The sequence below is a fragment of the Rhizobium sp. BR 362 genome (genome assembly GCF_036528765.1).
Classification (GTDB): Bacteria; Pseudomonadota; Alphaproteobacteria; order Rhizobiales; family Rhizobiaceae; genus Rhizobium.
In genome coordinates, this window is the sequence record NZ_JARWGH010000005.1 from 228,127 (window position 1) to 285,797 (window position 57,671).

Sequence of the window (57,671 nt, forward strand, 5' to 3'; positions counted from 1 at the left end):
TTTTGCACAACAAGATTTCGAGCAATGGAATCTTTGCTGCAATGCACTGGATTGGCGCTGCGTTGCAGAAAAATCACGTCACAATTCGTTCGCACAAATGTCACAAAACAGAAGGCCATTGTACTTCAATGACCTAGCTGCTGTGGTACCTTATGACCGTAGGTCTCTACCGGCGGCTTCTACGCGTATCGGCAATGGAATCGTCGCGAGCGAAGTCGGAAGGGGCAGACGGTTGGCTATATCAAGCCGTTTGTGCTCGAGATAATAGGCATAGGCGAACTGTGCGACGATGCCGACCATGACATAAGCGCCGCCGACCGCCGGATCCTTATCGGTGACGTAGAGGATGACCTGCCCCGCCATGGCGAGAATCGTGCCCGCAACGAAGATGCTGAGGGAATGGCGCCCGAGGATCGTCAACGGATGATCGGCGGACCGACGCAGCATCCGCGACAGGAACGGTACGCTGATGATGAGGTAGGCAAGCGCCAGCACATGCAGCAATCGCGGCAGCGACAGAAACGTCTTGTCGAAACCGGTGACGACCGTTGGCAGACCGAGCGCGGCCAAATGGTCGCCCAGCATCCAGAGCTTGTCGGTGACCCAGATGAACGACAGCACGACATAGGCAAGCGATAGCGCAAACAACACGGGATTATAGGATATCCGGCCGCCGCGCTTCACATGCATGACAGCAGCGAAACCGATGACGAACAGGAACTGCCAGGAAAGCGGATTGAGGAACCAGAAACCGTCCAGCAGCGTTGTGTGCGGCGCGATCTGATAGATGCCGGCGATCAGCCAGATGCTGCCGGAAACCAGCAGCAGAAGCAGCGGGCTTCGCGCCTCCAGCATGAGGATCAGCGGCAACATCAGGAACAATGCGCCATACATCGGCAGGATGTTGTTGTAGCCGATCTGGTGCCCGAGCAGCAGCAAGGCTTGAATGCCGCGAGCGGGGTCCATCAGGACGGCAAGGATGTTCACCTCGCAAAGCAGGCCTGCCTGACGGAATATCCATGCGCCGGAAATGAACAGCACCAGCGTGATGAAGGTGGTGATCATATGCGCCGTATAGAGCGTGAAGGCGCGCCTGACAGCCTTCCAGGCGATCGACAACCGATTGCCCGGCTTGAACCGCGTGCCGTAGGCGAGGCCGACCGAGATGCCGGAGATCAGCACGAAAGCTTCCGCCCCGTCGGAAAATCCGAAATTCTTGGTGGTCAGCCGCTCGAGGAACTGACCGGGTACATGATTGATGAAGATCGTGATCAGGGCCAAAGCCCTCAATACATCCAGTCTCGTATCCCGCTGCGCCGCCGCCTTCGGCAAGCTGATTCGCGTTGCCGAGGCCACGTCGATATTTGCCCTGGAATTCATGGACCTCTCCTGTTCCGACAACCAAATGCGATCGGGGCCAAAGAGTTCCCCCTTTGGCCCCGATCGTCGAAGCGAAACAGTGCAGGAAAACCCTACTGTCCGATCGGATAGCCCTCTTCGGGATGGGCGATCGCCCTGTCATTCACAGTCACCAAGTATCCCTTAGCATCGGGCGCTTTTGAGACGGAAATACGGTATTTTCCGCTCGGCAGATCGAGGTCTGCCGCAAAGCCATCCCACTTCGACGGCAGCGCCGGCTTGACGTAGAGATGGCCGTTTTTGACGCGGATGCCGAGAATGCCCTCGATTGCCACGCGATAAAGCCATCCGGCCGAGCCCGTATACCAGGTCCAGCCGCCGCGGCCGGTCAATTGCCCCTCGCCATAGACGTCGGCGGCAACGACATAAGGTTCCACACGGTAGGTATCGGCCTGATCACGACTTCGTGCATGGTTCACCGGATTCAAAAGGTCGAAGCAATGCCAGGCATCGTCGCCGCGATTCATTTCCGCCAGTGCCATGACCACCCAGGTTGCGGCATGGGTGTACTGGCCACCATTTTCGCGCACCCCCGGCGGATAGGACTTGATGTAGCCGGGATCGCGCGCCGATTTGGCGAAAGGCGGCGTGAACAGCCGGATGATGCGGTTCTCGTCGTCGACCAGCTTTTCGAGAACGGCATTCATCGCCTTCTCGCCGCGCTCGCGGTCACCTTCGCCGGAGAGAATGTTCCAGGACTGCGCGATCGAATCGATCTGGCATTCGAAATTCTCGTCCGAGCCGAGCGGGCTGCCATCGTCGAAATAGCCTCGGCGATAGTGACCGCCGTCCCAACCGGCCGTTTCCAGCGCCTTGCGCAACTCCGGCAAATGCTTGGTCCAGCGCTCGACGCGCTCCTTGTCGCCGCGGGCTTCTGCATAGGGAAGGAAAGCGGTGAGCGTGCCGGCCAGGAACCAGCCGAGCCAGACGCTTTCGCCACGGCCCTGAATACCGACGCGGTTCATGCCGTCGTTCCAGTCGCCGCCGAGGATCAGCGGCAGGCCGTTGCCGCCCTTGCGCTTGATCGCAAGATCGAGCGCCAAGGCCGCATGGTCGTAGACGCTGACCTTATCCTGCGACACGGTCGGCTGGTAGAAGGCGTCGTGCGTGCCGGCCATGAGGGCTGCACCTTCGACGAAGGCAAGCTCTTCATCAAGGAGCGACTTGTCGCCGGTCACCATGCAATACTGGTTGATGGCATAGGCGAGCCAGACGACGTCGTCAGAGATACTCGTGCGCACGCCGGCGCCGCTGCCCGGCAGCCACCAATGCTGCACGTCCCCCTCGCGGAACTGCCGTTGCGCCGCATTCAGAATCTGGTTGCGGGCCAATTCCGGTGCATGCATCAGGAATGCCAGCGTATCCTGCAACTGATCGCGGAAACCGAAGGCACCCGACGACTGATAGAAGGCCGTACGCGCCATGATGCGGCAGCCGAGGCTCTGGTAAGGCAGCCAGGCATTGATCAGGTTGTTCATCGCCTTGTCCGGCGTCGAAATCTGCAGACGGCCGGTGAAGCCGTCCCAGAAGCCGCGGCTGGCCGAAAGCACGGCCTCGAAATCCGCCTTGCGGATATCGGCGACCAATGCACGCGCCTCTTCGATCGAAGCGGTATCGCCCATATAAAGGCAGATATCCTTCTGCTCGCCGGCTCCGACCGTCAGATCGAAGGCGAGTGCCGCGCAGGGATCGCCGTCGAGATCGGTGGAGTTGGAGAGGACCGCGCCGGAAACGACGGCCTGCGGCATCTGCACCGTGCCGTGGCGACCGATGAATTCGCGGCGGCTCGCCGAATAGCTCGAATGCGCCTCGCTGGCCGCCATGAAGGCGACACGCTTGGAATAGTCGATGCTGTACGGATTATTGGCAAACAGCGCGCCCGTCTCCTCGTCCAGCGACGACAGGATGAACGGCCGCGTCTTGTTCGGATTGGTGCCGAGGACCCATTCCGCATAATTATAGAGCCGCAGCCGGCGGGCGCCGTCGCCTGTATTGCGGATGCGCAGGCGGAAAAGCTTGACGGGACGTTCGCGGTCGACCGTTTGCGTCAGCTCCAGCGCAATACCGTTCTGCTCGCTCGAGAACACCGAATAGCCGAGACCGTGCCGAGCCTCATATCGCACGTTCGGATTGCGCGACAGGCTGGCATAGGGGGTCATCACCGTGTTGCTGTCGAGATCGGTCAGGTAAAGCGCCTCACCCGGACGGTTGATGACCATATCGTTGGTCCATGGGGTCAACTGATAGTCGCGTGAATTGTGGCTCCAGGTGAAACCGCCGCCTTCGGCGGGCACATGGAAGCCGAAGCGCTCGTTGGAGATTATGTTGATCCACGGATGCGGGGTCGACTGGCCGCCGGCGAGCCGGACGACATATTCGCGGCCATTGTCGGCAAAGCCGCCATAACCGTTCCAGAAGTCGAGATCGTCCTGCGCTTCCAGTTCTTGGGCCGCAAAAACCGATTTCTGCGGCACCATCGGCACGGCAAGGCGATTGACCGGCACCGGCCCATCGGACTGCGCCGAACCGAACAGCGTCGCCGCGCGGGCGATTTGATCGACAAGCTTGCCGTTGCGTGCATGGAAGATCACACGTGAGGCAGCAAGAATCTGCTGATAGGTTTCCTGCTCGATCAGATCCTTGCGGACCGAGAAGACATTCTGGCGCAGCCCTTCACCTTGATTGTGCCTGACATGCTCGACCAGCTTGTCCAGCTCGCGCTGCATATCTTGGGCCTGATCCACGGCGCGCTCGTTGACGATCACCAGATCGGCATTGATGCCGCGTGAACGCATATATTCCGCTGCGCTCAGCGCTTCCCTGGCGATTTCGAGATCGATGTCGTCATTGATGCGCAGGGTGAAGATCGGGAAGTCACCCGAGATCGTGACCGGCCAGAGCGCCGACTGCGAATGCAGGCCGGCCTGAACGGTGGCACCATCGGCGCGCAAATGCATATCCGGATAGACGAGATAGCGGGCAAGCTTCTGGAAGGCGGCCGCCTGCTGCGAGGTAACGCCGACATGGCGCATCTGCATCTGCGTGCGGGTCCAGGCCTGCGTGAGCTCGACGGCGAAGGTGTCGGGATTGCGGTAGCGGTCGACCGCCTTGTCGACATCCTCGCGGTTCGGCGCGGCGATCGTCCAGAAGATCACGCTGACCTTCTTGCCCGCCGGCACGCGCACGACGCGGCGCAACGAAAGGCAGGCATCCATGGTAAAGCCATCCGTACCGGAGAGGACCGCACCCGGATCGAAAGCGGCGGCTTCCGCCAGCGTTCGGCCACGACCAAGGAACTTGCGGCGGTCCGTCTCAAATTCTGTCGGGCGCTCCGATCCTGCATTGTCGACGACCAGATGGGCGATCGACATGTCGGGCTCGTTAAAGTCGCGCTTGTTGCGCTCGGCGCGGATCACGTCGCCGCCGCTGCCGATCTCGGTGCGCACGAACATGCGCGAGAAGACCGGGTGACCGCTATCGACATCGTCGCTGGCGATCGCCGGTTCGAGATAGGAGGTCACTTCGATGAAGCGATCCTCCGCGCCCATGTTGAGCAGCGTCACGCGGCGGCCTTCGGCATCGTGCTCGGTTGCGACGATGCACTCGACATCGCTGGTGAGATCACCCACGGTCTTGCTGTATTCCGCCTTTTCATCGCTGAAGGTGACCTTGACCTTTTCGCCTTCGACGCTGCGCGGTTCGGAGGTGGCGGACCACCATTGGCCGGATGCGGTATCGCGCAGGAAGATGAAAGTGCCCCAACGGTCTTCCGTCGGATCGGGCCGCCAGCGCGAGACGGACAAGCCGTTCCAGCGCGAATAGCCGGCGCCGGTCGCGGTCAGCATGACAGCGTAATGACCGTTGGAAAGGAAGGCGAGTTCGCGGTCGTGCGTGGCCGGATCGGCGATCTTGCGGATCTCTGGACGCAGCATGTCTTCCTGGATATTGGCCGGCTGGTCGCTCTCATGCTTGGCGGCCATGACAGGGATATCGCGCGGCGCCTTTTCCTGCAGCAGCAGTTCGGCCGCTTCGATCACCGGGTCGGCGTGGAACAGCTCACGCAGGCGGCCGTTGAAGGCGACGTTGGCAATAGCCGCAATCGACATGCCGTGATGGTGGGCATAGTAGTTGTAGACCACCGCGCACTTCTTGCCTTCCGGAACGCGGGACGGCGTGAAGTCGACGGCGTCATGGAAGCCATAGGTGCCAAGCGCGCCGACCTTGCGCAGCTTCTGCAGGTTTTCGAGCGCCTCTTCCGGCCGATATTGGCTGGCAAGAATCGAGGCATAGGGCGCGATGACGGCATTCTGGCCGAGGCCGCGCTTCAGGCCGAGCGAAGGCACGCCGAAGTTGGTGTACTGATAGTGCATGTAATGGTCGCGGGCGTTGAAGGCCGCTTCCGAAATGCCCCAGGGAATGCCGGCGCCGAGGCGCTTGGCATAATTCATCTGCTCCTGGACGATCAGATTGTTGGTCTGGTTTAAGATGCCGCCCTGACGCTCCTGCATGACGAGCGGCGGCATCAGATATTCGAACATCGAGCCGGACCAGGAAACCAGCGCGCCCCGTGAGCCGATCGGCACGACCTGGCGGCCGAGGCGATACCAATGCTCGGTCGGCAGGTCGCCCTTGGCGATGGCGAAGAGGCTGGTGAGACGGGCTTCGGATGCCAGCAAGTCGTAGCAGGCAGCATCGAGCTCGTTGGTTTCCACACGGAAGCCGATCGAGAGCAGACGTCGTTCCGGACGATAGAGAAAGGCGAATTCCATGCCGAAGGCGATGTCGCGCATGCGGTCGCGCAGCTTTGCCAGGCGTTGTCGCAACGCATCCACATTGGCGAGATCGAAGACGCTATCGGCGATATGGCCTTCGCAGACCTTCACCAGCGATTGCGACCAGGTGAGCACCTCGCCGCTCTGGGGCGACTTGACTTCATGGTCGAGGTTGGCGGCGAGCTTCTGGATATCATGCGCCAGGACCGACAGGTTGATGATGCGGATCGAGGCGAACTCGTGCTCGCGCTTGACCGCCGCCAGCGCATTTCGAAAGCCGATGATGCGCTCTTCCAGGCGATGACGCAGCGGACGAACGGTCTTGCGATCATCGGGCAACTCGGCAAGCATTTCACCGAGAATGCCGGCGACATCACCGATGCCGTCGAGATTGCCCTGCATATGCGCGGAAGGCGCTTCCGCCCAGATGCGGCAGGCCGAAGACACGGCGATCAGGTGGCCGGCAAAGTTGCCGCTGTCGACCGCCGAGACATAGCGCGCGCCCATCGGCTTCAGCGTATCGGTGTGATACCAGTTGCAGAGGTGCCCGCGGAATTTCTCGAGCTTCTCGACGGTCGCCATGGTCTTTTCCATGCGATCGATGGTTTCCTCGAAGGAGATCCAGCCGAAATTGCGGGCCGAAATCACCGAGAGCAGATAAACGCCGATATTGGTGGGCGAGGTGCGCGACGCGACCACCGCATGCGGCGTCTGCTGCACATTGTCCGGCGGCAGATGGTTTTGCTGCTCGACCACAAAGGTGTCGAAATAGCGCCAGGTGCGCCGCGCGATCTTGCGCAACTCGGCCGAAACGCTTTCCGGCACTTCGAGCTTGTCTTCGGTTTCCGCCGTCTGGCTGACATACCAGGCGATCGCCGGCGACAACATCCACAGCAGCGCAAAGGGAATGCCGACGAAGAAGGCGTTGTCGCCGGAAAGGGATGCGAAAGCCAAAGCCAGCAGCGCCAGCACCGGTGCATGCCACATGACGCGGTAATGGCCGAGAATCGTCGTCTGCGCCGCGGCCTGGGCGCTAGCCGCCGTGCGCCATTGCAGCATCAGCTTGCGGCTGACGAAGGCGCGATAGAGCGAGCGGCCGATCGCATCGGCCATGATGCAGGCGCTATCGGCGATGAAGACGATTCGCAGCGCTACCTGCGCATTGGCGGCGCGGATGTCCGACCAGACCGTATAGAGATGAGCCCGGGCGACGATATCGCTGGTGCGCGGAATGATGCCGTTGATCAGCGATAGCGTCGGTGCCACGAACAGGCAGAAGATCAGCAGGATCTGCCAGATCAGGGCGGCAAACGGGCCCATGAAATACCAGCCGAGGACGGAGGCGAAGAACCAGGCGATCGGGGTCAGCGAACGGCGCAGATTGTCCATCATCTTCCAGCGCCCGAGGCCGGTGACACCACGCTTCGGATTGAAGATATAGGGCAGCAACTGCCAGTCGCCGCGCGCCCAGCGATGCTGGCGCGAGACTTCGACTTCGTAGCGGATCGGGAAATCCTCAACGAGTTCGCAGTCGGTGACCAGCGCGCAGCGCGCCATCGAGCCTTCGAGCAGATCGTGGCTGAGAACCGCGTTCTCCTCGATCTTGCCCTTCAGCGAAGCTTCGAATGCGTCGACATGATAAAGGCCCTTGCCGGTAAACGTGCCTTCCTCGACGAGATCCTGGTAGACGTCGGAAACTGCAAAGACATAAGGGTCAAGACCGCGATTGACGGAGAAGACACGCTGGAACACCGATGCGTCCTTGCCGGTCGTCAGCGACGGGGTGACGCGCGGCTGCAGCACGCCGTAGCCGCGCACGACACGCTTGGTCTCGGGATCGAAGAGGGGGCGGTTGGTCGGATGATGCAGCTTGCCGACGAGCTTCGTGACCGTATCGCGCACCAGGCGCGTGTCGGAATCGAGCGTCATGACGTATTTCACGTTCTTCGGCACGATATTAGCGCCGGGCAGGAACGTCGTGTCGCGGTCGCCGCGCAGCAGCAGGTTCAGCTCATGCAGCTTGCCGCGCTTGCGCTCCCAGCCCATCCAGGCGCCTTCGGCCGGATTGTAGAGGCGGCGGCGGTGCAGCAAGTAGAAGCGCTGCTTGCCATCCTCCGCGTAGCGAGCAGAGAGATTGGCGACTTCGCGGCGGGCGTAATCCAGAATTTCCAGATCGCGTTCGCTCTCTTCTTCCTTGCTGTCCGGCCAGTCGCTCAGCAGTGCGTAATAGACTTCGCCGAGGGGATTGGCGAGATAATGGACCTCGATATTGCGCACCAGTTCGTCGACGCTGTCGCGATTGGCGATCAATGTCGGCACGACGACCAGCGTGCGGGCCTCTTCCGGAATGCCCTCCTTGAACTCATAACCGACGAGACGCGCCGGCGTGAGGTACATGGTGACCACGAAGTTGAACAGGCCGGTGGCGCCTTCGGATGCCGGCAGCGAAAACATCAGCAGCAGGATGATGGTTTCAGCCCAGCCCATGCCGGCCTGGATCATGAAATAACCGACGATCCAAAGAGCGATCACGGTGAGCAGGAGAACGGGGGCGGCGATCGCCAGCCAGTTGAACTTGCGCCACTGGCGGACGAAGCGCTGCGACAGCTTCGGGCTGAAGCCGATCGCCTTTTCCAGCTTCTCGATCTGCTGGCCGACGATGAAATCGCCGATATTCGGCTCATGCGGCTGCGGCTCGCCCGAGGCTTTGGCCGCCTCGGTCATGGCCATGGCGACCTGCGCAATCTCCATTTCCGTCTTGTCGGAACGGCGCGCAAGCTTCTCGATGGCGCGGCGATAGCTGTTGCGCGAGCCGGGATCGAGCTTTGCGTAGTCGGTCTCGTCCCAGAGCAGCTTGTCGACGGCGCTGACTTCTTCGACCCAGCCAGACCAGTCGGTGTCGTCGATCAGCCGCAGGCTTTTGATGATGTTGCCCATCGTCACATTGCCGGACGACAGGCGGTTGTGCTCGGCCATCATGACAGTTTCGGCATCGGTGCCAGCTTCCGCCAGGCGCCTTTCCAGCCAGGTGACAGCGAGACCCGAGGTGTGCGAGCCATCGCGCAGGCGATAGAGGAACTGCGTGGCAAAGGTATTATCGGACGTATAGGGCTCGAGCGTCCTCAGGAACTCGGTGACCTTGGAATCGTCATTGATACGGATCAGCTCATCGACGGCAGCATTGGCCTTCTTGCGCGTCAGGCGGCTCTGTTCGACGCGGCTGGAGATGCGACGCAGATTGTCGACGAGCACATAGCGCACCAGCGACGGAACCGCCCAGAGTTCGCCGATTTTCAGCATCTCGTGCGATTGGAAGCCTTCGACGAGCGCCAGCAGACCCTGGTTGGATACGGTGCTGTGCGTATGGGCGACATAGAGCCAGGCGAGCGCCAGCGTACGCGGCATCACCATGCCGTCGATGGTGATCGTCTGCAGTTGATCGTAAAACTTCTTCGGGAAATCGCGGCGGACTTCCTGGATCGCCTCTTCGATGATGTAATGGTTGTCCAGCAGCCATTCGGCCGCAGGCGTGATCGATTCGCCGGCATCGACGTCGGCGTTGGCCGAGCGATAGACGCGCAGGATCTCTTTTTCGTTCTCCTTGTGCCGAGCGAAGAAATCGAAGGGCGCAAAGCCCGGCAGCTTCGTAGCGGCGCCGTTGCGGGCGAAGGTCGCACCGCATTCCCGGATCTGATCGTTGGAGAAATAGGTGGCCCGGATCGAATCGTTATGATCGATCTGCTTGGCTTCAGAATCGCGCGGCGGAACAGTGGAGAGGTTTTGAGACGTCATGGATTCGGGTTCTGGGTCCAAACAGAGTGACAGGCATTGTCGCCTTTACCGTCTTTTGTCCGGCCTCACACAACTATTCATGCATTTGGACCCTTTGCTTCGCTTCCCGGCGTGCGAAGGGGATGAATTCGAAGTGGCGGCTTAGAACAAACGTATTCAGGCGAAGATTTTCACGGGCTCTTCTTCAGGATCATGGCAATTTTGAGCCACCATTCGAAATAGGCTTCCGTGAAACTTGCGACGCGGCCGGATGCTTCCGGCAGCAGTCCGCACGTGTCAAAGACAATCGATCAAGGTCATGAGGCATTCTCCTTAGGCTGATTTCTTGCGATCGCATTCAGCAGGGCTTGGTAGGTTGAGCCCTCCATATCCCGCAGAAGATGAACTTAAACTGAACCCCCTCAAAAGATTCGCAAATTCCTCTCAAGAGCCGTGTTTCTCCGGGTAGGAAATGACCGACAGAAAGCGGATCGGCAGACTTATGAGCACTTCCGGACCGTGCGGCGCGTCGGCATCGAAGAACAGGCTATCGCCAGGTCGCATCGCATAGAGCTTGTCGGCGTGACGATATTCGACCTCCCCTTCCAACATATAGATCAATTCGAGCCCTTCATGCTGAAATGCCGGAAAAACATCGGAATCGGCAGTTAGCGTGATGAGATAGGGTTCGACCTGCAATCCGCTAGATCCGTTGGCGATATGACCGAGCAGATTGTACTGATGACCGGCGCGCGTGCCGCGCCTCTCCATCTCCAAACCCTCGCCTGCTTTGACGAAGACGGCATTGCGCCTTTCTTCGAAACGCCGAAAGAACGACGTGACGGGAACGCCGAGCGCCCGCGCCAAGGCCTGCAATGTGGTGAGAGATGGCGACGTATTGCCGTTTTCGATCTTGGAGAGCATACCGAGCGATATGCCGGTGGCCGAGGCGAGGTCGGCGCCGGTGATGCCGAGCTTCTTGCGAAAGGCACGGACCTCGTGACCGATCGCCAATTCGAGATTGTTTTCCTTCACGTCGCGTATCGCATGCGAATCCTCTGTTAGGACCGCGCTCGCATCGTGAGCACCATTCCGTCTGCTGCTGCGCCCAGCCTCCGCTTTGCTCATGCTCCGCCCCGTTCTATTTTATGTTTTGGCGGAGCTTACTGTTTTCACGAAGCGCATTCTATTGGGCACAAGAAATTTTCTTTGCCCGGCGAAGTTTTGACAGCACCGGGAAGAAGAATTTCCCTTAGGGAATGCTTCGATTTGGAAAGAAATGGGATGCAACGGTATCGGTCGAGCTACTTGAAAGCACGTCCGATCAACCACCGTTAGGAGCCTGAGAGGGATGACGCCGTAAACTTGCCCTGCAGCGTCCGCCGTAACAGCAAGCGTAGGTGTGATATGACCGATCAATGCCGGTCATATCTTGGCGACGCGTTCAGATCACGATGCCGCAGACAATGGCTGCGACGAAGATGAATGCGGCCGAAAACAGCGCGACATAGATTGCAGTCTGAATCTTATTCCGCGTTGTCTCGACGCGCTTCGAACCGTCGAACTGATTCACATGCGTATTCGATATACCCAAATTCGCCATGTGTTGCCTCCGTTCGTTATTTTCGATGTTTACGGGCGAGTTCATGCCCGACATTCATACAATCCCTATCAATTAGGTAGAGATGAATTTTCGTCCAGAGGCCAACGGAAGAAAAATAAACCCTTGAACGACTGTCGGGCTCGAAAGAGCAGCAAGGCCGACATCAGCAGAGGATGCGGCGAGCCCAGATCAAAGTGCGCTCCACTGCGCCCGCTTCAGGAGCCGGAATTTCGGTCGGCCCGGTCTCGCGGCGGTTCTTTTCTTCCGGCAGAGTGACGCTCAACACGTCTTGCTCTTTCGCCGGCTTTGGCGGATGAAGATAACCCATGGTCATGCCACCCATGAAAAACATGCCTGCCTCCACTCGCGTATGACCCAAAACAGGGATCACGAAAGTTAACCGCCATTAACGGGATCATGACAGAATTGCGGCACGAGTCAATAGTCTATACGATTGGTCGTCTTTTAAGGGTGACTTAACTACGAGAGTGAAGAGAGCTTAATAATAACAGTAAGTTAGACGCGGACAAATCCTTTGCTCGCTATCATCAGATTGCGCGTGTAGTCCTGCCTGACATCGCCGGCCGCCAATTCTTTTGCGCTCAGCCGCTCGACGACCGCGCCGTTCTGCATCACCACCAGGCGTTCGCACATATGGGTGACGACGCCGAGATCGTGACTGACCATGACGAATGTCAGATGACGATCCCTGCGCACCTGCTCCAGCAGATTGAGCACTTCCGCCTGCACGGAAGCGTCCAGCGCGGAGGTCGGCTCGTCGAGCAACAGGATCGACGGCTCGACGATCAAGGCGCGGGCGATCGCCACGCGCTGGCGCTGACCGCCCGACAATTGGTGCGGATAGCGGAACCGGAAACCCGACCCGAGGCCGACCTCATCGAGCGCCCGGGTGATGCGTATCTCGCTGTCGCCGATACCATGGATCGCCAGGGGCTCCAGCAGCAGCCGGTCGATGGTCTGGCGCGGATGCAGCGAGCCGTAGGGGTCCTGAAATACCATCTGGACCTGGCGATAGAAGGCCTTGCTGCGTCTCGAACCCTTCAGCGCTTCGCCGTCGATACGGATCACCCCGTCGCTGACGGGCGCAAGACCGGCGACGGCCCGCAACAAGGTCGACTTGCCGGAACCGGACTCCCCGACAAGACCGAAGGACTCGCCCCGGTCCACGCCGATGCTGACCGCATCGAGGGCATAATAACCGTCATAGATGACGCTAAGACCGTCGACCGCAAGTGCTGCTGTCATGCCGCCCACTCCGGCTTGCGGTCGAGAACCGGTAGGGGATGGCGGTCCTCGCCGATGACGGGCATGCAATTCAACAGGCCGCGCGTATAGGGATGCTGCGCATTGTTGAGCTCGGAAGCCTTCAACTCCTCGACGATCTTACCGGCATACATGACGATCACCCGGTCGCAGAAGGAGGACACCAGCCGCAGATCGTGCGACACGAAAATCAGCCCCATGCCGCGTTCCGATACCAGCCTGTCCATGATCCTCAGCACGTCGAGCTGGACCGTAACATCGAGCGCCGAGGTCGGCTCGTCGGCGATCAGCAGTTCCGGGCCGGCAATCAGCATCATCGCGATCATCGCGCGCTGGCCCATGCCGCCGGAGACTTCATGCGGATGCAGATCATAGACGCGCTTGGGATCGCGGATCTGCACCGCTTCCAGCATGGCCAGGGCCCGGTCGCGCGCTTCGGCCTTGCCGACTTTCTCATGCGTGCGCAAGGTTTCGGTGATCTGCTTGCCGATGGTCATCACCGGGTCGAGGGAATATTTCGGGTCCTGCAGCACCATGGCAATGCGTTTGCCGCGCAGCGATCTGCGCTCCCTGGCCGAAACCGACAGTAGGTCTATGCCGCTGAAATTCAGTCTATCGGCCGTGACGATGCCATGCGAAGGCGTCAGCCCCATGATGGCGCGCCCGGTCTGCGATTTACCGGAACCGCTTTCGCCAACGATGCCCAGCCGCTCGCGGCCGAGCGTGAAGGACACGCCGCGCACCGCTTCGATCATGCCGGTGCGGGTTGGGTAGCGAACCCTGAGGTTCTCGACCGTCAACGGTGCCGTCATTGGCCGCTCTCCTTCGGATCGAGCGCATCGCGCAGCCCGTCGCCGAGCAGGTTGAAGCCCAGGCTGACGATCAGGATGGCAATGCCCGGCATGGCCGCCACCCACCATTGATCGAGATAATATTTGAACCCGGTGGCGATCATCGCGCCCCATTCAGGCAGCGGCGGCTGCGCGCCAAGACCAAGGAAACCAAGGCCCGCCGCCGTCAGGATGACGCCGGCCATATCGAGCGTAACGCGCACGATCACCGAGGAGATGCAAAGCGGCATGATATGGCGGAAGACGATACGCATCGGCGAGGCGCCCATGAGCTGCACGGCGGCGATGTAGTCCGAGTGCCGCACGGTCATCGTCTCAGCCCGCGCCAGCCGCGCATAGGGCGGCCAGGAGGTAATGGCGATGGCGATGATGGCGTTTTCGATGCCTGGGCCGAGCGCGCCTGCAAAAGCGAGCGCCAGCACCAGCTTGGGAAAGGCGAGGAAAATATCGGTGATGCGCATCAGCACCGTATCGGTCCAGCCGCCTGCATAGCCAGCTATCATCCCAATAAACAGCCCGAGCGGCGCCGAGATGATCGCGACGAGCACAACGATATAGAGGGTCCATCGCGACCCGTAGATCAGACGGGATAGGATATCGCGCCCGAGATTGTCTGTGCCGAGAAGATAATCGCCGGTGCCGGGCGGTTTCAAATAAGCATTGGTCAGATCGCCAATCGAAGGCGGATAGGGCGCGATAACATCGGCAAAAGCCGCCACGAGAATGAGGACGATGATGATCAGCAATCCGAGGACGGCCAGCCGATTGGCGGAAAATTGCCGCCACGTGACATAGGCGCGCCCGAGGCTCGCTTGTCGGCGCGACTGCGGCCGATCCGACAGCAGCCAGTCACGCCAGGAAAGTTGCGTGGTCTCAGCCGTCATTTCCGTCGCGTCCTTGGGTCCAGAGTGCGGTAAAGCAGATCGGAGAGCAGGTTGATCCCGATGAAAACCGTACCGACGACGACAGTGCCGCCGAGCACGGCGTTCATATCGGCGTTCTGCAGTGAACTGGTGATATAAAAACCGATGCCCGGCCAGGAGAAGACGATCTCCGTCAGCACCGAACCTTCCAGCAATCCGGCATAGGAGAGCGCGATCACCGTGATCAGCGGCACGACGGCGCTACGCAGCGCATGCCCCCAGATCACCCGCGTCTCCGAAAGCCCCTTGGCGCGGGCCGCGACGATATATTCCTGACCCAGCTCGTTCAGCATGAAACTGCGTGTCATGCGGCTGATATAGGCCAGCGAGAAATAGCCGAGCAGCGAGGCCGGCAGAATGATGTGACGGAATGCATCCCAGAACACATCCCATTGCCCCTGCATGGCGCTGTCGAGCAGATAGAAGCCGGTGATCGGCGTGAATGTATATTCGAAGGCGATGTCGATGCGGCCGGGATAGGCGACCCAGCCGAGCTTGGCATAGAAGATGACGAGCGACACCATGGCCAGCCAGAACACCGGCACCGAATAGCCGACGAGGCCGATGACCCGGACGATCTGGTCGATGAGGCTGTTGCGGCGCACAGCGGCCAGCACGCCAAACGGCACTCCGAAAACCGCGCCGATGATCGTGCCGACGGTCGCAAGCTCCATCGTCGCCGGAAAGACGCGCCGGATATCGTCCATGACCGGGTTGGTCGTCAGCACGGAGGTACCGAAATCGCCGGTCAGAGCACTCAGCAGATAATAATAGAACTGCTGATAGAGCGGCTGATCGAGATGCATTTGGCGGCGCAGCCGCTCCAGCACTTGCGCAGGCGCATGGTCACCGGCGATCGCCAGCGCCGGATCGATCGGGATAACACGTCCGATGAAGAAGGTGACGGCGAGAAGGCCGAGATAGGTCGTGACCGCCACGACTAGGAAGCGCAGGACGCCCATCAAAATGGGCGCGGCACGGCCCTTTTTGGGCCGCACCTCCATTTTCCGTTCGACAGTGCTCAAAGAACTAGTCCTATCGGACCATTACTTCGACACTGGCCAGACGAAGTTGGTGTCGAAGCTCGGACCGAGCTTGAAGTCCTTCACATCCTTGCGATAACCGGCAACTTCCGTCTGCTGGAAGAGGAAGACGAAAGGGCTGGCATCCAGGTACTTCTTCTGGATCTCCTGATACATAGCGCCGCGCTTGGCGGCGTCGACCTCGAACAGGGCAGCCTTTGTTTCCTTGTCGAGCTCAGGCGTCGTCCAGTCGTTGCGCCAGGCGAGCGTCTTGTTGGTGCCAGCGTCGGAGTTGTCAGGATTGTTCGTGAACGTATCGGCGTTGGAATGGGGATCCCAGTAGTCGTTGCCCCAGTTGCCGAAATAGATGTCATGGTTACGGGCGCGATATTTGGTGAGCTTCTGTTTGCCGTCGCCGGGAATGATCTCGACCTTGATTCCAGCTTGGCCGAGCGTCTGCTGGATCGACGTGGCCACACCCGTATCCGGCTCGATGCTGCGCACGTCCATCGTCACGGAGAAACCGTTCGGCAGGCCGGCCTTGGCCAGCAGTTCCTTTGCCTTGGCGACATCGAGCTTGAACGGATTTTCATCCAAGGAGCCAAGCATGCCCTTTGGCTCGAAGGTCTGATGGATTTCGCCGATGCCCTTGATCAGCGTCTTGCTGATGGCGTCGTAATCGACCAGATACTTGAACGCCTGCTGCACTTCCGGCTTGGCGAGGTTCGGATTCTTCTGGTTGAGGCTGACGTAATAGATCGTGCCCTTCGGTGCGTTGGTGGAGGTAAGTTCAGCGTTCTTCTCTACGGCCGCGAGGTCGGTCGGCGAGAGGTTGCGGGCAACGTCGATGTCGCCATTCTCCAGTGCCAGGCGCTGCGCCGAGCTTTCCTTCATGAAGCGGTAGATGACACGCGCAAGCTTCGGCTTTTCGCCGTAGTAATTGTCGTTGCGCTCCAAAACGACAGCCTCGTTGGCGCGCCATTCGCGCAGCTTGAACGGACCGGAGCCGGCATAGCCGGTCTTCAGCCAGCCATTGCCAAAGTCGTTGTCGTATTTGTAGTCGGCCGACGGCGTCACCGGCTTGACGTGCTGCAGAACCAGCTTCTTGTCGACCACTTCCGCAACGGTCGCCGTCAGGCAGTTCAGCACGAAGCTCGGCGCATAGGGCTTGTCGACCGTGAAAGTGAAGGTGTTCGGATCGGTCGCTTTCGCCTTTTCTGTGACATTGTCGCCGGTCAGGCCGAACTGCGTGAGGATGAAGGCCGGGCTCTTGTCGAGCTTGACGACCCGTTCGAAGGACCAGGCGACGTCATCGGCGGTGATCGGATTGCCCGAGGCGAATTTGAGGCCGGGCTTCAGCTTGAACGTGTAGGTCAGGTGATCATCGGAGACCGACCAGCTCTCGGCAAGATCGCCCTGGATCTTGGACGTATCGTTGATGTCGAGGCGGACGAGCAGGCTGTAGCTGTTGCCGGTAACTTCGGCAGCGGACAGTTCGTAGGCTTCGGCCGGGTCCATGCTGAGAATATCGTCAAAGGCGAATCCTTCAACCAGCGTGTCCTTCGGCGTTACGGCGAAGGCGCTCGGCACGGCCATCGTCAAAAGCGCGAGAGCCGCACCGGCCGAAAGGGCGCGGAAGTTGCGGTTCATCTTGGTCATGATCATGTTTTTGTTCCCTTTTTTTAGCTTTTATCACTGTGAATCATGCACGCGGCCGGCTGCTCTCTCCCCAAGCAGACGCCAGGATACGAAGCCAGTTCTCCCTGCACAGCTTCGCAAGATCGGCTTCAGCATAGCCAACGTTCCTGAGCGCAGCAATCAGCTTTTGGTTGCCTGCAGCATCGCCGATTTCTTGCGGAATCGTCGCTCCGTCGAAGTCCGATCCGAGGCCGACGCAGTCGATGCCGACGCGGCTGACTAGGTGATCCACATGGCGGACCATCACCTCGATCGGCGTATTGGCGTCCGAGCGCCCGTCCTCGCGCAGCATCGCCGTAGCATAGTTCAGGCCGACGATGCCACGGCTCTCGCGGATGGCATCGAGTTGCCTGTCGGTGAGATTGCGGGCGACCGGGGTCAATGCATGCGCATTGGAATGGCTGGCGACCAGCGGCTGGTCCGATGTCTTCGCCACATCCCAGAAGCCCTTTTCGGTAATATGGGCGAGGTCGATGACGATGCCGAGGCGGTTGCATTCACGCACCAGCTCAAAACCTGCATCCGTCAGGCCCGGCCCGGTATCCGGCGAGCTCGGATAGGCAAAGGGTACGCCATGGGCAAAGACATTGTTGCGGCTCCAGACGGGGCCGAGCGAACGCAGCCCGGCCGCATAGAAGGTTTCGAGCGCGACGAGATCGGCGTCGATCGCCTCGCAGCCTTCCATGTGCATCACCGCAGCGAAGACGCCCTTTTCCATGCAGTCGCGGATTTCGGTGGTCGAGCGGCAAAGCTTCCAGACACCGGCGCGATCGAGTTTGAGCGCGATCGCCGCCATTTCGAGAGCGATATCGAGCGATGGCGCCCGCTCCAAAGGCGCTGAGAGCGGCGTTTCATAATGGCCGTTGCGATCGGGATCGGCGAAGACGAGATTGCCGGAGGGGATATAGATGGCGCAGAGGCCGCCGGCCAGCCCACCGGCCTTGGCGCGGGGCGCATCGATATGGCCGGTCGATATCCCATCCCTGAATTCGGCTACCGGATCGGTTCCTTCGCGAGCGTGATTCCAAAGTCTCAGCAGAACGTCGTTATGGCCATCGAATACGGATTGCATTTTCTATCCTGGATAATGCGCTCGGATGAGCAGCGGGAAAGCGGCCAGAATAGAAAAGCTGACGGGATTCGCCATACCTAAATGAAAAAAATCTGCATTAGCAAAGAATGACGCAGCAAACGAAAAAGGCGGGAGTAAAACCCCCGCCTCGCGATGACAGATGAAACCTCGTTGGTTTCAGTGTTTGGCCCGCTTCTTCTGGCGGTAGACGTCGATTGCGACTGCGGCGACGATGATGACGCCCTTGGCTATTTCCTGGTAATAGGCGTCCACGTTCAAGAAGGTGAAGCCCGAGATCATCACGCCGAGAATGACGGTACCGATGATCGTGCCGGTGATGCGACCGACACCGCCGGTGAGCGAGGTGCCACCGATAACGGCGGCGGCGATCGCATCCAACTCATACGTCACACCCATGCCGGCCTGCGCCGTCTGGACGCGAGCTGCGGTGATGATGCCGGCAAGACCGGCCAGAAGTCCGGCGATCGCGTAGACCTTGACCAGATGCGCCTCGACATTGATACCCGAGACGCGTGCCGCCTGCACATTGGCGCCGATCGCATAGGTGAACTTGCCGTAGCGCGTATATCGCAGCACGATGTGGAAGATCAGCGCGACGAGCAGGAAGACGACGACGGGCCAGATGCCGGTTCCAATGAAGTTGAACTGATCGGTAAGGCCGGAGACGGGCTGCCCCTTCGTGTACAATTTCGAGAGGCCGCGCGCCGACACCATCATGCCGAGCGTTGCGATGAATGGCGGAATCTTGGTTTTCGTGATGAGCTGGCCGTTGACGTAGCCGGCGGCGAGGCCGATCAGCAGGCCGATGCCGATCGGAACGAAAAACGGCAGATCGGTCAGCGACGGATAAAGCGCCCGCGCCCAGGTTGAGGACTGCGCGAAGCTCGCCGCCACCATGGCAGTCAACCCGACAACGGAGCCTGATGAAAGATCGATGCCGCCGGTGATGATGACCTGCGTCACCCCGACCGAGATGATGCCGATGACCGACACCTGCAGGATCATGATCTTCAGGCGCTGCACGTTGAGCAGGAAGCTCTGGCCGACGAAAATCCAGCCGAGGACTTCGCAGACGAGCGCAATACCGATCAGCACGAGGAAGATGCCGAGTTCCGGCGGCACGCGGCGGCGCCTGGGACGCGTCACTGACGGTGCGGTCGCCTCTGCAACTTTGCTAACCATGGTTCAATCCTCCTTTGCGACGGCCGGCCCGATCATTGCGCCGCCAGCTCCATCACCTTGACTTGGGTTGCTTCCGCACGATCGAGAAAACCGGTCACCCGTCCCTCATGCATGACCATGATGCGGTCGCTCATGCCGAGCACTTCGGGCATTTCCGATGAGATCATAATAATGGCGACGCCATTGCGCGCCATCTCCGTGACCAGACGGTGTATTTCCGCCTTGGCGCCGACATCGATGCCGCGGGTCGGTTCGTCCAGGATCAGAATACGCGGATTGGTGAGCAGCCAGCGGCCGATCAGCACCTTTTGCTGATTGCCGCCGGATAGATTTTCGACACGCTCATCGAGATTCGGCGTCTTCACGCGCAGCTTGCGCGCCATATCTTCGCAAGTCTCCTCGATCGCGCCCTCCTGCACGAAACCGGCCCGCACGAACTTGTCGTGCAACACGGCGACCTGCATATTCTCGAGCACGCTGAGGATCAGCAGACAGCCGGTATCCTTGCGGTCTTCCGTCAGGAAGGCCATGCCGTGCCGGATCGCCACGGCCGGCGAGGAGATATCGACCTTTTTGCCGAAAAGCTCGATCGTGCCGGACGAGGCCGGCGTCACGCCGAACAGCGTCTCGGCGACATTCGAACGGCCGGAGCCGACGAGGCCTGCAACCCCCAGGATTTCGCCGGCCTTCACATCGAAAGAGACATCGGAGAAGACGCCGTTCAGAGTGAGCCCTTTGACGGAAAAAACCGTATCGCCGATCGGGACTTCCTCTTTCGGGAACATCTGGGTGATCTCACGGCCGACCATCATCCGGATGATGTCGTCGCGGGTGACATCGGTGGACAGATGCGTGCCGATATATTTTCCGTCGCGGAACACCGAGAATTCGTCGGCGATCTCAAACAGCTCGTTCATCTTGTGGGTAATGTAGACGATGCCGATGCCCTGCTCGCGCAGATCGCGAATGATCTCGAAGAGATGCGCCACCTCACGCTCTGTCAGCGCCGAGGTCGGCTCGTCCATGATCAGCACGTCGGAATTGTAGGATACCGCCTTGGCGATTTCGACCATCTGGCGGTTGGCGACCGAAAGGTCCCGCACTTGAATTTCCGGATCGATGGTAATGTTCAGCCGGCGAAAGAGTTCTTCGGTCTTCCTGTTCATCTCGCCATGATCGACGAAGCCCAAGCGGTTCTTCGGTTCGCGGCGGATCCAGATATTCTCGGCGACGGTCATGAAGGGCATCAGGTTGAGTTCCTGATGGATCATCGCGATGCCGTTTTCCAGCGCATCCAGCGGCGATTTCAGGCGGATCTCGACGCCCTTCAGGCGCACCTCGCCCTGATCCGGTATATAGATGCCGGCCAGAATTTTCATCAGCGTCGACTTGCCGGCGCCGTTTTCGCCCATCAGCGCATGCACCGTGCCGCGCTTCAGGCGGAAGGAGACATCATCGAGGGCGAGCACGCCCGGAAATTCTTTGCGGATACCTTCGGCACTCAGCAGATAGGCGGCATTGGGGACCGCGCCGCTGGCGCGCACCGCAGCCATGGTGGATGGGCTCACAACCATCTTTTCCCTCCCGGGAGCTGTCGAATTTGGGGATGCGGGCTGTAGCGCCCGCATCCGTCGCTAACATCGCTGTTAGTTCTTCTTGACGAAGTCCTTGACGTTCTGGGGCGTGACGAGCTGGAAGGGAATATAGACCTTCTTTTCGACCTTATCGCCCTTGGCAAGCTTCAGAGCGGCATCCACTGCACCCTTGCCCTGACCGGCTGCGTCCTGGAACACGGTGACGTCTAGGTCGCCGGCCTGCATGGCTGCCAAAGCATCCTGCGTCGCGTCGACACCGCCGATGACAACCTTATCCATCGACTTTCCGGCTGCCTTCAGCGCCTGAATGGCACCGATCGCCATTTCGTCATTGTTGGAAATGACGGCATCGAATTCCAAACCGCTGGAGAGCCAGTTCGTCATCAGGTCGGCGCCCTGGGTGCGCTGCCAGTTGGCGGTCTGCTCCTGAACGATCTGGATGCCCTTGCAGTCGTCGGTGGCGAGAACGTCATGCACGTCCTTGGTGCGCATGCGGGCTGCCTGGTTCGACAGTTCGCCCATCATGACGACGGCCTTGCCCTTGCCCTTCAGCAGACGGCAAACTTCCTTGGTTTCCAGCGTACCGGATTCCTGCTCGTTGGAAGCGACGAAGGCCTGCTTGTCCGGCAGGCTGTCGACGTTTGCCGGCTCGCGATTGACATAGACCAGCGGAATTTTCGCATCCGCAGCCAGCTTCGATATGGCGGCCGTTGCATCCGTATCGACTGGGTTGACGATGATGGCATCGACGTGGCTGGCAATGAAGTTCTGGATCTGGCTCTGCTGCTTGGCGACGTCGTTCTGAGCGTCTTCGACCTGCAGCGTCACACCCTTCATCGTCTTGGCATAGTCCTGCATGCCGTTGCGCAGAACGGTCAGAAAGTTGTCGTCGAACAGCGCCATCGACACGCCGATCGTTTCGGCATGGGCGGCAGTCGACAGCATAAGTGCCATGGCGGAGCCCAGAATGAGTTTCTTCATGATTTTCCTCCCAAAACTACGGTGTCCGGCCACACCCCTCCTGAACGCCGGAGCCCCCCGGTCTCCACCGTAGGGCCAACAATCCGAGCTGCCGTCTCCCATAACGGCAGCCCAAAAACGGAACAAACAAACCGTAAAATTCCATCTGCGGAATATTTATTCCATTTTTCCATAAAAACGTCAACACTATTTTGTGGCCGCGCTGACGGAACTGGTGATCGGCGCATTATAAGGAATTTTCCGAGGAAAAAGGCTGTAAAAGATAGCGATCGAGCCTACATGTGCTCGGTTCAAGCCGATGGAACGGACATTCCATCGACATTGGAATGACACACAATGCATGGGCCGAACCCCCTTGCCGGCCGACCATGGAGAAACAGCATGCCTTCGATGTACCGCTTCTCAGTCCCCGTCTTTCAACGCGGCCTCGCAAATCTTTCGACCTATCTCGATAAAATCGAGGCTCATGCGGCGGAAAATGGCACCGATCCGAACGAACTTGTCGGCGCACGTCTCATCGACGACATGCTGCCGCTCTCCGGGCAGTTTCAGCGCGCCACCGACAGCGCCAAACTGGCGATCGCCCGTCTGACGGGCATAGACGCGCCACGTTTCGAAGACAACGAAACCACCATTGCCGAACTGCGCGAACGCCTGAAGAAGACGGAGGATTTCCTGGCGACCGTGACGCCGGAGACGATGGAAGGCAGCGAAAACCGGGAGGTGACGATTTCGCCCGGCGGCAACAAGATCGTGTTCAGCGGCGAGAACTATCTCGCAAGCTTCGCCCTGCCGAACTTCTTCTTCCACGTCACGACCGCGCACGACATTCTGCGCAGCCGGGGGCTGCCGGTCGGCAAGATGACCTATCTCGGCTCGTTTTCCTGACAGCCTGGTATTTAATTTGATCAGGGCCGGCGCGATACCGGCCCTTTTTCCGTCAGCTCGGTATAGGCAAGCGTCTGATCGAGATGCCGTGCCCTGAGCGACAGCAGCTTTTCGGCATAGGCGAGCCGGGTTGCCGCATAATCCCGGTCGTCCGCAAGATTGGTGAGCTCCATTGGACCATTCGCCAGATCGAACAGCAGGGGCGGCAGCCCTGCGAAATGGACGTATTTGAAACGCTCATCCCGGATGACAGCGAGATTGCATGCATTCGACTTCAGGCCGAAATGCCGTTCCGCCTCGCCTGTGGCGATATCGCGGAAATCAAACTCCCAGAAGGCCGCATCGCGCCACCGCTCCGGCTTTATGCCTTGCAGGAAGAGCAGAAGCGTTTCGCCGTCGAGGTGATTGTTTGGCGTAAGACCCAGACGATCGCAAAGGGTCGGGAAAATATCGGCGGCGCTGGTGAAGCGGTCAACCTGCCGGCCTGCGCCATCAGGCTGGCCCGGATCGCGGATGACCAGCGGGATGTGATAGCTGCTATCGAAAAAGCCGCCCTTGCCGAGCATCCAGTGATCGCCCATCATTTCCGCATGGTCCGAGGTGAAGACGATCAACGTATCGTCCCAGGCATTTACATCCCGCAACGCCTGCCAGATTCGCCCGAGCTGCGCGTCCACTTCGGCGATCATGCCGTAATAGATCGCACGAATCGCCGACAGATCGTCAGCCGTCCAGTCGCTCGCAGACCCCTCGCCGCCGTGGATGAAGCCCCCCTTGCCGATCAGCGGCATGGCGAAGGCGAGAAAAGGATGCGCCGCCTGCTCCACCTCGCGGTCGGCAGCGCGCGCAAAAGCCGGTCCATCGCTCGCGGCAAACATGCAATTATAGGGCTCCGGCACCGAAAAAGGCGGATGCGGCCTGAGAAACGAGACATGCGCGAACCAGGGCTCATCCTGCTCGCCGAGCCAGCGAATGAATTCGCCGGTCAGAAAAGCCGTCTGCGTCTCATCCTTGGAATAGACCGGCGCAGCATTGGAGATTTCGCCGGGCTTCGCGCCGACTGGAATGTGGATATCACGGCTCGTCGCACCCGCATGGCCGCGCGAACGCAGCCATGAGAGCCATTGCTTCTCATGCTCCGGCAGAAGCTGGCGCGTGCTGAAGCCGGAAAGCACGCCCTCATAGGTCGTCAGATGCGGATCGTTCGGGTCCATGTCGCGCGGATCGGGCGCCGTATCGGTGTAACCGAACAGGGTAGGATCGTAGCCGGCACGCCGGGCGGCAAGCGCCAGATTGTCGAAACGTGCATCCAGCGGCGAACCATTGCGGCAGACGCGATGGTTCATTTGATAAAGGCCGGTGTAAAGCGTCGCCCGCGCCGGCGAGCAGGGCGCGGCCCCGGCAAAATGCCGGCGGAACAATACGCCGTCCCGCGCCAGGGCATCGACATTGGGCGTCTTCACGCAGGAATGACCGACGGCGGAGAGACAATCGCCCCGCCATTGATCGGCCGATATCAGCAACACGTTCGGGCGCTTGCCCGAAGCGCGCCGTTCAATGCTGGTTGGACTTGGCATGCCAATTCCAGGCGGATTCGATAATGCGCGTCAGATCATATTTCGGCGACCAGCCGAGAACGTCGCGAGCCTTGTCGTTATTGGCAACCAGCGTGGTCGAATCGCCCTCGCGGCGGCCGACATATTCGACGGGGAAAGGCCGGTTCGACACGGTCTCGATCGTCGACAGCAATTCCTTGACCGTCGTGCCCGTACCGGTGCCGAGATTGAGCGCCACTGACTCGCCACCCCGCAGCAGATATTCCACCGCCCGGACATGCGCATCCGCAAGGTCGAGGACATGGATATAGTCGCGCACGCAGGTTCCGTCGCGCGTGTCGTAGTCGCTGCCGAACACCTTGAAGCCCTGACGACGGCCAAGCGCCGCATCGATCGCCAAGGGGATCGCGTGGGTTTCCGGCGTATGCCACTCACCGATGCGCCCTTCGAAATCGGCGCCGGCTGCATTGAAATAGCGTAGCACCACGGAGCGCAGACCCTTGTACTGGTCATAGTCGGCAAGCGCCTGCTCGACGATATATTTGGTGCGGCCATAGGGATTGATCGGCACCTGCCGGTGGCTCTCATCCAGCGGCACGCTCTGCGGCAGGCCATAGGTCGCGCAGGTGGAGGAAAAGACAAAGGCACCGATACCGGCCGCCTGCGCCGCCGACAACAGCGTCAGCGTGCCGATGACGTTGTTCTCATAGAAAGAGACGGGATCCTTGACAGACTCACCGACCTCGATCAGCGCCGCAAAATGCAGGATGGCAGCCGGCTTGTATTTCGCCAGGACCTCATCGAGCCGCGCCCGGTCCCGAATATCGCCCTCTTCCGCCGGACCCCATTTGACGAATTCGCGATGACCGTTGGAAAAATTGTCGTAGACGACGGGCTGAAATCCTTTATTCGCCAGATCCAGACATGTATGCGAGCCAATATAACCAGCTCCCCCGACCACCAGAACCGTTTCTCCTGCCATGACCATCCCTTCTCGACTTGTCGATTTGCCGCCCCGAAATGCGGCGGACCGGTTCGATCCGACGCGTACACTTAGAGAGCTGTAGCCGACTTGCAAGGCTGGAGAAAGGAGCAAGGCTGGCAGTGTCAAGAATAGACTCAGGCCAAAAACTAAGCGGTTTTGTCCCCGATCTTATCGCGCCCAAGACAACGATGTCTGTTTGCACGCCTGCCGATCAAAACATCGTATTGCCCGTCGATCGGAAGGTGCGCACCATATTGCAGACCGAGGTTGTGTCCCCTTGCCGAATTGGGTTGTGCTTTGCTAGCTTTCCGTTCAGAGGGTGTAGGGGCATCGGTCCATGATTTTCGCAGTTTTCTGGCAGCTTGTGCGTCGCGCCGCTGAAGCTTGTCGGCTTGGAGCCATAGTGGGATCGGTCCTCCTAGGGCTGGCAACCTTTGCGGCGGCCCAGGTGCCGGGCGCACCCATGCAATTCATGCTCGTTCATGCCGATCCCAGCTCCGGCAACTGTCGACCCGAGGGCTGCGTGGACTGGATTGCTGCCGAAGGCATGATCGATGCGCGATCTCCCGGCGATCTGCGCAGGCTCCTCGCTAGCATCGGCGACAGGAAACTTCCTGTAATTGTCAATTCGCCCGGCGGAAATGTAGCGGCTGCGATGGAAATGGGTGAGATCATCCGGAAGCACGACCTTTCCGTGGCGGTGGGCGGCACACGACTGCGATACTGTCCAAGCGACCAGCCACTCTGCGGCGAGGGCTGGCGCGCCGGCGCAATGGGCGTGGTTTATTCCGCCAGTACCGAATGTCTCTCGGCCTGCCCCTTCGTGCTGGCGGGCGGCGTCAGACGGGTCGTGAGCCGCTTCAGCATGGTGGGAGTCCATCAAATCAGAACGACGTACGATCAAGAACGAATACTCTATCGATTGCGATATCAGGTGGTTAACGGCAGGAAGCGTGTCATCAGTCGCCAGGAAGTCAGCCGCAAGTTTGTCGGGCTATACGACAGTACGAAGCTGTCAAAATCGATGCGCTCAAAGATCATCGCCTATTTCAAGAAAATGGGCGTCGATCATTCGATCTTGGACATGGCAATGAGCGCCGCCCCAAGCTCGATGCGGTTCATTCCGCTCGACGAGGCGATGAAGATCAGCCTGATGACCGATGAGGGCTCCGCCGACGAATTGATCGATGCGGGAGCCTGCACGGCCGGCCAGCCGTTTTCGAGCTGCCGGGCACCCGTCTCCGCAGATTCGACGGCTCTTCTTGCCAATCCGCCCTTTGCGGATTGGCAACTGAGCCCCGTACAGGATTTCCTTCCATCCTTTGCGACGCCGAACAGTCAGACACAGCAAAATAGCGGCTGCATCCGGGAGCCAATGGACTATACGCCGCGTTCGCCCTCAAGATCGGCGATCTCGTCGGAGATTTCCGTAATGCGTTGCCGGAGCTCCGCCTCGGTGCCGTCGTCGACCTCTCCTTCGCCGAAACAATAGCGTGCTATATGCAGCTCGAGCCTGGATTCGAGCTCCGTGCGCCTGGCGTATAGGCGGGCGAGATATTGGTTGCGCATTGCGAGCCACGCATTCCGAGAAAATGTCTCTGAATACTAAAATAGGTTCGCGGAGGGAGGTTTCGATAGGAAGCGCCGCGACCTTTTGGCCTGCCGCGGCGATTGTAAGGGCGGATCAGTCTGCCAGTGCCTCTCCGCGCAGGGGGATCATCCGGACAAGCACGCGATCACGAAGCACATAATGATGCATGAGGGCTGCGGCGGCGTGAATGCCCGCAACGACGATGATTGCCCAGGCGGTATAGTCGTGCAGTTCGCTGATCACATGCCGTGTCGGCTGATCGACGGTGATCAAGGGCGGCACCGAAAACAGGCCGAAGAAGCTCGGTCCATTGCCCGAAGCCCAGATCATCAGGAAGCCATAGGCCACCTGCGAAATCATCAGGACATAGAGAGCAAGGTGCGTAAGCGTTGCCACCACATGCTGAAGCCCGGAAACGGCCGGCGCCGTCCTCCGGTGGGTTGCGACACGCCAGACGATGCGCAGGATGAGGACGGCCGCCAGCAGAACGCCGAGCGAGATATGCACGAAGATCAGACCGCCGCGAAGTGGCGTTCCACGGGCAACGAAGCCTCGAGCCTCGGCCAATACGAACAAGGTCAGTACCAGAAATGCCGTCAACCAGTGGAGGGCGATGGTGAAATGGTCATAGCGGACCGCCCGCTTGTCCGCAGCGGCCATATTGAAATTACTCATGATTTACGATCTCCTTGGGAGGAACGAGCAGCAAACACGTCAGGCTTCCTTTTTATTCAACCGCCCCGAAAAGATGGTCGGCTTTCGAGGGCGCTCCCGCCGATGCCTCTATTGCAAAGCCTCCGACCGATGGTCACATTGATCTGACTTGCACCTGAATTGACGTCTCCTGACAAAGATTTGCGCTGACATGCCCCTTGGGTTTGGGCTAATTCAGGTCGATTGTTCGAGGTGGATTGTGTTGAGCGAAAAAATTGCCGTCATTGGCCTGGGTTATGTCGGATTGCCTGTCGCGGTCGCCCTGGCCGAAAAATTTTCCGACGTGGTCGGCTTCGATATCAAGACCTCCCGCATCGCGGCCCTGAAAGCCGGGGAGGACGATACCCGCGAAGTTTCGCCGGCACGCCTGAAGGAAAGCGGCCTCCGCATCAGCAGCGACATTCACGATCTGCAAGACCGCGACATCTTCATCGTCGCCGTTCCGACGCCGATCGACAGGAACCGCCAGCCGGATCTGCGGCCGATGATTTCAGCCTCGCGCACCGTCGGTCAGGTTTTGAAAAAGGGCGGCACCGTCGTCTATGAATCGACGGTCTATCCCGGCGTCACGGAAGAGGTCTGCGGCCCCGTGCTCGCCGAGGTCTCGGGCCTGCGTCAGGGCGAGGATTTTCACGTCGGCTATTCGCCAGAGCGGATCAACCCCGGCGACAAGGAGCATACGTTCGAACGCATCGTGAAGGTCGTCGCCGGCGACAATGAGGAAACGCTGGAAAGGATCGCCGCCGTCTACGGCGAGGTGGTCGAGGCCGGCATCCACCGCGCGCCCAGCATCAAGGTGGCGGAGGCCGCCAAGGTGATCGAAAACACCCAGCGCGACCTCAACATCGCATTGATGAACGAGCTGTCGATCATCTTCGAGAAGATGGATATCCGCACCGCCGACGTGCTGAAAGCGGCAAGGACGAAATGGAATTTCCTGCCTTTCACCCCCGGGCTTGTCGGCGGCCACTGCATCGGCGTCGACCCCTATTATCTCACCGCCAAGGCCGAGGAACTCGGCTATCATCCCGAAGTCATCCTCTCCGGCCGCCGCATCAATGACGGCATGGGCGCCTTCATCGCCCAGAAACTCATCAAGATGCTGGTCGCGGCGCAAAAGCCGATCAACGGTGCCCGGATCGGCATCTTCGGCCTGACCTTCAAGGAAAACGTCCCCGATCTGCGCAACAGCCGCGTGCCCGACATCATCCGTGAACTGCATCAATTCGGTCTCGAACCGCTGGTGCACGACCCGATGGCCAGCCATCATGAAGCGGAGGAGGAATATGGCGTGCGGCCGACGGCGCTCGAAGATTTCGGCAAGCTCGATGCCCTCGTACTTGCCGTACCGCACAAATCCTACCTGAGCGACGGCGCGGCGCTGATCCTCAATCTACTCGGCGAAAACGGCGTAGTCGTCGACGTGAAGGCGGCACTGGAGCGCAGCAATCCGCTGCTCAAAGGGCACGCAGTCTGGAGTTTGTAAGCAGCGGTCAGCGGTCCCGCTCGGATGCCGTAACCGTCATCCGCAGCCCCTCATCGACCGAAAAGGGCGGCGACCATCCGGTGATCGCTGTCGTCTCACCGATATCGACCTGCAACGAACCCAAGAGGCGTTGCGCCGCCGCACGACGACCAAGCAACGCCGCAACCCCTTCCATCAGGCTCGGCGGCACGGGCAATAGCACCGCCCTGCGGCCCATTGCCGAGGACAGCTTGCCGATCAATTCGCCGGTCGAAAGATCGACGCCATCGCTGATCAGGAACACCCGATTCCCCACATCGGTGTGGCGCACGCAAAGCAGGATGAAATCGACGAGATTGCCGACGAACACCAGCGATCTCCGGTTTGCCACCAGTCCGAAAGGCCAAGGAAACGGCCGCTTGGCCCATGTCATCAAGCTCGCGAAATTCGCCTTCACCCCCGGCCCATAGACGAGAGGCGGGCGGATAATGACGACATCCATGCTCGTTTCCCTGCCGATGGCAAGGAGCGCCGCCTCTGCCTCCCGCTTCGACTGCCCATAGGGGTCCTCTGGATGCGGCTTATCGGACGCGGCAAACGGCTTGCCCGGCGCAGTCGCCTCGCCATTGACCTTAATCGAGCTTAAGAAAATGAAGCGCTTGACGCCTGCCTCCGCCGCCTGCCGCGCCAGATTGACCGTAGCGTCGACATTGACGGCGCGAAAGGCGGCAAGCGGATCGGCGGAAGTATCGTTCATGACATGGACGCGCGCCGCCAGATGCACGACCGTTTCGACGCCGGCGAGCGCACCTGCCCAATCCGTCCCGCCATCGATGCTACCCATGGCGAAAAAACCCGGCTTCGGCGCGCGGCTGATCGGTCGATAGGCCATCGTTCGCCGCGAAAGCTCGGCACAAAGCGCCCGCCCGACAAAACCCGTCGCGCCTGTGACCAGGATCATGCGTCTGCCACCCTTGTTCTACCCGGTTTTCATTGCTGCCATGCTTTGCATATTCCGGCCCGCGGGAACAAGCCCGGCAAAATTCGTGGGCAGGGCGATTGTGAACACGTCCACGATATGAGATGCACTCCGCACAAAGCCGTCATCGGCACAACGAGACACGAGCACCGGCAGAACCATCAGAAACGATGCCCTATACGATCGCCAAGCGCCTTTTTGACTTCCTTGCCGCCCTCGGCGCCGCCGTGGTCTTTTCCATTCCCATCCTGATTGTCGCCATCGCCGTCCGGTTGACCTCCCCCGGCCCCGTTCTCTACTGGTCGGACCGTGTCGGCCGTAGAAACAGGATTTTCCGCATGCCGAAATTTCGCAGCATGCGGACCGATACCCCGGCAGTCGCGACCCATCTCCTGAAGGACGCCAACGCCTATCTGACGCCGATCGGCTCCTTCCTGCGCAAATCCAGCCTGGATGAGCTGCCGCAGCTCTGGTGCATCCTCAAGGGCGAGATGAGCATCGTCGGCCCTCGCCCAGCCCTCTTCAACCAGCATGACTTGATCGCCCTGCGCACCGAGCGCGGCGTCGACGCGCTGCCGCCGGGCCTGACCGGCTGGGCGCAGGTTAATGGCCGCGACGAGCTGCCGATCCCGCAGAAAGTGGCGCTCGACGAAGATTATCTGCGCCGGCGCTCGTTTCTCTTCGATCTCAAAATCATCATCCTGACGGTGCTGAAAGTTGTGCGCAGCGACGGAGTGACGCATTAGCCGGGCGGCAATATCATAAGGTTTTGATAGCATAAACAAACCACATAAAGTGCCGACCACTAAAATGCCGTATTCATGCCGGCTTGCGACCTTACCGGCCAGCGGATACCGGCTGATAGAAATATGAACAAAGGCGGACGCAATATTGGCTCAGTTGCAGACGAATAAACCGCAAGTCGATCTTGGGTCTGGGAACAATGCCGGCGAACTCGTGCTTGTCGTCCTTCCGCAGCGCCTGATTGTCCTTGGCAGCCTCCTGTGGCTCGTGGTCGTATCGCCGCTCGTCGTCGAAAGCGCCGCCTATCGCTATGTCGCGCCCTTTCTCGCCCTGATCGCCCTGCACTATTACCGGAAAGCGTCGGTACGCCCGCGCACCGATTGGCTCAGTTGGCTGTGCATAGCCTGGGGCACCTATGTGCTCGTCCGCTTCGTCGCGATATTCCTCATGACGCCGAAGCATTTGATCGGCGCATCCGACTGGCTCTATGCCTATCCCCTCTTCTTTCCGATCCTCGGCGTTGCCTTGTTGCTCTACGAACCGGTGCTGGAAAAAATCGTCGCCGCAGTTTTTGCCGTCGTGCTCATCATGTTGATCGCCACACAGCATTTCCGCGAGGTCTTTGCCGGCGAAACGGTGCGGCCGCTGATCATGAACAATCAGATTCACGGCGCGGTTGCCTGCGGCCTGATCCTAATTCTCACCGCTTTCTGGCTGCTGCACTATCTGACCGATAAATCCAGCAATCGATCGATCGCCCGCTTCGCCTATATCGCCTCGCCAGTGATTGCCGTTCTCTGTCTGATCGCCATTTACGGCGCCAAGTCGAAAGGCGTCTGGCTCGCGCTCGCCGGCACATTGCCGGTGCTGGGGCTCGTGACCTTGACCTACTTGCGTTTGAAAACCGGCCTTGTCGTCGTTGCCTGCGCCGCGGTGCTTCTGCTGGCCGGCGCTTACGCGGTGCGGCACAATATTGAGAAGACCGCTGGCCCGACGTTAGCTTCCACCATCGAGATGATCGACAACATCACCAAAAGCAGCGACCTGAATGACGCCGTGACAAGTACGATCAGCTCCGATAGCACACCCTTTGCCATGGACGCGCGGCTGCAGCTCTGGTCGAACGGTTGGGAGCTGTTCTCCTCCGCGCCCGTTTTCGGCTGGGGCGGCGAATGGGTGGAACGCTGGAAGCATACACACTATGCCTCCGTCCAATATACGCTGCTGCACAATGGTTATCTCGAAATGCTGGTGCGGCACGGTCTGTTCGGCGGCCTCGCCATGGCGCTCATTCTCGCCGCGCTCATCGCCAATGTCTGGCGTGCCCGCAAAGCCGGCCTTATACCGCGCACCGCCTGGCATGCCTATGCCGTCTGCCTGTTCTTCTTTGCACTGACGCTGCTCAGCAACTCCAACAACCGCCTCGCGATCGGCGAGAGCCTTGCGCTGACAAGCTCCGCCTTCGCCTGCTGGTGCGGCATGCGCTTGAGAGGAGAACGCTTGTTAATACCTGCCAAGAAACGACAGGCGGAGGCAATCGGCGCCTGATCCCGAGCGGAGTGAGCGGGACAATCTGCGATAGATCAGCCCCTGCCCCTCTAACGCTTTCCTTCACTTGCACCAAAGGGGCATTTGACTATGCAGTCGCTTATAGAGCGCTGCATAGGCATTACCCATCCGCTCTGCGGTAAAGCACTCTTCGTATCGCAAGCGCGCCGCTTTGCCCAAGGACTCTGCCGTCTCACGATTGGCCACAAGACGTCCCATTGCTTCGGCAAGCGCTCTTGGGTCGTTCGGCTGAACGACATAGCCCGTTTTGCCATTTTGGTTGACGAAACTGGTGCCCGTGCCGATCTCGCAGGAAATCATCGGTTTGCCGAACATCGCGGCTTCGACGAGCGAAAGGCCGAATGCTTCCGAGCGGAGGTTGGAAGGGAATACGAACCCTGTGCAGAGTTCCAGAAGAGCAGCCTTGTCCGCATCCGGCAACGCTCCGAGAAAGACGACGTTTCCGAGGCCGTGCTGTTGCGCATACTGCTTCAATGATGCTTCCATCGGACCTTCGCCGACGATGACAATATCGCTGGTCGTCTGTCGCGCAGCCTCAAGAAGGATGTGAACGCCCTTATAATAGCGCAGCACCCCCACAAAGAGGAAAAACGGCTTGGGAAACCGCGCGCGCCAACGCGCTCTGTCTTCTTCTTTCGCCTTTCGGTAATCCGCCTCGTCCAGACCAAGCGGGACGACGGCAGTCTTGTCCTTGTAGCGCTGCAAAACCTCGCTCGTCGCCAGATAGTTCGGCGACGTCGCAACGATACTGTCAACGCCCGCGAGAAAGCGATGCATGACAGGCCCATAGAGCTTCAGCAGAAATTTCTGCTTCACGATGTCGGAATGGTAGGTCACGATCGTCGGCTTGCCGGGCGGGGCGGCAAGATGGACGATATCCATCATCGGCCACGGAAAATGGTAGTGGACGATGTCGGCCTTCCGGCTCAGCTCCCGAAAGCGTCCGAATGCCTCGCGCGAAAAGCCGGTGGAGGCAAACTCAAAATCGAGCTTTGCCTTGTGAGCCATATGGCCATCAAATTCGACGGCGCCTTTTTCAGGCGTCTTGCTGAGCGACAGGACGTCAGACTCTATGCCGTGTCCCGCGACACCCTTGACGATCGCATGGATCGTCCGCTCGATGCCGCCGAACGTATCCGGCCAATATGTTTTGAAAAAATGTAGAACGCGCATGTCATTCCTGTAGCGACAGAAGCTGCGCAGGTCCATAACCGGTATTACTCGAAGAGCCGGATGTCAGATCAATCCGTCACGCAAACAATCCGTCCTCGTGAATCTTGCGGCAAACGCGGGATCAATCGAATATCTCGGCGTCCGCCAGCAGCGGTTGCCGCTGATCCTTGGCTGAAAACGTCAGGGCGTCGGTGGTTTTCCAGTCAATTGCAAGCGTCGGATCGTCCCAGCGAATTCCGCGGTCGCTTTCCGGCGCATAATAGTCGGTGGTCTTGTAGAGGAATTCGACGCGGTCGCTCAGCGTCAGGAATCCATGCGCAAACCCCTCCGGGATCCAAAGCTGACGCTTGTTCTCCTCTGACAGAAGGACGCCGACCCACTGGCCGAAGGTCGGAGAAGACCGCCTGATGTCAACGGCGACGTCATACACCTCGCCGATGACGACGCGAACGAGCTTGGCCTGAGCGCGGGGTGGCAACTGATAATGCAGACCGCGCAGGACGCCTTTGCCGGACCGGCTGTGATTGTCCTGCACGAATGTCGGACTTAGTCCGGTCGCCGCTTCGAATTTGACTTGGCTGAAGCTCTCGAAGAAAAAACCGCGATCGTCGGCAAACACCGTGGGTTCGATGATCTTGACGTCCGGTATGGCGGTATCGATGGCTTTCATCTGTCTTTCCTGCTTCAGTTAGCCCGTGTCGAAGCGTCCAGCGGGCGCGCAACATTACCGGATGGGCGGTTAAAATACCCGTTCGCGCAGAATTCCGAGAAGATACTGCCCATAGGAGTTCTTCTTCAACGGATCGGCCAAGGCCTCGACCTGGGACGCGTCGATCCACTGGCTCCGATAGGCGATTTCTTCGGGGCAGGCGACCTTCAGGCCCTGACGGCTTTCGATGGTGGCGATGTAATGGCTCGCCTCCAGCATCGATTCATGCGTGCCGGTGTCGAGCCAGGCATAGCCGCGGCCCATCGTCTGGACGTCGAGCTGCCCCGCCCTTAGGTAATGTGCGTTGACATCGGTTATTTCCAATTCGCCGCGCGGCGAGGGACGTATGGATTTCGCCACATCCACGACATCGGCGTCGTAAAAATAGAGGCCGGTAACGGCATAGTTGCTCTTGGGCACTTTCGGCTTTTCTTCGAGGCTGATCGCACGCCCCTGCGAGTCGAATTCGACCACGCCGTAGCGGTGCGGATCCTGCACATGGTAGGCAAAAACGGTAGCGCCGCCTTGTTTGTCGTTCGCCTGATGAAGAAGCTTGGTGAAATCGTGCCCGTAGAAGATATTGTCTCCGAGCACCAAGGCAGAGGGAGCGCCGTCGAGAAAAGCCTCGCCGATGAGAAACGCCTGCGCAAGGCCATCCGGACTTGGCTGGACCGCATAGTCGAGCTTAATGCCCCACTGGCTGCCGTCTCTCAACAACTGCTCGAAACGGGGCGTGTCCTGCGGCGTCGAAATGATGAGGATTTCGCGAATACCGGCCAACATCAAAGTCGTCAGCGGATAGTAGATCATCGGCTTGTCGTAGATCGGCAGAAGCTGCTTGCTAAGCGCAAGGGTCGCTGGGTATAGGCGCGTTCCGGATCCGCCGGCGAGTATGATGCCTTTACGTGCTTTATTCATTGTAGAAACGTCTCGACTCAAATTCCTTTGCAGCCCAATCGGAAGTCGCTGCAACCAGTTTCAAAACTTCGTGCCTTTTCAACGTGAGGCGGGCGAAAGCCTTTCGATCACCTCCGTTACGCCCTCTTGCCAAGCCGAAAGGCGCAACCCAAAACTATTTATCAATTTCGTGCAGTCCAATCTGGAATTTTGCGGCCGCTTCGCCGGCGTCGGATATTCCGCGGTCGAAATCGCCTTCAAAGCATCGAGCTTAAGAGCAAGGTTGAAGTTCTTCGCGGATGCCTCGCGCACGATATGCGCGGCATAGCCATGCCACGACGTATTGCCCTCAGCGCTTAGGTGATAGGTGCCCGACAGGTCAGGCGCATTCGGACCACTGACAGCCTCGACGATCCGACGGGTCACATCGGCAATCAGCGCTGCCGAAGTCGGTGCGCCGATCTGGTCGGCAACGACGTTCAACGCGCTGCGCTCCTGCGCAAGACGCAGGATGGTCTTGAGGAAATTGTTGCCGTGATGGCCGTAAACCCAGCTTGTCCGCAAGATGACATGATGAGCGCCGGCGGAGCGCACCGCCTCTTCGCCCAGCCACTTGCTTTCGCCATAGACCGACTGCGGATTGACCGGATCGCTCTCCACATAGGGATCGGCCTTCATGCCGTCGAAGACGTAGTCGGTCGAGTAATGCACGAGATAGGCGCCGTTATCGGCGGCCCAGCGCGCCAGCACGCCAGGTGCCGTAGCATTGACCGCCATTGCCTGCTCTTTTTCGCTCTCGGCACGATCAACGGCTGTATAGGCGGCGGGATTGACGATAATCCCCGGCCTATGTTCCCCTAGCACCGAAAGAATGCTCGCCACATCGGACAGGTCCATCTCCGCGCGCGTCATCGCGACTATTTTGCCGAGAGGCGCCAGAGAACGCTGCAATTCGAAGCCGACCTGCCCGTTGACACCGGTGATCAGAAGCGCGCTCATGCCTGGACCTCATACTGCTTGCCGACCCATTCGCGGTAAGCGCCGCTAGTGACATTGCCTACCCAATCCTGATTGGCGAGATACCATTCAATCGTCTTGCGAATGCCGGTCTCGAACGTCTCTTCAGGCTTCCAGCCGAGTTCGCGTTCGAGTTTGCGGGCGTCGATCGCATAGCGGCGATCATGACCAGGCCTGTCCTTCACGAAGGCGATCTGCTCCTTGTAGCGGCTGCCATCAGCCTTAGGCCGCAGCTCGTCGAGGATGCTGCAGATCGTATGCACGACGTCGAGATTGGGCTTCTCGTTCCAGCCGCCGACATTGTAGGTCTCGCCGACCTTGCCGGATTGAAGCACGCGGCGAATGGCGCCGCAGTGATCCCTGACATAAAGCCAATCGCGAACCTGCTGACCATCGCCGTAGATGGGCAGGCTCTTTCCCGCCAGGGCGTTCAGGATCACCAGCGGGATCAGCTTCTCCGGGAAATGATAAGGGCCGTAATTATTGCTGCAATTCGTCGTCAACACCGGCAGGCCATAGGTATGATGCCAGGCCCGCACCAGATGATCAGATGCAGCCTTGCTCGCGGAATAGGGGCTGTTCGGCTCGTATCGATTGAGCTCGGTGAACGGCGCATCATCTTTAGAAAGCGTGCCGTAGACCTCGTCGGTCGAGACATGCAGGAAGCGAAACGCCTGCTTCTCGTCGCCCGGCAAACCGTCCCAATAGCCACGGACCGCCTCGAGCAAATTGAACGTGCCGACGACATTCGTCTGAATGAATTCGCCGGGCCCATGAATGGACCGATCGACATGGCTCTCGGCCGCAAAGTTGATCACGGCACGCGGCCTATGCGTGGCAAGCAAATCGCCGACCAAATCGCGGTCGCCGATGTCGCCGTGCACGAACACATGGCGATCGTCGCCGCTCAATTCTTTCAGCGTGCCCAAATTGCCGGCGTAGGTCAGCTTGTCGAGGTTGATCACCGCCTCATCGAAGCGAGCCAGCCAATCAAGAACGAAATTCCCCCCGATGAACCCGGCGCCCCCAGAAACCAATATCGTCATTTCGCTTTAAGTCTCACCCAAGCTTTTCAATACAACTTTTAATATGGATCGCGGTCGTCAGACCTATACGCCAAAAAACATTGTCGATGGATGCCCGACTTCTACAACGTCCACGAATGCTTTGAAAAGCTCTCACGCGCAAATTCGCTTAAAAATTGTCTTCAGGCGTGCGGTTTTCGCCTGCGAGAAAATGCGCCCTCGAAACCAATGGATCGAGATTCCGCTGATCGAGAATCGATATCAGCGCTTTACGTCAGCCGTTTGCGGCGTTGCCCGACATGACCATCGTCGCCGGTAGCGTATGTCTCTGGAAAGAAGGTCTGTTGATTGAAAAGCTTAGATTGGCTGGGAAACCTGGATTCGAACCAAGATTAACGGAGTCAGAGTCCGCTGTTCTACCATTGAACTATTTCCCAACAGCCGCCGGGCGATGGACGCCCCCGCGGGGAAAGCAGCGCCTCTATAATGGAATTCGCCGCGGATGCAAACACTTTAACGCCCACGAATGCGATTTTTTGAGCAAGGCGCAGCCTACTGATAAGATAGTCCCTGACCAGCGGCATTTCCAGCCACTATCCAAAAGCAGGCCGCTAGCCCGTCACCAACGCAGCACCCGTTTGCCAATGGCATATCCGACCGCCGTCACGACGGCGATGGCGATCGGGTACCAGAGCAGGACGAAGAGCGGACTGTCGTCGGTGCAATTGGAAGCATAGAAGGTGGCGGCGATGCCGCTCGCCGCAAGCCCGGCGACGGCGCCGGCGGCACCCGGATTTTCCGGCGCTCCTTGGCGCAGCGCAAAGAGGAAACAGGCAAGCGGCCCGATCGACAGCAGCGGAATGAATGTCAGGCAGAATCGGGCATTGTGCCCGATCATGCGTGCGCCCCAGCTATCGGTCGGCATGACCATCATCTCGGCCATGGCCGCGGCGGCTAGCAATAGCGGCGCAGCAAAAAGCGTCCAGCCCCAGGGCCGCAGCGATATGCCGGGGCGGCCGATGCGGAAGACGACGGCGCCGGCGCTGATGGCGAGGGCGAGCGTGACGACGAATTTGAACAGGAAGCGCACCGTTTCCATGGCACTGCTGATATCGGGGCGAAAACCGATCGCCGCGAAGAAGATGGCGCCGCTGATGAGGATGCCACCGATGACGGCCAGCGTCAGCGCCTGCCCGATCCGCGTGCGGACCGGCGCATCCTGCGCCAGAAGATTGATGAGATCATCGGTTTTCACTGGTTTCGCTCCGATATAAGGCGGCAAGCGCCTTCAATGCGCGATGCAGGGCGACGCGCACCGCACCCTCCGTCATCTTCAGCCGGTTGGCGGTCTCGCGCACACTGGCTCCCTCGACGGAAATCGAGCGTACGATAGTGCGCTGCGGATCTTTCAACTGCTCCAACATATGGTTGACATCAAGTCGATCCAAGGCGTCCGTCTGCTCTTCCGCTTCCAAAATATCGATGACATCGTCGATCGGCACGCTCATATGCCGCCCGCGCCGCCTCAGGCTGTCGATCAGCTTGTTGCGCACGATGGTCGATATCCACGGCCCGATGGGGCGCGAGGTGTCCCACGTTCCGCGTTTGAGATGGATCGTCAGCAATACTTCCTGGACCACGTCCTCGGCCTCGCTTGCCGGCGCACCGAACTGATCGCAACGCCGGCGCGCCATCGCGCGCAGATGGGGAGTGACAGTGGACAGGAAACGATGATAGGCCTGCGCATCGCCATCGACCGCGGCCCGCATCCACACTGCCCATTCCTCTTCGCGCGCCGAATAATTCATTCGGCATCTCCTTCTACGCGCGACCGCACGATTTCGTTACTGGCAATGGTCATTCTTTTGCAAAACCTGCCTGAGTGGGATTTCAGCCAAAGACAGATGGGCGTCATCCGGCGATTCGACGGTTATGAGGCATGAAAGAGTGCAGCTTGGAAAGGCTGCTATGCCGCCATCGGTCACGTAATGCCCCCTCGGCCACGGGATCTTGCCCGTCGCTCCCCCTGTCCCGCAGAACAGACCCTTGTTATCGCCCTCGGTATACATGGAGCGAATTGAATAATACACTGCCCTCGCAGGAGCTTGCGTGGCACAGATATCGTCATGGGGTCCGAGTGCAATTGAACGACGGCTCAGGCCCTTCAGGGATACGAGCCTATAAAAGACAGCGTCGTCACTGTGGCTATTGCCGGCATGCTAGTTTCCGCGGTCGCAGCCCTTATCGCGGCTCCGGCCGCAGCGGCCGACGGCAAGGCCAAGGAAAAGTGCTACGGCGCGGCCCTCAAGGGTCAGAACGATTGCGCCGCCGGGGCGGGCACCACCTGCGCCGGGACCTGCGAAACGATCATGACGCCGAAGGGCCAGGGCACCCCCACAGGGGGACCGGCGCCTGCCTGATCGAAGCCAAGCATCAAGAGCCCGAATGCACGGGCAGGGACTTACGGACTATCGTCTACCGCAAAACCGGCTCACCATGGAATCGGCGGCGAGACGGCTTCGAAACGCCGAAGCCCACTTCCATCATCAGCCGCGGCTTTTGCGTCGGCACGGTGCCCATGTGGAAACCGAAGGGATCTTCGACGAAGCCGAAACCGGCTTTGCCGGTCAGCGTGACGGCGCTTTCCTCTCCGTAAAATCCAAGAACCTCCTCCGCCGGATGGCCGACCAGAAGCGTTAATTGATGCTTCACCCGCCGCCGTCTGTGGCTGCCTTTGATGAACACATGCGGCCCGGTGCCGTCGTCCACATCGACCAGATTGAAGAAGAACTTCAGCATCCGCCAGTCATCGAGGTCGAAATGATATTTGAATGAGGCACGGCTTAGATCGGCCTCGGAGGCCGATTTCGTCGGAAAGCTCCACCAGATGCGCGTGGTGATCACCTGAGCCTGTCCGCCGAGATAATGGCGGGCGACGTCCCCAAGCAGCGGATCGCGCTGAACCGCCAGGACCGCGTCGCAATCGAGCGAACGCTCGTAAAAATGCCCGCTGAGAAGAGATCGGCCGAACCGCGCCTCCGCAGCCGCGTGTTCGGGCGCCAGAAACTCGAGCTTCCGGTCGAAATTGCCGAAGCAGTCGGTGGTCCGGGCAAATGCGGCAATCTCCCGGTGAATGCTCTCGGGCAGCATCAGACCGGCAAAAAGCCCATCCGTCTGCAGCGCATGGACGACGGCATCGCACTCGATCCCTGAAAACATCGATGCGCCAGCCCCGGGACGTGCTACCTGCTGCCTGGTCGCAAACCAATGAAGGCGCCGAAACGGCATGGTTCGGGCCAGCAGAAACATCGGCAGCCAAGCCGGATTTTCCCGCACATCCGTCAAGTAAGTGGGTATGCGAACAGCCATTCGCTTCAGGCGCCCGCCCCGCCGTGCGATGGACTCCAAATCATCTGCCGGAGGATTGTGCATAGGTATCCTTTCCGCCTGCGCATAAATCCACGCCAACAGGCCCAGGCTTGTTGCAAAATAGTCCTTATTCGACGCCACAAGGCGCCTGCTGCACTGCGGCAAATAGAAGCCCGCCAACCATGGTCAAGAGCCTGAAAAGGCAGATTTGCGCTTGTTTGACGAAAATCCGAAAGACAATCGCCTTGCGATTTTACCAGCATTTTCAAAGACTCACGGGTGGTTGTCAAATATTGCCGATATGTTTCTGACGATGAACGGATGTACCGATCATTCGCTCCGCCGATGCACTTCCGGCACAATTTATTTGCCATTGCTTAGGATAACATCGCTAGGAAGCATTTACAGCGAACGAGTGACCGGCCGAGACCGAGGCAAAACCGGAACAGTTTTGTCAAAGCCAATCGCGCCGCCAATCTACAGTCACAATCCTGTTCCGATCATCGGCTAGACGAACGAGCAATTGCGAAAGAGGGCTCATATGACAGAGACAGATCCGGCGGAAGGTATAGTCGATTTTGACGCGGGCGAGGGCGAAGCAGCGACCGTGGAGATGGACGACTATACGAAAAGCCTCGCCCAGGCGAAGGCCAAGTCGGTCAAACTCGTCGACGCCATTACCGGCGCAACGCTCAAGAAGAAGGATGCGGTACATTTCGATGACCTGCGCCCATCGCTTGCGGAATTCGTGCGCCAGAAACATCCGGGCATCCGCTCCGACGATTATATCAGCCGCAAGGCGATGGACGACTATCGCGCCCAATATATCGCCGAACTGCTGACCGATGAGCGCGGCGAACTTTCCAACCTGGAAGACGAAGTCGTCGAAAGCCTGAAGACGCACGACACGCTCGCCGAGAACATCGAAGAGGACTACGAGGATCATCGCTCCATCGGCGACCGAATGGCCGATACGGTGGCAGCCTTCGGCGGCAGTTGGACCTTCATCATCTCCTTCTGCTTGTTCCTGGCGGTGTGGATGGGCATCAACCTTGCCATAGGCGAAAAGAACGCCTTCGACGCCTATCCCTTCATCCTGCTGAACCTCATCCTTTCGACGATCGCCGCCCTGCAGGCACCGATCATCATGATGAGCCAGCGCCGGCAGGAAGCAAAGGATCGCTTGCGCGCCCTCAACGACTATAAGGTCAACCTGAAAGCCGAACTGGAAATCCGTCACCTGCACGAAAAAGTCGACCATCTGCTCAATCGTCAATGGGAGCGGCTGACCGAAATCCAGCAGATCCAGATCGAGATGATGCTGGAACAGGCCAAGGCGGCCACGCGCGCCCTGAAGGTCAGCAAGGCATCGAAGGTGAAGACCAATGCCTTGAAAAACCTCTTCGGCGGCAAGCCCAAGGCCGAGGAGCCGGAGGATTCGGCGGAGTAGGGCGTTCAGCTCGACAGGTACCACCCTTTGAGCCTGCGTCTCGGCACATGCATATGCATTCAGAGGCCGCCATCGTCACCTCGGCCTCTTCTCTCGAAGAGAAAATGCGCCTCGTTTCCTAAGGCTGCGGATGAACAGCCACTCGCGCTTTCGTGGGCGCAGATTCGCTCGATGATAGACCAGCCCGCCGGCAGCACAGTCGTTCCCCGCCAGGACCGTATCTTTTACTGGCGACGCAGGGAGCCCTGTCCGCGCTGCCGGGCAGCAGCAGGGCACTTTGCGCGATCTCGGCCGCGGGAATTATCGACGACACATGGATGATGTTTTGCCCTGCGCCTGCGGCCGTGGCACCCCAAAACACGACGAGAAAACACACGATCGTTCTCATGCCCCTCTCCATTATGTTAGAGAGACAACAATAAACTTTAAGTTGTCCGTCGTCAATTTAGCACTCTTATGGTAGCTAGAACGGATGAGCCCGGCACGCGACGAAGCTTTACTGAATCGCGATTTCGCGATGCCGGTTAAAGCGATAGATCGAATGAGCGTGGAGTTGTGAGACCGGAAAAGACGCGGGCTCCCGTAATACTTACGCATTAGCCACGATAGCAAGGTTGACTCGCGATTAGCGCGACCTAAGCTTCACTTTGGAATTATTGCTGAGGTGTCGCCATGACCTACTTCGAGGAGACCAAAAGAATAGCATGCGAAAATGACGCCGGCCGCCGCATCGTCATTATCGAACAATTGAAATGGCCCAAATTCGCCTTCTCGGACCGACCAGGAGGCCCCGTCTTCGACTACATGACCGAAGACGGTCAGATCGCCAACAAGCTGGACGACGAAAATTTCCTTTTGCTCCTGACGGACGAAGTCTTCCACCGCACCTAGAGCACCCGCTTTCAGGTGAAATTCGGCTGCAAACGGAAAAATACCTCCGAGTCAAAGACCGGAGCGACGTTTGTGCGTGCAAATGAACGCACCGCGCTCCGGCCGAACAAGCCAGCCTTCCCCACAGCGCGGCAAGCTTCGCACATCCCTCATACAAGATACTCCTAATGCGCCGTCGAAATCGGCGCAAATAGAGAAGGGGGATATGGTCATGGACTACGACTGGGATGGCGTGAAGACGCGTCGCATGAAGATCCTGAAGCTCGGCATATCGCTATTCATCTTCGCGATGACCCTGGTGGGGCCGACGATGTTTCTTTTGCATTTTCGGTAAGGGGTGGGCGTATTTAATCGGCGGATTGGGGCTTGGCTTTAGGGGGAAGGCGGTAACGCTTAACGGAAAAATCAGCATGTAAGCAGCATGAGAGTGCAGTCCAATCACTCTGTCACCTCTCCGGATATGCTAGCCGGCGCTTTTGAAGCGCGGGCGTTTTCATAACGAAAAAGGAATAGACAGCGTTTCGGACACCTCCCGAACATCGTTTCATATCATCTGTAGAGTGCAATCATGCAGATGATCTGATGTTGTCGGATACGTTGCTGTTTTGATTGATACCATCGCTTGGTGCGAGGTCCAGCCAAGCTAATGACAACATTGAATAAAATTCTAAAGAATGAATTTATCGGCTTCCAGCATATGGCGAGCTAGACTGGCCTCAACACAACTTTTCTGTGGTTGAGGCCAGAATGATTAGAATTGTTGGAACCGTGGCTCTTTGCGCGGTCACATTGAGCTCATGCTTTGGTGAGAGCCAAAGTGAGGATGTGCAGAAATTTGAACGTAGCGAGCTTCACGCTCTAGGCAGTTCATGCGGAGGAGACTTCTTTGCCGTGCGTGATGGTAACTTTGTGTGGGTCAGAGGGTCAGAAACCCAGATTGCTCAAAAGGATGTTAAAATAGCGGATCTTGGATCCCACCAACTCGCCATGACTGCCACCTTCAAGGCGGGAAGCATCGTTACAACGTTCGCGTTAAATGATGCAGGGAACATCGCTAAGATCGTGGACATAACATTCAACACAGATCTGCCCCCAGAGGCATGGGCCAAAGCCGGCATTAGTCGTGACCAATTCTATGCGAGGCTAAAAGACTTTAAGAACGTCCCGACAATGGTTCTTTGTCCGCCAGCGGCCACTTAGGTTGTTATGCCTCTTAAATTAGCTGAACGAAAAATGGCGGAGAGGGTGGGATTTGAACCCACGATACCCTTGCAGGTATGCCGCATTTCGAGTGCGGTGCATTCGACCACTCTGCCACCTCTCCGGTTATACTGGTCGGCGCGTTTTGCAGCGCGGGCGTTCTCATAGCGAGAGAAGGATGGGATGGCAAGGGTGAATATTCAAGCTTTTCATCCTTTTGCCTTGACAGATCACAGGCCCTTATATATCCCGTGCGACGCAATAGGTGTGGATAAGTCCGTGCCTTGGCCGCCCTGCTTTGTACGGGGCTTCACCGGCAGATCGTTTTCGAGGCGCTAAGCCTTTGGAATTCCTGCTAAAGTTAGACTGATAAAAAGACGGCCGCTTGCCTTCGTGGCGAGAGAGCCGGAACGAACATGAAAGGATAAAAAATGTTCGCAGTCATCAAGACCGGCGGTAAGCAGTACCGTGTGGCAGCCGACGACGTGCTGACCATCGAGAAGCTAGAAGCCACCGCCGGCGATACCGTAGAATTCACCGAAGTCCTCGTTATCGGCGAAGGCGCCGACGCGGCGATTGGTGCTCCCTTCGTCAAGGGCGCTTCCGTCAAGGCCGAAGTGGTCGAGCACAACCGCGGCAAGAAGGTCATCGCCTTCAAGAAGCGCCGTCGTCAGAACTCGAAGCGTTCGCGCGGCCATCGCCAGCATCACACGGTCGTCCGCATCACGGACATCGTGGCTGCCAAGTAAGTAACGGGATCAAGGTTTAAAGGAGAACTCCAATGGCACACAAAAAAGCTGGCGGTTCCTCGCGCAACGGTCGCGATTCCGAATCCAAGCGCCTTGGCGTGAAGAAGTTCGGCGGCGAAGCCGTCATCGCAGGCAACATCATCGTGCGTCAGCGCGGTACGCAGTGGCATCCGGGCGCCAATGTCGGCCTCGGCAAAGACCATACCATTTTTGCGCTTACGGCCGGCAATGTGGACTACCGTACGAAGGCCAATGGCCGCGTGTACGTATCTGTAATGCCGAAAGCGGAAGCAGCGGAATAAGCCGGTAGCGCTCTAAAACAGCCGGCGTCTCATCGACCCGGCTGACCGCACCAGGTTCAGTCCAGAGAAAAGGGGAGATGGGGCGCCATCTCCCCTTTTTCTTTACCCCAACCAAGGAGGACTGAACCATGCAAGGCGAATTGTTAAGGGAAGGCCAATCGAGGTCTCCCGAAGAACGGCTGAGGCCGGAGCGGTTAAGGACCGATTGCCCTGTCTTGTTGTCGGAAAGGCTCGTTCTGCGCGCGCCCCACGAAGAAGACATCGACGCCCTTGCCCATCTCGCCAACAACGCCAACGTCGCCACAATGGTATCGCGTATGCCGCACCCGTATACGACCGCCGATGCCGCCGATTTCGTGCGACGCACGAAGCTTGGCGAGATTGGCAAGTGCGTCTATGCGATCACCAAAGCCGACAACGGCGCCTTTCTCGGTTGCTGCGGCGTCGAGCCGACGGCTGATCCGCGGACCGTCGAGATCGGTTATTGGCTAGGCGAGCCCTACTGGAACCAGGGCTATACGACGGAAGCCGCCCACGCCCTGATCGACATGGTCTTCCGCACGCGCGAAAACGTCGCCCAGATCGATGCCCGTTGCCGGGTGATGAACGTTGCATCGAGGCGGGTCGTGCAGAAGTGCGGCTTCCAGTTCCAGGGATCCGGCCTTGCCGCATCGCTGGCGCTCGGCAGCACGGTATCGGTCGAATGGTACCGGCTCGACCGCAAGACCTGGATGTCTTTGCGTAGCTGGGGAGGTCTGAGATGAACGCCGCCATCCTGCCCCGCCGCGACGTCAGGATCATGACGCCCGGGCCGACGCCGGTCATCCGGACCGAACGGCTGACGCTGCGCCCGCACCGGCTCGGCGACGCCGACGCGATGACGGAATCCCTGTCGGATTTCGCCGTCACCCGCATGCTGGCCCGCGTGCCGGTGCCATACGACCGACAGGATGCGCTGGACTGGCTGGTCCCGCGCACCGCCGGTCTCGATAACGACTGGATGCTCGCCATTACCGAGCGGGACGACGTCCATATCGGTTGCGTCGGCATTGACCTCCGGCATGGCCGCTGGCATCTCGGCTACTGGCTGAACCGCTATTATTGGCGGCGCGGCATCATGAGCGAGGCTGTCCCGGCCGTCCTCGAGCGCTTCGCTCGTCGCATGCCCGAAGTCGCCGTGTTCTCCGGCGTCTTCGCCGACAACCCGGCGTCGTTGAAGCTGCAGCAGAAGCTCGGCTTCGACATCATCGGCTGCGCGGAGGTCTACAGCTTTGCCCGCAACACCATGGTTCCGCATATCGAAACCGTGCTGAAGCCGGGCGCGCTGCGGCTCTCGCAAGCGGCGTGAGATAGAGGATGAGGATGGTCAGGCGCGTTTGTGTTCGATGCGCTTTCGTGCCTGGCCCCTCACCCTAGCCCTCTCCCCGCCAGCGGGGCGAGGGGACTGGCTCACTATTTGCCGCTCTTACGGAGCCAATTGTGAAACGACTGATTTAATACGATAATTCCCTCTCCCAGTACAAACGGGGAGAGGGCTAGGGTGAGGGGCCAGGCAGAAACGCGCGGCAACGGCGGACGGGCCTGACCATCATCAATTTCATCCATCGATCTCGATCCACACCGGAAAGTGATCGGACCCATCCGCATCGACATCCACATGGGCCGATCGCAGACGATCGCTGAGCCCGCAACTGATGAAGCAATAGTCGAGATGCATGCGCTTGCTGCGATCTGTCGGATCCATCCAGCTATAGGCTTCGGGCGTCAGCCAGCCGGCGGCATCGAGCGCGTCGGTCGGCGTATCGAAACGCGGCAGACGGCCGTAGAAAGCGTCCTTCAGTCCGGCAAGCGCGCAATATTCCGGCGATTCCGGCACCATATTGAAATCGCCCATCAGGACAAAATCCTCCGGCAGTGGCGGATCGGGGTGGTCGATCTCCATCGCGCCCGTCAACGCGCCGCCATCGCGCACAAAGTTAATCGCATGGTCCCTAAGATAGTGGATCTGGCGGATGCGCTCGTCCGGAGAGACGTGGTCAAGCTGCACGGAGTAGGCGCGGATCGCGCCACCGGGCGCATGAATCACCGCTTCGACGGCCGCACGCTGCAGATTGAGCTTGGAAAGCGTGCGGCTGCGCGGCAGAAGCAGTGTACGCGTCGCGAGGATAGGCCAGCGCGACAGCACCATGTTGCCGAACTGAAAGCGGAGATCGCGTGGGCCGGCGCCAAGCGGCAGCAGGTCCATTCCCACCCCATAGATGGAGTAGTAGTCGGGCAGCAATGCTTCGATCGCAGCGACCATGTCGATGCCGCCGTTGCGGGCGAAACCGCGAGTTACCTCCTGCAAAGCGATAATATCGGCGCCCGCAAGGTTTGCGACGATGCGTTCGAGATCATATCTGCCGTCGAGGCCGAAGCCGTACTGGATGTTATAGCTCACCAACTTCACGATAATCTTTGACCTCCGGCTGAACGGCCTATATCGAAGGCGACATGACGGGCAGATGACCGCGCCGCCTGTCCTGGCGGACAGGCAGAGGACGCGGTAACAATTGAAAAGAGCGCAGAAGCTTTCTTGAATCCCATTCGATCCCAGGGGTTATGCGCCAATACCGAGTGACGGAAGTAAAATGAAATTTCTCGACGAAGCAAAGGTCTATATTCGGTCTGGTGACGGCGGCGCGGGCAGCGTTTCCTTCCGGCGTGAGAAATTCATCGAGTTCGGCGGTCCGGACGGCGGCGATGGCGGCCGCGGCGGCGATGTCTGGGTCGAGGCCGTCAATGGTCTGAATACGCTGATCGATTTCCGATATCAGCAGCATTTCAAGGCCAAGATCGGCATGCATGGCATGGGCAAGAACCGCGCCGGCGCCAAGGGCGACGACGTGACGCTGAAAGTCCCCGTCGGCACGCAGATTTTCGAAGAGGACCAGGAAACCCTGATCTGCGACTTGACGCAGGAGGGTCAGCGCTTTCGTCTCGCCGCCGGCGGCAATGGCGGCTTCGGCAACGCCTATTTCAAATCCTCGGTCAATCAGGCGCCCGATTGGGCCAATCCCGGCCTGCCGGGCGAAGAAAAAACCATTTGGCTGCGGCTGAAGCTGATCGCCGATGCCGGCCTCGTCGGCCTGCCGAATGCCGGCAAGTCGACCTTTCTTGCCGCCGTCAGCCGCGCCCGGCCGAAGATAGCCAACTATCCATTCACGACGCTTCATCCCAATCTTGGCGTCGCCACCATCGACAGTCAGGAGTTCATTCTGGCCGATATTCCCGGCCTGATCGAAGGCGCGCATGAAGGTGTGGGCATCGGCGACCGCTTCCTCGGCCATGTCGAACGCACCCGCGTGCTGCTGCATCTCGTCTCTGCCCAGGAAGAGAAGGTCGGCAAGGCCTATAAGACCGTCAAGCACGAGCTCGAAGCCTATGGCAACGACATCACGGAAAAGCCGGAGATCGTGGCGCTGTCGCAGATCGACGTGCTCGACGAAGAAACGCTGAAGAAGAAGACGCGGGAACTGGCGCGGGCCTGCGGCAAGACGCCCTTCCAAATCTCCGCCGTCACAGGCCGCGGCATGACCGAGGTGCTGCGCGCGCTGCGCGATGTGATTGTCGAAGCAAACGCCGGGGCTGAGGAAGAGAAACCGGCGAAGGCACCGAAGCTGCGCCACCGCGACATGCAGCTCTCCGACGACGCTGGCGAAGACGAGCGCCATAGTGACGACGGGCGCCGTGGTGACGACGGGCGCCGTGGTGACGACGGAGATCATCAGGGATGACTGCCCGCAAGCCTCTCGACCGCTACCGCCGCATCGTCATTAAGATCGGCTCTGCCCTTCTCGTCGACCGCAAGGCCGGCCTGAAGAAGGCTTGGCTCGATGGCATGTGTGCCGATATCGCCGCGCTGAAGGCCAAGGGCGTCGATGTGCTCGTCGTCTCCTCCGGCGCTATTGCGCTCGGCCGGTCCGTTCTCGACCTGCCCTCGGGCGCACTGAAGCTGGAGGAAAGCCAGGCGGCGGCGGCCGTCGGTCAGATTTCGCTGGCGCGCGCCTGGTCGGAAAGCCTGTCGCACGACGATATCGTCGCCGGCCAGATTCTGCTGACGCTCGGCGACACCGAAGAGCGCCGGCGCTATCTCAATGCCCGCGCCACCATCAACCAGCTCCTGAAGATCGGCGCCGTGCCGATCATCAACGAAAACGATACGGTCGCCACCAGCGAAATCCGCTATGGCGACAATGATCGCCTCGCCGCTCGCGTTGCCACCATGACCGGCGCCGACCTGCTGATCCTCCTGTCCGACATCGACGGGCTCTACACCGCTCCGCCGCACCTCGATCCGCAGGCGAAATTCCTCGATACGATTGCGGAAATCACGCCTGATATCGAAGGCATGGCCGGCGGCGCAGCGTCCGAACTGTCGCGCGGCGGCATGCGCACCAAGATCGATGCCGGCAAGATCGCCACCGGCGCCGGCTGCGCCATGATCATCGCCTCGGGCAAGACGGATCGGCCGCTGAATGCCATCGCAAACGGCGCGCGCTCCTCCTGGTTCGCGCCGTCGGGCACGCCCGTGACCGCCCGCAAGACCTGGATTGCCGGACAGTTGCAGCCAGCCGGCGAGCTGCATGTGGACGAAGGCGCCGTCACCGCGCTCGGCGCCGGCAAGAGCCTGTTGCCCGCCGGCGTGCGCAGCATTGTCGGCCATTTCGGCCGTGGTGACACCGTTGCCGTCATCGGCCCGTCGGGCCGCGAAATCGCTCGTGGCCTTGTCGGTTACGATGCGGAGGAAGCCCGCCAGATCACCGGCCGCAAGTCGACGGAGATCGAGGCAATCCTCGGCTATCCCGGTCGCGCCGCCATGGTGCACCGTGACGACCTCGTCATGACGGCGTCCGTCAAGACGAAGGCAGAAAAACTGAAGAAGGATGAAGCCCATGCTTGATACCGTCGCACAAAGCCCCGACATCGATGCGCTGATGAATGATATCGGCCGCAAGGCTCGGGCTGCGTCGCGACCTCTGGCCTTTGCTTCGACCGAGAGCAAGAACAAGGCGTTGAACGCCATGGCGGATGCCATTCTCGCCCGCAAGGATCAGATTCTGGCCGAAAACGCAAAGGACCTGAAAGACGTCGAAGGCACGGACATGCTCGCCTCCTTCGTCGATCGCCTGACGCTGAACGACAAGCGTGTCGCCGAGATGGCGGAAGGCATTCGCGCCATCGCGGCCTTCGCCGATCCGGTTGGCGAAGTCATCGCCGCCTGGGATCGACCGAACGGCCTGAAGATCGAGCGCGTGCGCACGCCGCTCGGCGTCATCGGCGTCATCTTTGAAAGCCGGCCGAACGTCACTGCGGACGCCGGTGCTCTGTGCCTGAAGGCCGGCAATGCCGTGATCCTGCGCTGCGGCAGCGATTCGCGCCGCTCCTCACATGCGATCCATGAATGCCTGGTCGAAGGGCTGAAGGCGGCGGGCATACCGGAGCACGCCATTCAGCTCGTGCCGGTCAGCGACCGCGCCGCCGTTGGCGCCATGCTGCGCGGCCTCGAAGGCAATATCGACGTCATCGTGCCGCGCGGCGGCAAGAGCCTTGTTGCCCGCGTACAGACCGAGGCCCGCCTGCCGGTCTTTGCGCATCTGGAAGGCCTCTGCCATATCTATATCGACGCTTCGGCCGATCTCGACATGGCGAGATCCATCGTCGTCAATGCCAAGATGCGCCGCACCGGTATCTGCGGCGCGGCCGAAACGCTGCTGGTCGACTCCAAGGTCGCTTCCACTCATCTGAAGCCGCTGCTCGATGGGCTTGCCGAAGCAGGCTGCGAAATCCGCGGCTCCGCCGATGTGCTCAAGCTCGTTCCCGGCCTGAAGGCGGCGACGGAAGAGGATTGGTCGACGGAATATCTGGCCGCGATCATCTCGATCGCGCTGGTCGACGGCATTTCCGGTGCGATTGCCCATATAGGCAAATATTCGTCCAACCATACCGAGGCCGTGATTGCCGAGGACCCAGCCGTGGTCGAGCGCTTCTTCACCGAGATCGATTCGGCAATCCTGCTGCACAACGCCTCGACGCAATTTGCCGACGGCGGCGAATTCGGCATGGGCGCGGAGATCGGCATCGCCACCGGCAAGATGCATGCGCGTGGGCCGGTTGGCGTCGAGCAGCTCACCTCCTTCAAATATCGTGTGCGCGGCACCGGACAAATACGGTCCTGACGTGCACAACAAGGAAGAGATCGATTACCGCTATCTGCGCATGCCGCATGCCGAACGCGGCATGGTGGTCGGTCTTTTCGGAGGTTCCTTCAATCCGCCGCATCAAGGCCATGCGCTTGTCGCCGAAATCGCGCTGCGTCGGCTTGGCCTTGATCAGCTCTGGTGGATGGTGACGCCCGGCAATCCGCTGAAGAGCCGCAATCATCTCGCCCCGCTTGCAGAACGCATCGCGCTCAGCGAGGCGATCACCCATGATCCGCGCATCAAGGTGACGGCTTTCGAGCATATGCTCGGCATGAGCTACACGGCCAATACGCTCGCCTACGTCAAGGCGCGCAATACCCACGTTCATTTCATCTGGATCATGGGCGCCGACAGTCTCAATACGTTTCACCGCTGGCAAAAATGGCAGGAAATTGCCCGCACTTTCCCGATCGCCGTCATCGACCGGCCGGGATCGACGCTATCCTATCTCTCCGCAAAGATGGCGAAGACATTTCACTATGCCCGCGTCGACGAGGACGACGCCCGGGTATTGTGGAAAAAGCCAGCACCCGCCTGGACGTTCATTCATGGCCGGCGCTCGACACTAAGTTCGACGGCCTTGCGCGCCGCGCAATGAGTGATTTGCGATATCGCGTCTAATTTTCCGGAAAACCTCCGAAAATGAAAAAGCCCGACGGGGGAGGAGATCCGTCGGGCTTTCAATCCTGATCAGCAACTGGGAGGAGGAGAGTTGCTGATCCATATCGAAAGGCATTGGGAGGAGGAGATCGCCGTTTCGATGATTATGTTTTAGCAGATTTGACCAAATGATAAAACGCTGATAGCGCAATGCAGCAATGTGTTCTTCTCATAGCTTAGGAAATCGTCTGCCCAAAAAATGCTTCTTTTACATGATTTGGGTGAGACGCTTCGATGGCTGTCAGAATAGCACGCCTGAAACTCCCACCAAATCGCACGATTCGTAACGTTGCGTCTTACAGCGTGAGCGTTCGCCATCCCGCGGGGCGAATCCAGCCATGCATATTTGCCGTAACAAAGCATCCTAATATGCGGCCCAAAGGTAAATCCCTATAAAATTCGTAGAGTTACGCTCCGCCCCAGCGCCGTATTTTCCGAAATATATCGCTAGCCAAGCCTCCTCGGCCGTTATATCTCTCGAAATATGACGATGCCTTTTTAGGAGAAAATAATGGCCACGAGCCGCCGCCACTGGATCAAACTTGCAACCGCCGCCCTCTCCACCGCCTGGCTTGGCATGTCGGCCATTCCCGCACCGGCCTTCGCCGCCGAAAAGATCACCGTCTTTGCCGCTGCGAGCATGAAAAACGCGCTGGATAATATCGACGCCGCCTTCACCAAGGAAACCGGCAAGCAGGTCACCGTCTCCTATGCGGCAAGCGGACCGCTGGCCAAGCAGCTCGAAAACGGCGCCCCGGCCGATGTCTTCATATCAGCCGATACCGATTGGATGGATTATGTCGGCAAGAAAAAGCTGATCAAAGACGACAGCCGCATCAACTTGCTCGGCAACCAGATCGTTCTCGTCTCCACCAAGGACAAGGCCAAACCCGTTGAGGTCAAGCAGGGCATGGATCTTGCCGGCCTTCTCGGCGACGGACGCCTGGCGATCGGGCAGCCGGAATCGGTGCCGGCAGGCAAATACGGCAAGGCAGCACTGGAAAAGCTCGGCATCTGGTCTTCCGTCGAGAAAAAGCTGGCCGGTGCTGAAAGCGTACGCGCCGCGCTCGCGCTGGTTTCGCGCGGCGAAGCGCCCTACGGCATCGTCTATAAGACCGACGTTTCCGCCGATCCGGGCGTCGCCGTCGTCGGCACCTTTCCGGAAGACAGCCATCCGCCGATCATCTATCCAATCGCGATCACGGCCAACAGCACCAATCCGGACACGCAGGCCTATGTCGATTATCTGAAATCGGCTAAGGCTGTTCCGTTCTTCGAGCATGAAGGCTTCACGGTTCTGAAGCGCTGAGCGTCATAGCTCGACCGTAGGCAAAAACCTCATCTTTACAGGCTCGCCGGCTAATGGCGGGCCTGACATGTCTTTACGAGGCCGGACTTGGACGCATTGGGTTTGAGCAGCGACGAATGGACGGCGATCGAGCTGAGCCTGCGCGTCTCGACCGTCGCGATGCTGGTGAGCCTGCCCTTCGGCATTGCCGCCGCGATGTTGCTTGCGCGCGGTAAATTCTGGGGCAAATCGATTTTCAACGGCATCATTCACCTGCCGCTGATCCTGCCGCCCGTCGTCACCGGCTTTATTCTCCTCATTCTCTTCGGCCGCAAAGGCCCGATCGGCGCGTTGCTCGACCAATATCTCGGTATCGTCTTCTCCTTCCGCTGGACTGGTGCCGCGCTTGCCTGCGGCGTGATGGGCTTTCCGCTGATGGTCAGAAGCATCCGCCTGTCGATCGAAGCCGTCGACCGCAAGCTGGAGGAGGCGGCCGGGACGCTTGGCGCCAGCCCGCTCTGGATATTCCTCACCGTGACCCTGCCGCTGATCCTGCCGGGTGTCATCGCCGGCATGATCCTTTCCTTCGCCAAGGCCATGGGCGAGTTCGGCGCCACCATTACCTTCGTCTCCAACATTCCCGGCGAAACGCAGACCCTGTCGTCGGCGATCTATACCTTTACGCAGGTGCCCGGCGGCGATGCCGGTGCGCTGCGATTGACGCTCGTCGCGATCGTCATTTCCATGGTGGCATTGCTCGCCTCCGAATTCCTCGCCTATCTCGCCGGCAAGAGGGTGGACTGGGAATGACGCTGACCGTCGACATCCGCCACCGATTGGGCGCTTTCGTACTCGACGCAGCCTTCACGTCGGATGGCGGCGTCACCGCCCTGTTCGGCCGCTCCGGCTCCGGCAAAACGTCAATCATCCGCATCATCGCCGGCCTGATCCAACCCGATTATGGCCATGTCAGCCTCGATGGTACGGTACTCGCAGACACCAATGCTCAGCTTTTTGTTCCGCGTCACCGCCGTCGTTTCGGCTACGTCTTTCAGGAGGCGCGGCTCTTTCCGCATCTTTCCGTGCGGCAGAACCTGAACTACGGCCGCTGGTTCGCGCCGAAAAACGGCCATGGCGAAAGCTTTGATGGGGTCGTTGATCTCCTCGGCATCGCAGCGCTTCTCGATCGAAGGCCCGCAAAACTCTCCGGCGGCGAGAAACAGCGCGTCGCCATTGGCCGCGCCCTGCTGTCGTCACCGCGGCTGCTGCTGATGGACGAACCATTGGCGGCGCTCGACGAGGCCCGCAAAGCGGAGATCCTGCCCTATCTCGAACGGCTCCGCGACGAAACGAAGGTGCCGATCATCTATGTCAGCCACTCTATCGCCGAGGTGGCGCGGCTGGCCAACCGTGTCGTCGTGATGCGCGACGGCAAGGTGGAGGCAACGGGACCGGCGGTCGAGATCTTCAGCCAGCTTTCCGGCCCGCAGGCCGCCGACCGCCGCGAAGCCGGCGTCCTGCTCGAAGGCCGTGTGGAGCATATCGACCGCGGGCATCACTTGACTGTCGTCACGCTGAAAGCTGCCAAGCTCTTCGTCCCCGGCGAAGCGGCGGGAATAGGCAAAACCGTTCGCGTCCACATTCCCGCCCGCGACGTCATGTTGGCCACGGCGCGGCCTGAGGGTCTAAGCGCCCTCAATATCCTCGAAGGCCGGGTGCTTGCCATCGAGACGGCGACCGATGGCACCGTGGAAGTAAAGGTGGATTGCGGCGGCGACAGCGTGCTTGCGCGTATCACACAGTTTTCGTCCGAACGTCTGGGTCTGCGGATCGGACTACCCATCCACGCCGTCATCAAGACCGTAGCGCTTGAATCATAAGAGCAGTCACGACTCCGCCTGCGGTTCTGCAGCCGCGTCGCCCGGGTTCCGATTGGCGTCCAGCCATTCGAGATCGCCGGCAATGGCTTCCCGGACAGAGTTCTCCATGCCACGGAACCGCCGCAGCAACTCCTCCCCAAAGGGCGTCAACGCCGCGCCGCCGCCATTCTGACCGCCGCGCTGGGATTCGACCACCGGCTCCTGGAACATATTGTTCAACTCGCTGATCAACAGCCAGGCGCGGCGATAGGACATGTCCATGGCCCGGCCAGCGGCCGAAATCGAACCGGTTTCGCGAATATGCTCAAGAAGTTCCATCTTGCCGCGTCCAAGCCGGTCCTGCCCCGGAAAACTGATGCGGAGGATGGGTTTGAGGGCCTGTTGCGGAGCTTTGGTCATGGCGTCGGAGCGTTTCGATCTGCTCTTGTGTATACGCGTCCCCGGCTCGCCTGTACATGGGAGGCGGGGAGGGCGGCGGCCGGGCAGGGTTTTACATCACCTAACGTAACCTGATGCTCTCCGAGGGAGCCACGCGAACAATTCGCCCATATATGGTGCGAAAGAGACGGGAATTACCACAAAAGCTTGTCTTTACGTCCAATAGATGACACTCGGCGTCTTGAAACCTTAACGCTTTGGTGCCTATCTTTAACATGTGATCGACTCAGATCATTTGAGTGCATGTTCTGTTACTGAAGGAAGGAAGAGCACTGACAACAGTACACGCCAAGGGAAGAACGCCTGTCGTTGTCCCGAAGAGCCCGGAACGTGGCGTCGATGCCGCTGCCCGCGCCCTGCAAGCCGTCCTCGTAAGCCTCGAGGACTCCAAGGCCGAAAATATCGTCACCATCAACATTGCTGGCAAGTCTGCGCTTGGAGACCACATGGTCGTCGTCTCCGGACGCTCGAACCGGCATGTCCTGGCGATTGCCGACCATCTGATCACCGACCTTAAGGACGAAGGCCTGGGCACCGCCCGCGTCGAAGGCCTGGAAGGCGGCGACTGGGTGCTGATCGACACGGGTGACATCATCATTCACGTGTTCCGTCCCGAGATCCGCGAGTTCTACAACATCGAAAAGATGTGGGCTGCGCCCGATCTTGAGGAAGGCACGCTGCACTAGAGCGCCGTGCGTTCAAATGAACGCACAAAGGTCGCTCTAGCTTTTTGAATCTTGAGCATCTTATCCGCTTGCAGGCGGTTCCGCCTGAAAGCGGGATGCTCTAGCGCATAACCCGAAAATCCTCCTCGATTTTTCGGACAAGAATTATGCGCCGCCCAGAGCGCTATCGCGTTCTTTTCGTGTCCAGCGGACGCGCGGCCCAACAATCGGTTCCGGCCGTTATTCCCGGATCCGGTTTGGCTTCTGACCGCCGGACATGTATGTCCGGCAGCGGTCTATATTTGTGCAGCCATGATGGCGGATATGCTTGGGAGCGGGAATGCGGATAGGTCTTTTTGCCGTGGGACGGTTGAAAACCGGCCGTGAAACGGATCTTGCGGCCCGCTATCTCGACCGTTTCGCCAAGGCTGGTCCAGCAATCGGCTTCGAACTGGCGCGCATGACCGAAGTAGCCGAAAGCCGTGCCTCCAACGGCGAGACGCGAAAGCGTGAGGAAGCGGTCCTGTTGCAGAAAGCGCATCCGGACGGCGGCGTTCTCATTCTGCTCGACGAGCGCGGCAAGGCATTGGACAGCGAAGCCTTTGCCGCTCTGCTCGGCACGTTCCGAGACCAGGGCAAGCGCGATCTGACGATTGCCATCGGCGGCGCCGACGGTCTCGATCCTTCTCTCTACGACAAGGCCGACGCCGCCATCTGCTTGGGCAAAATGACCTGGCCGCATCAGCTTGTGCGCATTCTGATCGCCGAGCAGCTCTATCGCGCAGTCACGATCCTATCCGGGCACCCCTACCATCGGGTTTAGGTCCGCCGCCGGTATCGAAACGCGCGAAAACAGTTGGGCTTTCCGGCATTCTGCGTTAACGGATCGCTCACACAGGCGTGTTTTGATTCCCGCCGCAAAATTGATGATGCTTCCTGGATTATCGCGAAAAATCGGTTTAATTTCGCGCGATTTAAAGGGGCTGAGCCCAAACGACTGGATGAGAAAAACCCCGCCCACGCTTTTCCGC

53 protein-coding genes and 2 tRNA genes (1 of these 55 running past the window's edge) are annotated in these 57,671 nt (G+C 59.5%); 23 read left to right on the forward strand and 32 right to left on the reverse strand.

Translation table 11 applies throughout. The features are described from left to right. Window positions 1–150: 150 nt before the first annotated feature. The 14 genes from QDY28_RS09680 to QDY28_RS09745 form a co-directional block, all read right to left on the reverse strand. Complete coding sequence (locus tag QDY28_RS09680) at window positions 151–1,380, reverse strand: OpgC family protein (RefSeq protein WP_331381471.1); 1,230 nt, start codon at window positions 1,378–1,380, stop codon at window positions 151–153. Between the two features lie 92 nt (window positions 1,381–1,472). Further along, window positions 1,473–9,983 (reverse strand): GH36-type glycosyl hydrolase domain-containing protein, encoded by an 8,511-nt coding sequence (locus tag QDY28_RS09685; protein ID WP_331381472.1) that lies wholly within the window; start codon window positions 9,981–9,983, stop codon window positions 1,473–1,475. 423 nt (window positions 9,984–10,406) lie between these two features. Then, window positions 10,407–11,090 (reverse strand): helix-turn-helix domain-containing protein, encoded by a 684-nt coding sequence (locus tag QDY28_RS09690; RefSeq protein ID WP_331381473.1) that lies wholly within the window; start codon window positions 11,088–11,090, stop codon window positions 10,407–10,409. Window positions 11,091–11,406: 316 nt separating this feature from the next. Then, the gene (locus tag QDY28_RS09695; RefSeq protein WP_331381474.1) at window positions 11,407–11,565 is read right to left on the reverse strand and encodes a hypothetical protein; all 159 of its coding nucleotides are present in this window, start codon (window positions 11,563–11,565) and stop codon (window positions 11,407–11,409) included. Window positions 11,566–11,728: 163 nt separating this feature from the next. Next, window positions 11,729–11,917 carry a hypothetical protein gene (locus QDY28_RS09700; RefSeq protein ID WP_331381475.1) on the reverse strand — a complete coding sequence of 63 codons (189 nt, stop codon included), beginning with the start codon at window positions 11,915–11,917 and terminating at the stop codon, window positions 11,729–11,731. 164 nt (window positions 11,918–12,081) lie between these two features. Then, complete coding sequence (locus QDY28_RS09705) at window positions 12,082–12,831, reverse strand: ABC transporter ATP-binding protein (RefSeq protein ID WP_331381476.1); 750 nt, start codon at window positions 12,829–12,831, stop codon at window positions 12,082–12,084. Beyond that, window positions 12,828–13,661: an ABC transporter ATP-binding protein gene (locus tag QDY28_RS09710; RefSeq protein WP_331381477.1), complete on the reverse strand. Its 834-nt coding sequence runs from the start codon at window positions 13,659–13,661 to the stop codon at window positions 12,828–12,830. The genes QDY28_RS09705 and QDY28_RS09710 overlap by 4 nt, the downstream gene beginning before the upstream one ends. Next, complete coding sequence (locus tag QDY28_RS09715; protein ID WP_331381478.1) at window positions 13,658–14,584, reverse strand: ABC transporter permease; 927 nt, start codon at window positions 14,582–14,584, stop codon at window positions 13,658–13,660. The genes QDY28_RS09710 and QDY28_RS09715 overlap by 4 nt, the downstream gene beginning before the upstream one ends. Further along, window positions 14,581–15,648, reverse strand: coding sequence for an ABC transporter permease (locus tag QDY28_RS09720; RefSeq protein WP_331381479.1), 1,068 nt, complete (start codon window positions 15,646–15,648; stop codon window positions 14,581–14,583). The genes QDY28_RS09715 and QDY28_RS09720 overlap by 4 nt, the downstream gene beginning before the upstream one ends. A gap of 21 nt (window positions 15,649–15,669) precedes the next feature. Continuing rightward, the gene (locus tag QDY28_RS09725) at window positions 15,670–17,310 is read right to left on the reverse strand and encodes an ABC transporter substrate-binding protein (protein WP_331381480.1); all 1,641 of its coding nucleotides are present in this window, start codon (window positions 17,308–17,310) and stop codon (window positions 15,670–15,672) included. A 37-nt stretch (window positions 17,311–17,347) separates the two neighbouring features. Further along, window positions 17,348–18,415, reverse strand: a complete 1,068-nt coding sequence (locus QDY28_RS09730; protein ID WP_331381481.1) for a dipeptidase — start codon at window positions 18,413–18,415, stop codon at window positions 17,348–17,350. A 177-nt stretch (window positions 18,416–18,592) separates the two neighbouring features. Next, a complete protein-coding gene (locus QDY28_RS09735; RefSeq protein ID WP_331381482.1) occupies window positions 18,593–19,618 on the reverse strand; it encodes an ABC transporter permease in 1,026 nt (341 codons plus the stop codon). 32 nt (window positions 19,619–19,650) lie between these two features. Further along, window positions 19,651–21,192: a sugar ABC transporter ATP-binding protein gene (locus QDY28_RS09740; protein ID WP_331381483.1), complete on the reverse strand. Its 1,542-nt coding sequence runs from the start codon at window positions 21,190–21,192 to the stop codon at window positions 19,651–19,653. Window positions 21,193–21,264: 72 nt separating this feature from the next. Beyond that, window positions 21,265–22,194, reverse strand: coding sequence for a sugar ABC transporter substrate-binding protein (locus tag QDY28_RS09745; protein WP_331381484.1), 930 nt, complete (start codon window positions 22,192–22,194; stop codon window positions 21,265–21,267). Between the two features lie 381 nt (window positions 22,195–22,575). On the opposite strand from QDY28_RS09745, the gene QDY28_RS09750 reads away from it, so the two are divergent. Then, window positions 22,576–23,082, forward strand: a complete 507-nt coding sequence (locus tag QDY28_RS09750; protein ID WP_331381485.1) for a DUF1993 domain-containing protein — start codon at window positions 22,576–22,578, stop codon at window positions 23,080–23,082. A gap of 20 nt (window positions 23,083–23,102) precedes the next feature. On the opposite strand, the gene QDY28_RS09755 is transcribed toward QDY28_RS09750, so the two are convergent. The 5 genes from QDY28_RS09755 to QDY28_RS09775 all read right to left on the reverse strand — a co-directional run bounded on the left by QDY28_RS09755 (window position 23,103) and on the right by QDY28_RS09775 (window position 27,889). Next, on the reverse strand, window positions 23,103–24,659 hold the full coding sequence (locus tag QDY28_RS09755; RefSeq protein ID WP_331381486.1) for an alkaline phosphatase family protein: 1,557 nt from the start codon (window positions 24,657–24,659) through the stop codon (window positions 23,103–23,105). Then, window positions 24,637–25,620, reverse strand: a complete 984-nt coding sequence (gene galE / locus QDY28_RS09760; RefSeq protein WP_331381487.1) for a UDP-glucose 4-epimerase GalE — start codon at window positions 25,618–25,620, stop codon at window positions 24,637–24,639. Before galE ends, QDY28_RS09755 begins: the two co-directional genes overlap by 23 nt. A 1,071-nt stretch (window positions 25,621–26,691) precedes the next feature. Continuing rightward, window positions 26,692–26,892 (reverse strand): hypothetical protein, encoded by a 201-nt coding sequence (locus tag QDY28_RS09765; protein ID WP_331381488.1) that lies wholly within the window; start codon window positions 26,890–26,892, stop codon window positions 26,692–26,694. Window positions 26,893–27,003: 111 nt separating this feature from the next. After that, window positions 27,004–27,192, reverse strand: coding sequence for a hypothetical protein (locus QDY28_RS09770; protein ID WP_331381489.1), 189 nt, complete (start codon window positions 27,190–27,192; stop codon window positions 27,004–27,006). Between the two features lie 115 nt (window positions 27,193–27,307). Further along, entirely contained in the window at window positions 27,308–27,889 is a 582-nt protein-coding gene (locus tag QDY28_RS09775) for a cytochrome b (protein ID WP_331381490.1), read from the reverse strand. 238 nt (window positions 27,890–28,127) lie between these two features. Between QDY28_RS09775 and QDY28_RS09780 the strand changes: the two genes are divergently transcribed. After that, complete coding sequence (locus QDY28_RS09780; RefSeq protein ID WP_331381491.1) at window positions 28,128–29,414, forward strand: nucleotide sugar dehydrogenase; 1,287 nt, start codon at window positions 28,128–28,130, stop codon at window positions 29,412–29,414. Window positions 29,415–29,421: 7 nt separating this feature from the next. Here QDY28_RS09780 and QDY28_RS09785 read toward each other — a convergent pair whose 3' ends face one another. Next, a complete protein-coding gene (locus tag QDY28_RS09785) occupies window positions 29,422–30,354 on the reverse strand; it encodes a UDP-glucose 4-epimerase family protein (protein ID WP_331381492.1) in 933 nt (310 codons plus the stop codon). A gap of 188 nt (window positions 30,355–30,542) precedes the next feature. On the opposite strand from QDY28_RS09785, the gene QDY28_RS09790 reads away from it, so the two are divergent. Both QDY28_RS09790 and QDY28_RS09795 read left to right on the forward strand, forming a co-directional pair. Beyond that, window positions 30,543–31,118, forward strand: a complete 576-nt coding sequence (locus QDY28_RS09790) for a sugar transferase (protein ID WP_331381493.1) — start codon at window positions 30,543–30,545, stop codon at window positions 31,116–31,118. A 145-nt stretch (window positions 31,119–31,263) separates the two neighbouring features. Beyond that, window positions 31,264–32,664, forward strand: coding sequence for an O-antigen ligase family protein (locus tag QDY28_RS09795; RefSeq protein WP_331381494.1), 1,401 nt, complete (start codon window positions 31,264–31,266; stop codon window positions 32,662–32,664). 63 nt (window positions 32,665–32,727) lie between these two features. Here QDY28_RS09795 and QDY28_RS09800 read toward each other — a convergent pair whose 3' ends face one another. The 8 genes from QDY28_RS09800 to QDY28_RS09835 all read right to left on the reverse strand — a co-directional run bounded on the left by QDY28_RS09800 (window position 32,728) and on the right by QDY28_RS09835 (window position 39,314). Beyond that, complete coding sequence (locus QDY28_RS09800; protein WP_331381495.1) at window positions 32,728–33,858, reverse strand: glycosyltransferase family 4 protein; 1,131 nt, start codon at window positions 33,856–33,858, stop codon at window positions 32,728–32,730. A 121-nt stretch (window positions 33,859–33,979) separates the two neighbouring features. Further along, window positions 33,980–34,528 (reverse strand): dTDP-4-dehydrorhamnose 3,5-epimerase, encoded by a 549-nt coding sequence (gene rfbC, locus QDY28_RS09805; RefSeq protein ID WP_331381496.1) that lies wholly within the window; start codon window positions 34,526–34,528, stop codon window positions 33,980–33,982. Between the two features lie 69 nt (window positions 34,529–34,597). After that, on the reverse strand, window positions 34,598–35,485 hold the full coding sequence (gene rfbA / locus QDY28_RS09810) for a glucose-1-phosphate thymidylyltransferase RfbA (protein WP_331381497.1): 888 nt from the start codon (window positions 35,483–35,485) through the stop codon (window positions 34,598–34,600). A gap of 78 nt (window positions 35,486–35,563) precedes the next feature. Beyond that, the gene (gene rfbD / locus QDY28_RS09815) at window positions 35,564–36,463 is read right to left on the reverse strand and encodes a dTDP-4-dehydrorhamnose reductase (protein ID WP_331381498.1); all 900 of its coding nucleotides are present in this window, start codon (window positions 36,461–36,463) and stop codon (window positions 35,564–35,566) included. Next, complete coding sequence (gene rfbB, locus QDY28_RS09820; protein ID WP_331381499.1) at window positions 36,460–37,527, reverse strand: dTDP-glucose 4,6-dehydratase; 1,068 nt, start codon at window positions 37,525–37,527, stop codon at window positions 36,460–36,462. Before rfbB ends, rfbD begins: the two co-directional genes overlap by 4 nt. Before the next feature lie 342 nt (window positions 37,528–37,869). Continuing rightward, window positions 37,870–37,943: transfer RNA gene (locus QDY28_RS09825), tRNA-Gln, on the reverse strand. A gap of 182 nt (window positions 37,944–38,125) precedes the next feature. After that, window positions 38,126–38,761 (reverse strand): DUF1109 domain-containing protein, encoded by a 636-nt coding sequence (locus tag QDY28_RS09830; protein ID WP_331381500.1) that lies wholly within the window; start codon window positions 38,759–38,761, stop codon window positions 38,126–38,128. Continuing rightward, on the reverse strand, window positions 38,748–39,314 hold the full coding sequence (locus tag QDY28_RS09835) for a sigma-70 family RNA polymerase sigma factor (RefSeq protein WP_331381501.1): 567 nt from the start codon (window positions 39,312–39,314) through the stop codon (window positions 38,748–38,750). Before QDY28_RS09835 ends, QDY28_RS09830 begins: the two co-directional genes overlap by 14 nt. A 408-nt stretch (window positions 39,315–39,722) precedes the next feature. Between QDY28_RS09835 and bufA1 the strand changes: the two genes are divergently transcribed. Then, window positions 39,723–39,926 (forward strand): BufA1 family periplasmic bufferin-type metallophore, encoded by a 204-nt coding sequence (bufA1, locus tag QDY28_RS09840; RefSeq protein WP_331381502.1) that lies wholly within the window; start codon window positions 39,723–39,725, stop codon window positions 39,924–39,926. A 55-nt stretch (window positions 39,927–39,981) separates the two neighbouring features. Here the strand turns inward: bufA1 and QDY28_RS09845 are convergent, their stop codons facing one another. Beyond that, entirely contained in the window at window positions 39,982–40,938 is a 957-nt protein-coding gene (locus tag QDY28_RS09845; protein WP_331381503.1) for a hypothetical protein, read from the reverse strand. A gap of 478 nt (window positions 40,939–41,416) precedes the next feature. On the opposite strand from QDY28_RS09845, the gene QDY28_RS09850 reads away from it, so the two are divergent. From QDY28_RS09850 to QDY28_RS09865, 4 genes are all read left to right on the forward strand, one after another. Next, window positions 41,417–42,325, forward strand: coding sequence for a DUF1003 domain-containing protein (locus QDY28_RS09850; RefSeq protein ID WP_331381504.1), 909 nt, complete (start codon window positions 41,417–41,419; stop codon window positions 42,323–42,325). A gap of 672 nt (window positions 42,326–42,997) precedes the next feature. Beyond that, a complete protein-coding gene (locus QDY28_RS09855) occupies window positions 42,998–43,216 on the forward strand; it encodes a hypothetical protein (RefSeq protein ID WP_104824873.1) in 219 nt (72 codons plus the stop codon). A gap of 211 nt (window positions 43,217–43,427) precedes the next feature. After that, a complete protein-coding gene (locus QDY28_RS09860) occupies window positions 43,428–43,550 on the forward strand; it encodes a hypothetical protein (RefSeq protein WP_260303210.1) in 123 nt (40 codons plus the stop codon). Between the two features lie 413 nt (window positions 43,551–43,963). Continuing rightward, window positions 43,964–44,416, forward strand: coding sequence for a hypothetical protein (locus QDY28_RS09865; RefSeq protein WP_331381505.1), 453 nt, complete (start codon window positions 43,964–43,966; stop codon window positions 44,414–44,416). Window positions 44,417–44,450: 34 nt separating this feature from the next. Here QDY28_RS09865 and QDY28_RS09870 read toward each other — a convergent pair. Further along, a tRNA-Ser gene (locus QDY28_RS09870) sits at window positions 44,451–44,540 on the reverse strand. Between the two features lie 307 nt (window positions 44,541–44,847). Here QDY28_RS09870 and rplU point away from each other — a divergent pair. The 4 genes from rplU (at window position 44,848) to QDY28_RS09890 (ending at window position 46,815) form a co-directional block, all read left to right on the forward strand. Next, entirely contained in the window at window positions 44,848–45,165 is a 318-nt protein-coding gene (gene rplU / locus QDY28_RS09875) for a 50S ribosomal protein L21 (RefSeq protein ID WP_120706113.1), read from the forward strand. Window positions 45,166–45,197: 32 nt separating this feature from the next. Further along, the gene (gene rpmA / locus QDY28_RS09880; RefSeq protein ID WP_022717527.1) at window positions 45,198–45,467 is read left to right on the forward strand and encodes a 50S ribosomal protein L27; all 270 of its coding nucleotides are present in this window, start codon (window positions 45,198–45,200) and stop codon (window positions 45,465–45,467) included. 128 nt (window positions 45,468–45,595) lie between these two features. Further along, window positions 45,596–46,231: a GNAT family N-acetyltransferase gene (locus tag QDY28_RS09885; protein WP_331381506.1), complete on the forward strand. Its 636-nt coding sequence runs from the start codon at window positions 45,596–45,598 to the stop codon at window positions 46,229–46,231. Further along, complete coding sequence (locus QDY28_RS09890) at window positions 46,228–46,815, forward strand: GNAT family N-acetyltransferase (RefSeq protein ID WP_331381507.1); 588 nt, start codon at window positions 46,228–46,230, stop codon at window positions 46,813–46,815. Before QDY28_RS09885 ends, QDY28_RS09890 begins: the two co-directional genes overlap by 4 nt. 249 nt (window positions 46,816–47,064) lie before the next feature. Here the strand turns inward: QDY28_RS09890 and QDY28_RS09895 are convergent, their stop codons facing one another. Further along, window positions 47,065–47,916 (reverse strand): endonuclease/exonuclease/phosphatase family protein, encoded by an 852-nt coding sequence (locus QDY28_RS09895; RefSeq protein ID WP_331381508.1) that lies wholly within the window; start codon window positions 47,914–47,916, stop codon window positions 47,065–47,067. A gap of 181 nt (window positions 47,917–48,097) precedes the next feature. Between QDY28_RS09895 and obgE the strand changes: the two genes are divergently transcribed. The 7 genes from obgE to modC all read left to right on the forward strand — a co-directional run bounded on the left by obgE (window position 48,098) and on the right by modC (window position 55,537). Next, the gene (gene obgE / locus QDY28_RS09900) at window positions 48,098–49,243 is read left to right on the forward strand and encodes a GTPase ObgE (protein WP_331381509.1); all 1,146 of its coding nucleotides are present in this window, start codon (window positions 48,098–48,100) and stop codon (window positions 49,241–49,243) included. Then, window positions 49,240–50,409 (forward strand): glutamate 5-kinase, encoded by a 1,170-nt coding sequence (proB, locus tag QDY28_RS09905; RefSeq protein WP_331381510.1) that lies wholly within the window; start codon window positions 49,240–49,242, stop codon window positions 50,407–50,409. The genes obgE and proB overlap by 4 nt, the downstream gene beginning before the upstream one ends. Beyond that, the gene (locus tag QDY28_RS09910; protein ID WP_331381511.1) at window positions 50,402–51,685 is read left to right on the forward strand and encodes a glutamate-5-semialdehyde dehydrogenase; all 1,284 of its coding nucleotides are present in this window, start codon (window positions 50,402–50,404) and stop codon (window positions 51,683–51,685) included. Before proB ends, QDY28_RS09910 begins: the two co-directional genes overlap by 8 nt. A gap of 40 nt (window positions 51,686–51,725) precedes the next feature. Continuing rightward, complete coding sequence (locus QDY28_RS09915) at window positions 51,726–52,307, forward strand: nicotinate-nucleotide adenylyltransferase (RefSeq protein WP_331381617.1); 582 nt, start codon at window positions 51,726–51,728, stop codon at window positions 52,305–52,307. Window positions 52,308–52,880: 573 nt separating this feature from the next. Beyond that, window positions 52,881–53,678, forward strand: a complete 798-nt coding sequence (modA, locus tag QDY28_RS09920) for a molybdate ABC transporter substrate-binding protein (RefSeq protein ID WP_331381512.1) — start codon at window positions 52,881–52,883, stop codon at window positions 53,676–53,678. An 87-nt stretch (window positions 53,679–53,765) separates the two neighbouring features. Next, entirely contained in the window at window positions 53,766–54,467 is a 702-nt protein-coding gene (gene modB, locus QDY28_RS09925) for a molybdate ABC transporter permease subunit (RefSeq protein ID WP_331381513.1), read from the forward strand. Beyond that, a complete protein-coding gene (modC, locus tag QDY28_RS09930) occupies window positions 54,464–55,537 on the forward strand; it encodes a molybdenum ABC transporter ATP-binding protein (protein WP_331381514.1) in 1,074 nt (357 codons plus the stop codon). The genes modB and modC overlap by 4 nt, the downstream gene beginning before the upstream one ends. 6 nt (window positions 55,538–55,543) lie before the next feature. On the opposite strand, the gene QDY28_RS09935 is transcribed toward modC, so the two are convergent. Then, complete coding sequence (locus QDY28_RS09935; protein ID WP_331381515.1) at window positions 55,544–55,936, reverse strand: winged helix-turn-helix domain-containing protein; 393 nt, start codon at window positions 55,934–55,936, stop codon at window positions 55,544–55,546. A gap of 278 nt (window positions 55,937–56,214) precedes the next feature. Here QDY28_RS09935 and rsfS point away from each other — a divergent pair, with 278 nt between their 5' ends. The 3 genes from rsfS to QDY28_RS09950 form a co-directional block, all read left to right on the forward strand. Further along, entirely contained in the window at window positions 56,215–56,661 is a 447-nt protein-coding gene (gene rsfS, locus QDY28_RS09940; RefSeq protein WP_331381516.1) for a ribosome silencing factor, read from the forward strand. 319 nt (window positions 56,662–56,980) lie between these two features. Next, window positions 56,981–57,463: a 23S rRNA (pseudouridine(1915)-N(3))-methyltransferase RlmH gene (gene rlmH / locus QDY28_RS09945; protein WP_331381517.1), complete on the forward strand. Its 483-nt coding sequence runs from the start codon at window positions 56,981–56,983 to the stop codon at window positions 57,461–57,463. 178 nt (window positions 57,464–57,641) lie between these two features. Further along, window positions 57,642–57,671, forward strand: partial view of a murein hydrolase activator EnvC family protein gene (locus QDY28_RS09950; protein WP_331381518.1) — the beginning only. It continues 1,458 nt past the right edge of the window; the window shows 30 of its 1,488 coding nt (coding positions 1–30); the start codon lies at window positions 57,642–57,644; its stop codon lies off the right edge, out of view.

Bases quoted from the DNA above. Each gene is read 5' to 3' on its own strand.
- QDY28_RS09680 (WP_331381471.1), bottom strand. From the start codon at position 1,380: ATGAATTCCAGGGCAAATATCGACGTGGCCTCGGCAACGCGAATCAGC.
- QDY28_RS09685 (WP_331381472.1), bottom strand. From the start codon at position 9,983: ATGACGTCTCAAAACCTCTCCACTGTTCCGCCGCGCGATTCTGAAGCC.
- QDY28_RS09690 (WP_331381473.1), bottom strand. From the start codon at position 11,090: ATGAGCAAAGCGGAGGCTGGGCGCAGCAGCAGACGGAATGGTGCTCAC.
- QDY28_RS09695 (WP_331381474.1), bottom strand. From the start codon at position 11,565: ATGGCGAATTTGGGTATATCGAATACGCATGTGAATCAGTTCGACGGT.
- QDY28_RS09700 (WP_331381475.1), bottom strand. From the start codon at position 11,917: ATGTTTTTCATGGGTGGCATGACCATGGGTTATCTTCATCCGCCAAAG.
- QDY28_RS09705 (WP_331381476.1), bottom strand. From the start codon at position 12,831: ATGACAGCAGCACTTGCGGTCGACGGTCTTAGCGTCATCTATGACGGT.
- QDY28_RS09710 (WP_331381477.1), bottom strand. From the start codon at position 13,661: ATGACGGCACCGTTGACGGTCGAGAACCTCAGGGTTCGCTACCCAACC.
- QDY28_RS09715 (WP_331381478.1), bottom strand. From the start codon at position 14,584: ATGACGGCTGAGACCACGCAACTTTCCTGGCGTGACTGGCTGCTGTCG.
- QDY28_RS09725 (WP_331381480.1), bottom strand. From the start codon at position 17,310: ATGATCATGACCAAGATGAACCGCAACTTCCGCGCCCTTTCGGCCGGT.
- QDY28_RS09730 (WP_331381481.1), bottom strand. From the start codon at position 18,415: ATGCAATCCGTATTCGATGGCCATAACGACGTTCTGCTGAGACTTTGG.
- QDY28_RS09735 (WP_331381482.1), bottom strand. From the start codon at position 19,618: ATGGTTAGCAAAGTTGCAGAGGCGACCGCACCGTCAGTGACGCGTCCC.
- QDY28_RS09740 (WP_331381483.1), bottom strand. From the start codon at position 21,192: ATGGTTGTGAGCCCATCCACCATGGCTGCGGTGCGCGCCAGCGGCGCG.
- QDY28_RS09745 (WP_331381484.1), bottom strand. From the start codon at position 22,194: ATGAAGAAACTCATTCTGGGCTCCGCCATGGCACTTATGCTGTCGACT.
- QDY28_RS09750 (WP_331381485.1), top strand. From the start codon at position 22,576: ATGCCTTCGATGTACCGCTTCTCAGTCCCCGTCTTTCAACGCGGCCTC.
- QDY28_RS09755 (WP_331381486.1), bottom strand. From the start codon at position 24,659: ATGCCAAGTCCAACCAGCATTGAACGGCGCGCTTCGGGCAAGCGCCCG.
- galE (WP_331381487.1), bottom strand. From the start codon at position 25,620: ATGGCAGGAGAAACGGTTCTGGTGGTCGGGGGAGCTGGTTATATTGGC.
- QDY28_RS09770 (WP_331381489.1), bottom strand. From the start codon at position 27,192: ATGCGCAACCAATATCTCGCCCGCCTATACGCCAGGCGCACGGAGCTC.
- QDY28_RS09775 (WP_331381490.1), bottom strand. From the start codon at position 27,889: ATGAGTAATTTCAATATGGCCGCTGCGGACAAGCGGGCGGTCCGCTAT.
- QDY28_RS09785 (WP_331381492.1), bottom strand. From the start codon at position 30,354: ATGATCCTGGTCACAGGCGCGACGGGTTTTGTCGGGCGGGCGCTTTGT.
- QDY28_RS09790 (WP_331381493.1), top strand. From the start codon at position 30,543: ATGCCCTATACGATCGCCAAGCGCCTTTTTGACTTCCTTGCCGCCCTC.
- QDY28_RS09800 (WP_331381495.1), bottom strand. From the start codon at position 33,858: ATGCGCGTTCTACATTTTTTCAAAACATATTGGCCGGATACGTTCGGC.
- rfbC (WP_331381496.1), bottom strand. From the start codon at position 34,528: ATGAAAGCCATCGATACCGCCATACCGGACGTCAAGATCATCGAACCC.
- rfbA (WP_331381497.1), bottom strand. From the start codon at position 35,485: ATGAATAAAGCACGTAAAGGCATCATACTCGCCGGCGGATCCGGAACG.
- rfbD (WP_331381498.1), bottom strand. From the start codon at position 36,463: ATGAGCGCGCTTCTGATCACCGGTGTCAACGGGCAGGTCGGCTTCGAA.
- rfbB (WP_331381499.1), bottom strand. From the start codon at position 37,527: ATGACGATATTGGTTTCTGGGGGCGCCGGGTTCATCGGGGGGAATTTC.
- QDY28_RS09835 (WP_331381501.1), bottom strand. From the start codon at position 39,314: ATGAATTATTCGGCGCGCGAAGAGGAATGGGCAGTGTGGATGCGGGCC.
- bufA1 (WP_331381502.1), top strand. From the start codon at position 39,723: ATGCTAGTTTCCGCGGTCGCAGCCCTTATCGCGGCTCCGGCCGCAGCG.
- QDY28_RS09845 (WP_331381503.1), bottom strand. From the start codon at position 40,938: ATGCACAATCCTCCGGCAGATGATTTGGAGTCCATCGCACGGCGGGGC.
- QDY28_RS09850 (WP_331381504.1), top strand. From the start codon at position 41,417: ATGACAGAGACAGATCCGGCGGAAGGTATAGTCGATTTTGACGCGGGC.
- QDY28_RS09855 (WP_104824873.1), top strand. From the start codon at position 42,998: ATGACCTACTTCGAGGAGACCAAAAGAATAGCATGCGAAAATGACGCC.
- QDY28_RS09860 (WP_260303210.1), top strand. From the start codon at position 43,428: ATGGACTACGACTGGGATGGCGTGAAGACGCGTCGCATGAAGATCCTG.
- QDY28_RS09865 (WP_331381505.1), top strand. From the start codon at position 43,964: ATGATTAGAATTGTTGGAACCGTGGCTCTTTGCGCGGTCACATTGAGC.
- rplU (WP_120706113.1), top strand. From the start codon at position 44,848: ATGTTCGCAGTCATCAAGACCGGCGGTAAGCAGTACCGTGTGGCAGCC.
- rpmA (WP_022717527.1), top strand. From the start codon at position 45,198: ATGGCACACAAAAAAGCTGGCGGTTCCTCGCGCAACGGTCGCGATTCC.
- QDY28_RS09885 (WP_331381506.1), top strand. From the start codon at position 45,596: ATGCAAGGCGAATTGTTAAGGGAAGGCCAATCGAGGTCTCCCGAAGAA.
- QDY28_RS09890 (WP_331381507.1), top strand. From the start codon at position 46,228: ATGAACGCCGCCATCCTGCCCCGCCGCGACGTCAGGATCATGACGCCC.
- obgE (WP_331381509.1), top strand. From the start codon at position 48,098: ATGAAATTTCTCGACGAAGCAAAGGTCTATATTCGGTCTGGTGACGGC.
- proB (WP_331381510.1), top strand. From the start codon at position 49,240: ATGACTGCCCGCAAGCCTCTCGACCGCTACCGCCGCATCGTCATTAAG.
- QDY28_RS09910 (WP_331381511.1), top strand. From the start codon at position 50,402: ATGCTTGATACCGTCGCACAAAGCCCCGACATCGATGCGCTGATGAAT.
- QDY28_RS09915 (WP_331381617.1), top strand. From the start codon at position 51,726: ATGCCGCATGCCGAACGCGGCATGGTGGTCGGTCTTTTCGGAGGTTCC.
- modA (WP_331381512.1), top strand. From the start codon at position 52,881: ATGGCCACGAGCCGCCGCCACTGGATCAAACTTGCAACCGCCGCCCTC.
- modC (WP_331381514.1), top strand. From the start codon at position 54,464: ATGACGCTGACCGTCGACATCCGCCACCGATTGGGCGCTTTCGTACTC.
- QDY28_RS09935 (WP_331381515.1), bottom strand. From the start codon at position 55,936: ATGACCAAAGCTCCGCAACAGGCCCTCAAACCCATCCTCCGCATCAGT.
- rlmH (WP_331381517.1), top strand. From the start codon at position 56,981: ATGCGGATAGGTCTTTTTGCCGTGGGACGGTTGAAAACCGGCCGTGAA.